Origin of the sequence: Rhodobacter sp. CZR27 (assembly GCF_002407205.1) — a bacterium.
GTDB lineage: Bacteria > Pseudomonadota > Alphaproteobacteria > Rhodobacterales > Rhodobacteraceae > Cereibacter_A.
Genome location: NZ_CP023549.1, coordinates 530,293 through 586,412, shown reverse-complemented (window position 1 = coordinate 586,412; position 56,120 = coordinate 530,293). Strand labels below are relative to the sequence as shown.

General features: G+C 68.6%; 51 protein-coding genes and 3 pseudogenes (2 of these 54 only partly in view). 34 read left to right on the top strand and 20 right to left on the bottom strand.

Translation table 11 applies throughout. From position 1 onward, the window contains the following. From CK951_RS18800 to CK951_RS18775, 6 genes are all read left to right on the top strand, one after another. Positions 1-159, top strand: partial view of an SIS domain-containing protein gene (locus tag CK951_RS18800; RefSeq protein WP_232520795.1) — the final stretch only. It extends 483 nt beyond the left edge of the window; the window shows 159 of its 642 coding nt (coding positions 484-642); its start codon lies beyond the left edge, outside the window; it ends in the stop codon at positions 157-159. Between the two features lie 50 nt (positions 160-209). Further along, complete coding sequence (locus CK951_RS18795) at positions 210-3,731, top strand: hypothetical protein (protein WP_096787737.1); 3,522 nt, start codon at positions 210-212, stop codon at positions 3,729-3,731. Positions 3,732-3,756: 25 nt separating this feature from the next. Then, complete coding sequence (locus tag CK951_RS18790; protein WP_096787736.1) at positions 3,757-6,036, top strand: capsular polysaccharide biosynthesis protein; 2,280 nt, start codon at positions 3,757-3,759, stop codon at positions 6,034-6,036. A gap of 93 nt (positions 6,037-6,129) precedes the next feature. Continuing rightward, positions 6,130-7,344 carry a lipopolysaccharide biosynthesis protein gene (locus CK951_RS18785; RefSeq protein ID WP_096787735.1) on the top strand — a complete coding sequence of 405 codons (1,215 nt, stop codon included), beginning with the start codon at positions 6,130-6,132 and terminating at the stop codon, positions 7,342-7,344. After that, positions 7,341-8,123, top strand: coding sequence for an ABC transporter permease (locus tag CK951_RS18780; protein ID WP_096787734.1), 783 nt, complete (start codon positions 7,341-7,343; stop codon positions 8,121-8,123). The genes CK951_RS18785 and CK951_RS18780 overlap by 4 nt, the downstream gene beginning before the upstream one ends. Continuing rightward, positions 8,120-8,812, top strand: coding sequence for an ABC transporter ATP-binding protein (locus tag CK951_RS18775; protein WP_096787733.1), 693 nt, complete (start codon positions 8,120-8,122; stop codon positions 8,810-8,812). Before CK951_RS18780 ends, CK951_RS18775 begins: the two co-directional genes overlap by 4 nt. Before the next feature lie 43 nt (positions 8,813-8,855). Here the strand turns inward: CK951_RS18775 and CK951_RS21780 are convergent. The 7 genes and pseudogenes from CK951_RS21780 to CK951_RS18755 all read right to left on the bottom strand — a co-directional run. Continuing rightward, positions 8,856-9,346, bottom strand: a pseudogene (locus CK951_RS21780) (integrase core domain-containing protein); the annotation flags it as partial. A 50-nt stretch (positions 9,347-9,396) separates the two neighbouring features. Continuing rightward, entirely contained in the window at positions 9,397-9,525 is a 129-nt protein-coding gene (locus CK951_RS21945) for a hypothetical protein (protein WP_269770564.1), read from the bottom strand. Between the two features lie 56 nt (positions 9,526-9,581). Next, complete coding sequence (locus tag CK951_RS21460; protein WP_198402479.1) at positions 9,582-10,055, bottom strand: hypothetical protein; 474 nt, start codon at positions 10,053-10,055, stop codon at positions 9,582-9,584. Positions 10,056-10,106: 51 nt separating this feature from the next. After that, positions 10,107-10,580 (bottom strand): ATP-binding protein, encoded by a 474-nt coding sequence (locus CK951_RS21455; protein WP_269770573.1) that lies wholly within the window; start codon positions 10,578-10,580, stop codon positions 10,107-10,109. A gap of 9 nt (positions 10,581-10,589) precedes the next feature. After that, positions 10,590-10,886 (bottom strand): IS66 family insertion sequence element accessory protein TnpB, encoded by a 297-nt coding sequence (tnpB, locus tag CK951_RS21450; protein ID WP_232520794.1) that lies wholly within the window; start codon positions 10,884-10,886, stop codon positions 10,590-10,592. Between the two features lie 2 nt (positions 10,887-10,888). Continuing rightward, positions 10,889-11,275 carry a transposase gene (locus tag CK951_RS18760; protein WP_157764670.1) on the bottom strand — a complete coding sequence of 129 codons (387 nt, stop codon included), beginning with the start codon at positions 11,273-11,275 and terminating at the stop codon, positions 10,889-10,891. 79 nt (positions 11,276-11,354) lie between these two features. Continuing rightward, positions 11,355-11,678 (bottom strand): annotated as a pseudogene (locus CK951_RS18755) (transposase); the annotation flags it as partial. Positions 11,679-11,739: 61 nt separating this feature from the next. On the opposite strand from CK951_RS18755, the pseudogene CK951_RS18750 reads away from it, so the two are divergent. The 3 genes and pseudogenes from CK951_RS18750 to CK951_RS18740 all read left to right on the top strand — a co-directional run. After that, positions 11,740-12,178, top strand: a pseudogene (locus tag CK951_RS18750) (IS5 family transposase); the annotation flags it as partial. Between the two features lie 537 nt (positions 12,179-12,715). Beyond that, positions 12,716-12,970: a PepSY domain-containing protein gene (locus tag CK951_RS18745; RefSeq protein ID WP_096787731.1), complete on the top strand. Its 255-nt coding sequence runs from the start codon at positions 12,716-12,718 to the stop codon at positions 12,968-12,970. A 37-nt stretch (positions 12,971-13,007) separates the two neighbouring features. Then, a complete protein-coding gene (locus tag CK951_RS18740; protein WP_096787730.1) occupies positions 13,008-13,541 on the top strand; it encodes a cytochrome b/b6 domain-containing protein in 534 nt (177 codons plus the stop codon). A 159-nt stretch (positions 13,542-13,700) separates the two neighbouring features. On the opposite strand, the gene CK951_RS18735 is transcribed toward CK951_RS18740, so the two are convergent. From CK951_RS18735 to CK951_RS18720, 4 genes are all read right to left on the bottom strand, one after another. Beyond that, a complete protein-coding gene (locus CK951_RS18735; protein ID WP_096787729.1) occupies positions 13,701-14,648 on the bottom strand; it encodes a hydroxyacid dehydrogenase in 948 nt (315 codons plus the stop codon). A gap of 59 nt (positions 14,649-14,707) precedes the next feature. Further along, positions 14,708-14,962, bottom strand: coding sequence for a GlsB/YeaQ/YmgE family stress response membrane protein (locus CK951_RS18730; protein WP_096787728.1), 255 nt, complete (start codon positions 14,960-14,962; stop codon positions 14,708-14,710). 58 nt (positions 14,963-15,020) lie between these two features. After that, the gene (locus CK951_RS18725; protein ID WP_096787727.1) at positions 15,021-16,196 is read right to left on the bottom strand and encodes an AI-2E family transporter; all 1,176 of its coding nucleotides are present in this window, start codon (positions 16,194-16,196) and stop codon (positions 15,021-15,023) included. Between the two features lie 305 nt (positions 16,197-16,501). Beyond that, positions 16,502-18,169: a methyl-accepting chemotaxis protein gene (locus CK951_RS18720; RefSeq protein WP_096787726.1), complete on the bottom strand. Its 1,668-nt coding sequence runs from the start codon at positions 18,167-18,169 to the stop codon at positions 16,502-16,504. A 446-nt stretch (positions 18,170-18,615) separates the two neighbouring features. On the opposite strand from CK951_RS18720, the gene CK951_RS18715 reads away from it, so the two are divergent. Together CK951_RS18715 and CK951_RS18710 are read left to right on the top strand one after the other, a co-directional pair. Continuing rightward, positions 18,616-19,662, top strand: a complete 1,047-nt coding sequence (locus CK951_RS18715) for a PHB depolymerase family esterase (RefSeq protein WP_096787725.1) — start codon at positions 18,616-18,618, stop codon at positions 19,660-19,662. 248 nt (positions 19,663-19,910) lie between these two features. After that, positions 19,911-20,606, top strand: a complete 696-nt coding sequence (locus tag CK951_RS18710; RefSeq protein ID WP_232520744.1) for a hypothetical protein — start codon at positions 19,911-19,913, stop codon at positions 20,604-20,606. Here CK951_RS18710 and CK951_RS18705 read toward each other — a convergent pair. Then, a complete protein-coding gene (locus CK951_RS18705) occupies positions 20,603-21,367 on the bottom strand; it encodes a helix-turn-helix domain-containing protein (RefSeq protein WP_198402476.1) in 765 nt (254 codons plus the stop codon). The two genes, CK951_RS18710 and CK951_RS18705, sit on opposite strands and share 4 nt — an antisense overlap. A 134-nt stretch (positions 21,368-21,501) precedes the next feature. Between CK951_RS18705 and CK951_RS18700 the strand changes: the two genes are divergently transcribed. Continuing rightward, entirely contained in the window at positions 21,502-22,647 is a 1,146-nt protein-coding gene (locus CK951_RS18700; RefSeq protein WP_096787724.1) for an acyl-CoA dehydrogenase family protein, read from the top strand. A 332-nt stretch (positions 22,648-22,979) separates the two neighbouring features. Here the strand turns inward: CK951_RS18700 and CK951_RS18695 are convergent, their stop codons facing one another. Further along, positions 22,980-23,183: a hypothetical protein gene (locus tag CK951_RS18695; protein ID WP_096787723.1), complete on the bottom strand. Its 204-nt coding sequence runs from the start codon at positions 23,181-23,183 to the stop codon at positions 22,980-22,982. Positions 23,184-23,723: 540 nt separating this feature from the next. Between CK951_RS18695 and CK951_RS18685 the strand changes: the two genes are divergently transcribed. The 7 genes from CK951_RS18685 to nhaD all read left to right on the top strand — a co-directional run bounded on the left by CK951_RS18685 (position 23,724) and on the right by nhaD (position 31,834). Continuing rightward, on the top strand, positions 23,724-24,248 hold the full coding sequence (locus CK951_RS18685; RefSeq protein ID WP_096787721.1) for a DUF2243 domain-containing protein: 525 nt from the start codon (positions 23,724-23,726) through the stop codon (positions 24,246-24,248). 385 nt (positions 24,249-24,633) lie between these two features. Next, positions 24,634-25,134: an STAS/SEC14 domain-containing protein gene (locus tag CK951_RS18680; protein WP_096787720.1), complete on the top strand. Its 501-nt coding sequence runs from the start codon at positions 24,634-24,636 to the stop codon at positions 25,132-25,134. A gap of 734 nt (positions 25,135-25,868) precedes the next feature. Then, the gene (locus tag CK951_RS18675; RefSeq protein WP_096787719.1) at positions 25,869-26,177 is read left to right on the top strand and encodes a DUF485 domain-containing protein; all 309 of its coding nucleotides are present in this window, start codon (positions 25,869-25,871) and stop codon (positions 26,175-26,177) included. A gap of 41 nt (positions 26,178-26,218) precedes the next feature. Beyond that, positions 26,219-27,910, top strand: coding sequence for a cation acetate symporter (locus tag CK951_RS18670; RefSeq protein ID WP_096787718.1), 1,692 nt, complete (start codon positions 26,219-26,221; stop codon positions 27,908-27,910). Between the two features lie 582 nt (positions 27,911-28,492). Next, a complete protein-coding gene (locus CK951_RS18665; protein ID WP_096787717.1) occupies positions 28,493-29,254 on the top strand; it encodes a motility protein A in 762 nt (253 codons plus the stop codon). A 4-nt stretch (positions 29,255-29,258) separates the two neighbouring features. Next, on the top strand, positions 29,259-30,383 hold the full coding sequence (locus CK951_RS18660) for an OmpA family protein (protein ID WP_096787716.1): 1,125 nt from the start codon (positions 29,259-29,261) through the stop codon (positions 30,381-30,383). Positions 30,384-30,535: 152 nt separating this feature from the next. Then, entirely contained in the window at positions 30,536-31,834 is a 1,299-nt protein-coding gene (gene nhaD / locus CK951_RS18655) for a sodium:proton antiporter NhaD (RefSeq protein WP_096787715.1), read from the top strand. 94 nt (positions 31,835-31,928) lie between these two features. On the opposite strand, the gene CK951_RS21215 is transcribed toward nhaD, so the two are convergent. After that, complete coding sequence (locus CK951_RS21215) at positions 31,929-32,066, bottom strand: hypothetical protein (RefSeq protein ID WP_157764669.1); 138 nt, start codon at positions 32,064-32,066, stop codon at positions 31,929-31,931. A gap of 267 nt (positions 32,067-32,333) precedes the next feature. Between CK951_RS21215 and CK951_RS18650 the strand changes: the two genes are divergently transcribed. The 4 genes from CK951_RS18650 (at position 32,334) to CK951_RS18635 (ending at position 36,162) form a co-directional block, all read left to right on the top strand. After that, positions 32,334-33,830, top strand: coding sequence for a rhamnulokinase family protein (locus tag CK951_RS18650; protein WP_096787714.1), 1,497 nt, complete (start codon positions 32,334-32,336; stop codon positions 33,828-33,830). Beyond that, a complete protein-coding gene (locus tag CK951_RS18645) occupies positions 33,818-34,582 on the top strand; it encodes a DeoR/GlpR family DNA-binding transcription regulator (RefSeq protein WP_096787713.1) in 765 nt (254 codons plus the stop codon). Before CK951_RS18650 ends, CK951_RS18645 begins: the two co-directional genes overlap by 13 nt. 88 nt (positions 34,583-34,670) lie before the next feature. Then, entirely contained in the window at positions 34,671-35,339 is a 669-nt protein-coding gene (locus tag CK951_RS18640) for a class II aldolase/adducin family protein (RefSeq protein ID WP_096787712.1), read from the top strand. 49 nt (positions 35,340-35,388) lie between these two features. Beyond that, positions 35,389-36,162: an SDR family NAD(P)-dependent oxidoreductase gene (locus tag CK951_RS18635; protein ID WP_096787711.1), complete on the top strand. Its 774-nt coding sequence runs from the start codon at positions 35,389-35,391 to the stop codon at positions 36,160-36,162. 225 nt (positions 36,163-36,387) lie between these two features. Here the strand turns inward: CK951_RS18635 and CK951_RS18630 are convergent, their stop codons facing one another. Then, positions 36,388-37,080, bottom strand: coding sequence for an arylesterase (locus CK951_RS18630; protein WP_198402475.1), 693 nt, complete (start codon positions 37,078-37,080; stop codon positions 36,388-36,390). On the opposite strand from CK951_RS18630, the gene CK951_RS18625 reads away from it, so the two are divergent. From CK951_RS18625 to chrA, 4 genes are all read left to right on the top strand, one after another. Beyond that, entirely contained in the window at positions 37,079-37,768 is a 690-nt protein-coding gene (locus tag CK951_RS18625; protein WP_096787710.1) for an ABC transporter ATP-binding protein, read from the top strand. The two genes, CK951_RS18630 and CK951_RS18625, sit on opposite strands and share 2 nt — an antisense overlap. Further along, complete coding sequence (locus CK951_RS18620; protein ID WP_096787709.1) at positions 37,765-40,275, top strand: ABC transporter permease; 2,511 nt, start codon at positions 37,765-37,767, stop codon at positions 40,273-40,275. Before CK951_RS18625 ends, CK951_RS18620 begins: the two co-directional genes overlap by 4 nt. A gap of 67 nt (positions 40,276-40,342) precedes the next feature. Continuing rightward, complete coding sequence (locus tag CK951_RS18615; protein WP_096787708.1) at positions 40,343-40,696, top strand: hypothetical protein; 354 nt, start codon at positions 40,343-40,345, stop codon at positions 40,694-40,696. A 463-nt stretch (positions 40,697-41,159) separates the two neighbouring features. Further along, a complete protein-coding gene (gene chrA / locus CK951_RS18610) occupies positions 41,160-42,539 on the top strand; it encodes a chromate efflux transporter (protein ID WP_096787707.1) in 1,380 nt (459 codons plus the stop codon). 158 nt (positions 42,540-42,697) lie between these two features. Here the strand turns inward: chrA and CK951_RS18605 are convergent, their stop codons facing one another. Then, the gene (locus CK951_RS18605) at positions 42,698-43,177 is read right to left on the bottom strand and encodes a VOC family protein (RefSeq protein WP_096787706.1); all 480 of its coding nucleotides are present in this window, start codon (positions 43,175-43,177) and stop codon (positions 42,698-42,700) included. 145 nt (positions 43,178-43,322) lie between these two features. Continuing rightward, positions 43,323-43,730 (bottom strand): OsmC family protein, encoded by a 408-nt coding sequence (locus CK951_RS18600; RefSeq protein WP_096787705.1) that lies wholly within the window; start codon positions 43,728-43,730, stop codon positions 43,323-43,325. Between the two features lie 873 nt (positions 43,731-44,603). Between CK951_RS18600 and CK951_RS18590 the strand changes: the two genes are divergently transcribed. Then, positions 44,604-45,179, top strand: a complete 576-nt coding sequence (locus CK951_RS18590; protein WP_096787703.1) for an HdeD family acid-resistance protein — start codon at positions 44,604-44,606, stop codon at positions 45,177-45,179. Then, complete coding sequence (locus CK951_RS18585) at positions 45,160-46,869, top strand: alpha/beta-hydrolase family protein (protein WP_096787702.1); 1,710 nt, start codon at positions 45,160-45,162, stop codon at positions 46,867-46,869. The genes CK951_RS18590 and CK951_RS18585 overlap by 20 nt, the downstream gene beginning before the upstream one ends. Positions 46,870-46,912: 43 nt before the next feature. Here CK951_RS18585 and CK951_RS18580 read toward each other — a convergent pair whose 3' ends face one another. After that, a complete protein-coding gene (locus tag CK951_RS18580; protein WP_096787701.1) occupies positions 46,913-47,344 on the bottom strand; it encodes a DUF4405 domain-containing protein in 432 nt (143 codons plus the stop codon). Between the two features lie 317 nt (positions 47,345-47,661). On the opposite strand from CK951_RS18580, the gene CK951_RS18575 reads away from it, so the two are divergent. Together CK951_RS18575 and CK951_RS18570 are read left to right on the top strand one after the other, a co-directional pair. Further along, positions 47,662-48,639 (top strand): SLAC1 anion channel family protein, encoded by a 978-nt coding sequence (locus CK951_RS18575; protein WP_096787700.1) that lies wholly within the window; start codon positions 47,662-47,664, stop codon positions 48,637-48,639. 136 nt (positions 48,640-48,775) lie between these two features. After that, positions 48,776-49,351 carry a DUF3365 domain-containing protein gene (locus CK951_RS18570; RefSeq protein WP_232520743.1) on the top strand — a complete coding sequence of 192 codons (576 nt, stop codon included), beginning with the start codon at positions 48,776-48,778 and terminating at the stop codon, positions 49,349-49,351. A gap of 6 nt (positions 49,352-49,357) precedes the next feature. On the opposite strand, the gene CK951_RS21940 is transcribed toward CK951_RS18570, so the two are convergent. Continuing rightward, positions 49,358-50,743, bottom strand: a complete 1,386-nt coding sequence (locus tag CK951_RS21940) for an ATP-binding protein (RefSeq protein ID WP_269770563.1) — start codon at positions 50,741-50,743, stop codon at positions 49,358-49,360. Continuing rightward, positions 50,743-51,402, bottom strand: a complete 660-nt coding sequence (locus CK951_RS18560) for a response regulator transcription factor (protein WP_096787697.1) — start codon at positions 51,400-51,402, stop codon at positions 50,743-50,745. Before CK951_RS18560 ends, CK951_RS21940 begins: the two co-directional genes overlap by 1 nt. 128 nt (positions 51,403-51,530) lie before the next feature. Here CK951_RS18560 and CK951_RS18555 point away from each other — a divergent pair, with 128 nt between their 5' ends. The 3 genes from CK951_RS18555 to CK951_RS18545 all read left to right on the top strand — a co-directional run. Beyond that, positions 51,531-52,088, top strand: coding sequence for a L,D-transpeptidase (locus CK951_RS18555; RefSeq protein ID WP_096787696.1), 558 nt, complete (start codon positions 51,531-51,533; stop codon positions 52,086-52,088). 279 nt (positions 52,089-52,367) lie between these two features. Next, complete coding sequence (locus CK951_RS18550; RefSeq protein WP_096787695.1) at positions 52,368-53,963, top strand: methyl-accepting chemotaxis protein; 1,596 nt, start codon at positions 52,368-52,370, stop codon at positions 53,961-53,963. A 152-nt stretch (positions 53,964-54,115) separates the two neighbouring features. Then, on the top strand, positions 54,116-56,120 hold the 5' portion of the coding sequence (locus CK951_RS18545) for a glycoside hydrolase family 3 N-terminal domain-containing protein (protein WP_096787694.1). Its footprint extends 338 nt past the window's final position; only the first 2,005 of its 2,343 coding nucleotides appear in the window; the start codon lies at positions 54,116-54,118; its stop codon lies beyond the right edge, outside the window.

The window sequence follows — 56,120 nt, the reverse complement described above, 5'->3', positions numbered from 1 at the left end:
ACGCTGAGCCTCGCGATCGGCGACGCGCTCGCGGTGACGGTGAGCCGCATGATGAAGATGACACCCGAGGATTTCCGGCGGAGCCATCCGGGCGGATCGCTCGGGGGAACGGTAAAGGAGACCGCTGCAGCACCGGTCGCACTTCAGATGGTCCGGTGACCTTCCGGTCCAAGCGTCATTCCCCTTTTCAGAAGAAGAGATCCCGCGCCATGAAACCGATCGCCCTGATTTATGTCTCGCCCTTCATCGTACGGGGGCAGATCGATTACTTCTGGGGAGCCCTCCGAAACAAGCTCGCGCCCCTTGCCGACACGCTGGCGCGCCTCGGCTACAAGGTGGAACTCGTCGCCGGGGAATTCGACGCCGCACGCGCCCAAGCACTCCCGGAGTTTCCGACCGTCCACGCCATCTCGATGGGAACGATCAGCGAGGCCTTCGGATCCACGGACAACATCGACAGTACCTTCTACCGCGATCCCGAAGGCGAGTTGTCCGGTCGGATGCGCAGCATCATCCAGGCGGCCGGGACCGGTCGGCCGGATGTCATTCTCAGCTGGGAAACCCCCGTTCCCTTCCTGAAGACCGCATTTCCCGAGGCTGTCGTCCTCAACATCATGCCCGGGTTCCTGAGCCGCCTGCCGTTTCCCGAACTCTACACCATGGATCCGAAGGGTCTGTTCCGTTCCGGAACCGCCCATGACGACGCCGACGCCTTGAAATCGGACATCCCGTTGCCGGAAGCCGTGCAACTCCTGACGGATCTCCGCGCCGAAGTGCTGCCCCGGATGGCGCGGTCCAATCCGTTCCCGCGGACCATGCTCGATGTGAAGGGCCGCTTTCCGCGCCTGCTGCTGCTGCCGCTCCAGGTCAGCGATCACTACGCCTTCCAGGCTGACAGCCCGTTCCGCGACCAGATGGGCATGCTCATGCATGTTCTGGAAAGCCTGCCTGCCGACGTGGGCGTTGTCGTCACACAGTACACGGCGGGTGCTACGGCCGGGAGCGTCATCAGAACCGAGACCATGGAGGTCCTGCGGAAACGCTGGCCCAACCTGATCCATGATCCGGCCTTCGAGAAGCTGGACTTCAGCAGCCAGTATCTCATCGACTCGGTGGATGCCGTGGCAACCTTTTCCTCTTCGGTGGGACTGCAGGCGCTGCTCTGGTCGAAACCCTTCGTTTCGCTGGGTGCCTCGCACCTCGAGCGCTTCGCTACCCATGCCAGCCTGAAAGACTGGATGGCGGGCAAGGAGACGATGAGTGCCAGGCAAAGCGACCAGTTCGTCGCGAACCTGCTGTCGCGCCACCACGTGATGCGTGACCGGATCAACGATCCGGCATTCCTCGGGGCATGGATCGAACAGCTGAAGTGCGGGACGAAAAGTCCTGACGCCTTCCACCTCGATCCGTCCTACCGTTCCACGTTCCTCTCGTCCATCAAGCTGAAGCGCGCTGGCGAAAAGGTCGGCGAGGCCTTCGGGAAGCAGTTCACCGAGGTCGAGGCGCGTTTCTCCGCCTTGATCGCCAAGGATCGACCGAAACTGATCTCGTTCGACATCTTCGATACCCTGATCGAACGGACCGTGGAGCAGCCTGTCCACGTATTCCGGATCATGGAGCCGAAAGTCCGGGCGCTGACGGAGGGCGCCGTGCCGAACTTCGAGCACGTCCGCCGCCAGGCCGAGCGCGAACTTCGGTCCGAGATCGCCACGAACACGAAAACGCAGGAGATCTCTCTCGACATGATCTACGCGCGGGTCGCCCAGATCTGCGATCTCGACCTCGACGTGGCGTCACGCATCCGCAACCTCGAATGCGAGGAGGAGATGCGTGTCATCGTTCCGCGGACCATCGGCAGGACACTGTTCGACGAGGCGGCAAGGAGTGGGGCCCGTGTCATTCTCGTCTCGGACATGTATCTGCCGGGCGAGTTCGTCCAGCGCCTGATCGCACAATGCGGCTACCCGGTTGACACGCCCCTCTACCTGTCGTCGGTCTTCGGCCTGCGCAAGCACGAGGGCACTCTCTTCGACGCCGTGAAGGAACTCGAGAAGGTTCCGGCCAGCGCCTGGCTGCATGTGGGAGACAATGCGCATGGGGACGTGAAGATCCCCAAAGGAAAGGGCATCCAGACTTTCCATGTCAAGAGCGCGTTCCAGAACGTTGCAGAGAACAAGAAATACGGTGCCCTCGTGTATCCTGACCGCGGCAATCGGTCCGTGGCGGAAGCGATTGTCTACGGCAGCGTCCAGCGCCGGTTCTTCAACTTCGAGGCAAAGGGGGTCTCGTCGATCACTCACTTCGGGGGCGACCCCGTCATTCTCGGGTACGCCGGCCTCGGTCCCGCTCTTCTCGGGTTCCTGTCCTGGACGATGAAGACCGCTCGCGAGCGGGGCCTTGAACATGTGGCGTTTCTGTCTCGCGACGGCAAGATCCTCTGGCAGATGGCGCAGATCCTCTACCCGGAAAGCGAGGGCTGGCCGAGCGTCGCCTACGCTTACGCCTCGCGCCGGAGCCTCCGAATTGCCGGGCTGCGAACGCGTGCCGACATCGTGGCTCTGGTGAACAGCTCTCTGCAGCCGATGACCCTGTCGGATTTCTTCCGCCGAAAGTTCAATATCGCATTGGAGCATGAGGATCTGGACCAGCTCCGCGACGACGGATTCACTTCCGTCGACCAGACAATTGCCAAGGCGGACGCCGACCGCCTCGTGCGGGCCGCCCGGACTCTGGAACCCAGGATCCTCGAGGAGGCCGCGCGCCAGCGGGCCTTCCTTCGGACCCATTACCGCGAGAAGGGCATTTCGGGCACCAGCCGTGCCGCGATCGTCGACATCGGCTACTCGGCGTCGCTGCAGGCCGGGATCACGGCCTGCACAGGCTGCACGTCGCTGGAGGGCTTCTACTACGTCACCTTCGACACGGCTCGCCAGTGGATGGCCTGCACCGGCCGGATCCACGGCTATGCCGGAGAGTTCGTCAACCCGAAGCATCATCCCGCCACCATCTGCCGCAACGGGTTCTTCTACGAGACTCTCTTCTGCGCGCCAGACGACAGCTTCTGGGGCTTCGAAACCCGCAACAACGAGGTGCATCCGGTCTTCGACGTGGTGAAAGGCGACGTCCCCCGACGTATCCTGATCCGAAAGATTCACGACGGAGCGATCTGGCTCGCCCGCGACATCCGCCAGCAGTTCGGTCACATGATCGCGGACATCGACATTCCGGCTTCGACGGCGTCGCGCGTCCTGGACGATTTCATCCGGTCGCCTTCGGGTCTGGATGCCGCGCTGTTCTCGGGCATCCCGTTCGACGATGGTTTCGCCAGCGCGACTACCCGTTTCATCGTTCCGACCGCACAGCGCGTTCAGGCCAATCGCGATGTCGTCAAAGTGGCGGTCTGGAAGGAGGGTGCCGAAGTGTTCGCCCGGATCCCTGCGGTGGCAGCCACTCCGGCAAAGGGAGCGGCAAAGCCGATCACTCCGGCGAAGTGCGCAACGGTGACGCCGACCACCCCGGCGAATCCGGCCGTGCCGGAGGAGACGGCGGCCGTGGCGCCGAACGCCGGTCTGACCCGGAAACTCTTCCTCCGGGTCGAGCGTAAAGCCATCGAGAGCATCGTGAAAAACCACCAGAAGCTGGCGAAGTACAACCGTGATCGCGACGCGTTCTTCGCGGACGCACAGGGCCGCTTTGCCCAGACTTATGGCCGGTTCGCGGCCCGCGCCTAGCGAACACTGAAATGTCCTCGGCATCATGCCAGGACGTTCCGGCAAGAGCTTCACGATCGGGGCCGGTGCGGTCGTGGCCAGGGCCGGTCAGAGAGGTTCCTGCAGGCCTGGCCGACATCGAAGCGACCCGGAGAGACCGGGTCGCCAACACGATCCATACGGTTCGCAGCTGGCGGCCCGAGAGGACAGCGAAATGACGGTGGCGGCAGGACACATGACGATACCGGGAGTCGCGTGGATGGAAAAGGCGCTCACATGGTCCGGTGCCGTCGTCCGCGCTGCCGCCGCGGGCCACCGGCCCGGGGTTGCGGCCTGTTCGATTGATCTCGCACGCCATCCCACGGTAGCCGCGCTGTTCGAAGATCGTCCCGTCTTCTGGAGCCGCCTCCTTCCCATGCAGCCGCTCCACCTCGTCGGCTGGGGGCGCAAGACCTCCGGCAAGCGGGTCGCTGCCGCGAAGGGAGCCGCCCAGAGGCATATTCTTGAGGACGGCTTTCTCCGGTCCGTCGGTCGCCGGGATACCGCCCTCTCCATCGTCTTCGACGACGACGGCATCTACTACGATGCCGATTGCGACAGCCGGTTCTTCCGGCTGGCAAGACAGCAACTGAGGCCGGATCAGGTCCGTCGAGCCAAGGATCTCGTGTCGCGCTGGCAGGCGCTCGACCTCTCCAAGTACAATGATGCCCCTGATGCCAAGGGCCTTCCGGATACTCCCTTCGTGCTCGTTCTGGACCAGGTGCGGGGCGATCTCTCCATCGGCTATGGCCGGGCCGACGCCTCCTCCTTCGACAGGATGCTCACGGCCGCCCTTGCAGAGCACCCGGAAGCCACGGTCCTGGTGAAGATCCACCCGAACAGCCTGTCGGATCCCCGGAAACGGCATTTCGACGTGGGGAAGCTCCGCGCCATGCCGCGCGTGCGCGTGCTCACCACTGCCTGCCATGTCACGGGCCTGATCCGGGCCGCATCCGCCATTTACACCGTCACCTCCCAGGTCGGCTTCGAGGCTCTCCTGCATGGCAAGCCGGTTCGCTGCTTCGGCATGCCCTTCTATGCCGGCTGGGGCCTCACGCTGGATGACCAGGAGCCCCCGGCCGGTCGTCACGGCATCCCGCTGGAACAGCTGGTCCATGCAGCCCTCGTCGACTATCCGCGATACGCCGATCCGGTCATCCGCCAGGAGATTCAGGCCGAGGAAGCCATGGAAGCGGTCGGTCTGAACCGCAGGATCCGGCTGGAGCATCCTGCGGTCGTTCATGCCCTCGGCTTTTCCCGGTGGAAGCGCCCCTTCATCCGCGCCTTCATGACCGGGAGCGACGTCCGTTTCGCACGCAGCGCCTGCCGGGTTCCGGAGGGCGCCACCCTGCTGCTCTGGGGTGCCCAACCGGCCCCGGAGGCCCGCGACGACCTCAGGATCGTCCGCATCGAGGACGGCTTCCTGCGCTCCGTCGGCCTGGGCGCCGAACTCATCCGCCCGATGTCGCTCGCTTTCGACGACAGAGGGATCCACTACGATCCGTCCCGGCCGTCCCGGATCGAGGAGATCCTCGCCCGCGGCACCTTCACTGATGCGGATCGGGCCCGCGGCACCGCCCTCCGGTTCGCCATCACGGCAGCCGGTGTGGGAAAGTACAACCTGGGCGGCAGGGTCTGGAAGCGACCGGACACGGAGCGGAAGGTGATCCTGGTGGCGGGCCAGGTCGGGGATGACCAGTCGGTTCTGCTGGGATCGCCCCTCGTCCGCAGCGACGCCGAGCTGCTCCGGGCCGTGCGGGCCGGAGATCCCGATGCCTGGATCGTCTATCGTCCCCATCCCGACGTGGTGGCCGGCCTGCGCAAGGGCGGCATCGCCCCGGACGATGTGGCCCCCTTCGACGAGGTCGCAGCCGATGCGGATCTCGATTCCCTGTTCCGCGGTGTCGACGAGGTTCACGTCATGACCTCACTCCTCGGCTTCGAGGCGCTTCTGCGCGGCATTCCAGTGGTCTGTCACGGGCTGCCCTTCTATGCGGGGTGGGGTCTCACGCGCGACCGGATCGCCTGCCCCCGCCGCGGCCGCCGCCTCGCGCTTGACGAGCTCGTCTTCGGGGCGCTCGTGGACTACCCGCGCTATCTGATGCCGGGGTCGTCGTTCTTCGTCACGCCCGAACGGATCATCTCCGAACTCGCGGCTCGCGCCGGCACCCCGTCCCCGGGCCTGTCGATGCGTCGTCGGGCCATCCGGATCCTGGTGCAGCCTTGGCGAGCGGCCCGGACCCGCATCGGCCCCCGGCCGGGACCGGCGAGCCGGAGCGCGACATGAAGGGCCAATCATCACGTGTTCGCGGGGGCTGTGTTTGGCGTTTCCGGCATTGCCGCATCACGGTGGAATGATCGAAGGATGGGATCAGAGACGATGAGCATGCAGGCAGACCTCGTTCCGGCAGTTCCCGTCAAGCCGGTTGCCGTAACGGCAATGCCGAAGCTGCAGGAGGTCAGGGCCCGCCCTGATGCCCCCGGCATCCGCAAGCGTCCCCGGAAGGGCGGTTGGAAGCTCCTCTCCTTCGGGCTCTTCGCCCTTCTTCCCATCCTGGCCTCCACCGTCTACTGGGGCTGGCTCGCGTCCGACCGGTACGTCACGACGGTGGGCTTTGCCGTCCGCAGCATGGAAGCCCCCGGCAGCGGCGACCTGCTCGGCGGCCTCACCGGCTTTGCCAGTGCCGGGTCCACGAGTTCCGACAGCCAGATCGTCCTGAAGTTCCTGCGCAGCCGGGCCCTGGTGGAGACGCTGGATCATGACCTGGACCTGCATGGCATCTATGGCCGGACGGACGCGGACTTCCTCTATCGTCTGGCGCCCGGGGCCGGCATGGAGACGCTCGTCGACTACTGGGACGGCATGCTGGTCACCAATTACGATACCGCCTCGGGCGTCATCGAGATCTCGGTCGAGGCCTTCACCCCGGAGGACTCCGAGAAGCTCGCCGCTGCCGTTCTCGACGAGACGGGGAAGCTGGTGAACCGCCTGTCGGAGACAGCACGGGAGGATGCCCTCAAGTCGGCGCGGAAGGAATCCGACCAGGCGGCCGCGAACTTCCGCGACATCATGGCGAAGATCCAGGCATTCCGTGCGGCGAATGGTGAGGTCGATCCCACCCTTTCCGCGACCTCGCAAAGCGCGCTGATCGGTGATCTGGAAAAGAACCTCGCCGCCGTGCGTGTCCAGATGGACCGGCTTCCCGCTAGCCTGCCGGCGGATTCGCCGCTCCGGATCCGGCTCGGCACGCAGGAGCAGTCGCTGATCAACCAGATCGAGGCGCAGCGGCGCGAAGACACCAGGAGCGTGTCGCTGGAGGGCCTGCCCGCCCTGCTCTCGCAATACGAGATGCTGCAGACCGACCGCGAGATCGCGCAGAAGTGGCACGCCTCCGCTCTCGCCTCGCTCGAACAGGCCCGGTTGCGCGCCGATGCGGCGCAGCGGTATCTCGCGGTCTATGCACAGCCGTCGCTTCCCCAGGAGCCGCTGCAACCGAGGCGCATCCTCTGCGCCCTGCTCTCCGCCCTCGGCATCCTCGGGGTCTGGGGGGTCGTGACCCTCCTCGTCCTCTCGGTCAGGGATCACATGGAATGAGGGCGGTCCTTCGAGGGCTGGCCGTCCAGGGCCGAGTGATCACGACCCTGACCCTGCGCGAGACGCGAGCAACCTTCGGAACCTCCAGGGTCGGATATCTTTGGGCCATTCTCGTGCCCGTCATCAGCATCGGCCTGCTCGTCGCCATCTTCACGACGATCGGGCGGGCAGCGCCCTACGGGATAAGTCTCGCCCTGTTCTTCGCAAGCGGAGTGCTTGTCATCGAACTCTTCAACAAGCTCGCCACTGCGCTCATGGCCTGTTTCGACGCCAACAGGGCGCTGATGGCCTATCCGCTGGTCAAGCCGATAGACACACTTCTGGCCAGGACGCTGCTGATCGCGATGACCTACGCCGTCATCATGGTCCTGATCCACACCGGGCTGGCAGCCGCGGGTCTTGCCGAAACCCCGGCCTGGCCGGAGCGCATCGCCGGGGCTTTCGGTGCGATCGTGCTGCTCGGCTTCGGGTTCGGAGGCTGCAGCGCCGTCATCGCCTCGTTCTGGCCGTCATGGACCCATGTGGAGAAGATCGTCACACGTCCGCTCATCTTCATTTCCGGCGTCTTCTACGTGCCGTCCGCCCTCCCGGAACAGGCGCGGGACATCCTGTGGTGGAATCCGGTCCTGCATCTCGTGGAATGGATGCGGACCGGACTCTATCGCGACTACGACAGCATGGTCCTCACGCCGCTCTATCCTGCCGGGTTGGGACTCTTCCTCACCCTCCTCGTCCTGGCGAGCGAACGCGTCACGCGCTCGGCGCGAAGCCTGACATGATCGATCTCGACGACATCTGGAAATCCTACCGCGTCAACGGGTTCCGCAAGCATGTGCTGCGCGGTATCGACTTCCGCTTTCCGTCCGGGCGCAACGTGGCGATCATGGGACACAACGGCGCCGGCAAGTCGACGCTGATGCGGATCATCGCGGGATCCGAACTGCCGGATCACGGGAGAGTGCGGCGGCACGGCAGGGCGTCCTGGCCCATGGGATTCTCGGGTGGCTTCAACGGCTCCATGACCGGGATCGAGAATATCAGCTTCGTGGCGAGGCTCTACGGCGAGAACCCGCGGCGCGTGGTCCGGGCCGTCGAGGACTTCGCAAGGCTAGGCCCCTCGCTCGACCTGCCTGTCCGGACATACTCGTCGGGGATGAAGGCCCGGCTCGCGTTCGGGCTCAGCCTCGCGATAGACTTCGACTGCTACCTCGTCGACGAGATCACGTCCGTCGGCGACAAGGCGTTCAGGGAAGCCAGCCGAGAGGCTTTTGCCCGCAAGACCCGCGGCGCCTCGATGATCATGATCTCGCATTCCCGCAGCGAGATCTCGACCTGGTGTGACTGCGGGGTACTGCTGAACGACGGCCAGCTGGAGTTCCATGAGACCACCGCCGGATTGCTCGCCGCGCATGACCGCATGATGGAAGGCCATGGCGCGGGGTCCTGGCCTGCAGTTCGAATGCCGTGAAAGCCCTGAGGGACCGGATCATCCGGTAGTTCTCCCCTTTTTTGGTGTTCAGTCCCGGCATCTGGTGGATCGTGTTGACGATGAATTTCTCTGGCTCTGAGGTCCAGACCTTGCAGATATATTCGTAGGGTGTGAGCCCGTTCAGGGTCTTGAGCCTGCGTGCGAAGTTGTAGGCAGCCAGGAAGTCGGCGAGGTGAGTGCGCAGCTGATCGTGGCTATCGTAGTGGAGGCGCTTGACGGTCCCGTCCTTGATCGTGCGGTTCATGCGCTCGACTTGGCCGTTCGGCGGGAAAACGATCCACCGGATCGTTTTCTGCCCCGCCTCACTCCACGGGTGGTTGGGCTTGGTCAGACGGTGCTCGGTCACGTTGGCTTCGCAGATCATGTCGAAGCGCATCGGCCGGGAGTAGATGGTGTTCCGGTTCCGGGGCTGCTCGGCGAACTGGATACCGTGTCGGTGAGAATGGTGTGGACCTGATAGGGCACGGCCTCGAGCATGTGCTGCAGGAACTCCCAGGCGGTCCTTCTATCAGCGGTCACGTCCGTCAAGCTGGTGTAAATTCCCGGATGGCCTGAGGTCATGATCAGGCGGCTTTCGTGGTCATGCTGAGAATGGGGTCGATCTCCTCGGTGTCGATGCGGGCGAAGGCCTCGACCATCATGTAGCGGCTCCTGGCGCGACGAGCCCGCGCGCGGAGCGGGATGTCCCTCACAGGTTACACTAACGTGTGTGGGACATTAGCTCGCCGGCCCCTCCGGACGCGCAAGATCATCCGGCACAGGCTTGGTCGCCGTCACGCGGTTGCACGCGCACCTGTGCCAGCCATCCGGCGAGAGCGTCACCCCTCAGCAGGCGCTCCTGCGCCAGCGCCCGGGCCATGTCCTGCAGGAGGTTCATCCGCTCGCCGAGGATCGCCTCGGCAGAGGCCTCGGCCGCCTCGATCCTCGCCCTGACCCGCTCCCGCGCCTCGGTGTCGCGCAGGACGGTGTCGAGCGCGGTGTTGCACCAGACCGGACCATGCGCCCCGAGGCCGAGCAGCATGTCGAGCGACAGGGCGATCCGCGTCGCCTGCGCCAGATCGGACTCCGGCGGGCCGCCGGCGCCGCCAGATACCTCGCCCAGCACCAGACGCTCGGCCGCGCGTCCGGCCATGGCATAGGCCAGTTCCGCCTCGTAGTCCGCCAGCACGCCGGCGCGGTCGACATGCCGCCGGACCGTATGGCCGCCCTCCCGGGTCAGCATGACGCGCTCGATGGCGCCGAGATCCAATGCGACGGCGACGATGGCGTGGCCTCATTCATGGACCGCGCAGCGCGAGCGATGGACCTCCGCGCCCGCGCCCGGCTTCACCAGCAGGGCGCGGATGTCCGCGAGCGTCAACGGCCGATCCTCATCGCGCGCCACGGCACGCGCCTGCCGGATCGCCGCATCGACCTCGGCGGCGCTGCAGCCGACGGCATCCTGCGCCAGTGCCCGCAGCTCCGCCTCAGGGAAGGTGCCGCGAAGATGGCGCAGCAGGATGCCGAGGAGGATCGCCTCGTCCGGCAGCGGCACCTCGAGCTTCAGGTCGAACCGGCCGGCTCGCAGCACCGCCGGATCGATCCGCTCAGGATAGTTGCAGGCGCCGACGACGATGACGCCTTCCTCGCGGGCGAGCGAGTCCATCGCCTCGAGGAACCCGGCGATCACCTGATGGCGGTAATTCGAGGCATGCCGGTCGCTGTCGAGGCGGGAGCCGACCGCGTCGATCACCTCGATGAAGAGGATCGACGGCGCCTAGCGGCGCGCGTCGGCAAAGCTCTTGCGCATTGCTGAAAGCATGTCGCCGAGGTGCCCTGCCGCCTGCCATTGGGCGAAGCTGGCGGCGATCCGCTTCAGGATCAGCACCAGTCCGGTGCCGTCCCAGTAGATCAGCTTCAAACGGTCCGCACGGCGCGAGCGGAAGACGTAGATCGCGCCGTCGAAGGGATCGCGGTCGAAGCTGTTGGCGATGTGCGCAGCAAGCCCATCCATCCCCTTGCGGAAGTCGATCGGCTGCGTGGCAAGGAAGATGCGGAAGTTGCCGCCGGGCATATTCACTGCGACGCCCTCACCGCGCGGAGCACCTCGGCAAGATGCGACGCCGGATAGCCCGGCCGTATGGTGAGTTCGACATCACCCAGTCGGATGTGGCAGGAGCTGCCATCCGCGACCGGCGCAGCAACGCCTCTCGCCTCCGTCGGTACGGTCACTTCGACAAACGCCAGTCCTCCCGTCGGCGCTTTTGCGTCCTTCACCCACTTGGCGACGAGCGACTCGTTCGCTCCGATCTCCCGCGCAATCCTGGCGATCCTGTCGCCTCTCGCGACGCGATCCACCACCTGCGCCTTAATCTCATCCGGCCAGAGGCGGCGGCCGTACGGGCCGTATGTGATCGGGACGCCCCACACCACCGCGGCCTCCGTCACCTTGTCGTCCGTCATCCCTGCTTCCTTCATCTGGATGCAGGCATGATCGCAAATGCCTTGTTTCATTGAAACATGGGGTCGTTACACCGCTTACGACAAAGCGCATGGTCGGACGGGTGGCCGCTTCCGCAATCGCCTCGGCGTCCCGGTCATCGTTCTTCTGTGCCTTGACGTAGGGGCGAACATATTCCGGCGACATCAACCGGATCTCGTGCCCCAGCGCGGCCAGCGCACGACCCATGTGGTGCGCCCCGCAGCACGCTTCCATCGCCATAATTCAAGGTGTCAACCGTGAGGCGAAGGTGATCACCCCATCACGGCGCATCCGCCGTCTCACGACGACCTTGCCGTTGGCATCCAGTCCAACCACGCTGCAGCTGTTCTTGCCCAGATCGATCCCCAGGATCACAATGCTCATGGCTCACTCCTTCCTTCATTCAACACCGCCATCCTGCAGAGGGCGGCGGGAGGGGCGGGCCATCCATAAAGGGGGCCGCGCACGTCAGATCGGGCGCACCAAGGGGGGCATGAACACCAAGTTGCACGCTGTCGCCGATGCGAAGGGGCGGCCGATCGGGTTCTTCATGTCCGCTGGACAGGTCAGCGACTACACCGGCGCGGCAGCGCTGCCGGGCAGCCTGCCGAAGGCGGACTGGTTGCTGGCAGACAGGGGCTACGATGCGGACTGGCTGCGAGAAGCGTTGAAAGACAAGGGGGATGAAGGTCTGCATCCCGGGCCGGAAATCGCGCGAGACCGATGTGAGATACGACAAGAGGCGTTACAAGCGGCGCAACCGCATCGAGATCATGTTCGGGCGACTCAAGGACTGGCGACGGGTCGCTACCCGATACGACCGCTGCCCGGACACCTTCTTCTCCGCTATCGCACTCGCAGCCACCGTCCTGTTCTGGCTCTGACAATCAATGAGTCTGGAGCCTAGCCAATCGGCCCAGGTACCTGAATTTTCAGATCTCCGAGCGACCGGTTTCCGGTCATGTGCATCATTCATATGACCAATCGTCAAAGGCATGATCCGGGCGCAAGTGAGTCGGATCCAGATCGTGTCCGGCCGCCTCAAGGACTGGCACCACATCGCCCCGGGTCAGGACAGGTCCGATATCTTCCTATCCGCAACCGTTACGTTCTGGCTGTGAAACACAGCGAGCCTCAAGCATGGCCGACCCACCCCCCCCCCCGGGCGCGCGCAACTTTCGCCACCGGGCCCGGCAGCGGAGCAGCCATGGCCTGGCCGCCCGCGACGGTGGCGAGCGGGACATCCCTGTCGCCGCCTTGCGCGGGATGTCGCCTGCTTCCGGACGGCCGTGGCGCCTGGGCGGGCGAAGCCGCGCGGACGACAGGTTCGTGTCAGGTTTGTCCGCTATCCCGCCCCCGGATGCGGTGACGGCGCCCGGCGCCCCCGCCTGTGGCATCCGGCAACCCTGAAGGAGATATCCATGCGCCTTGTTCTTTTTGTTGGCACCGCCCTGATGATCGCCGCACCGGCCCTTGCGGCCGAGATCTGCGCCGAGCATCCGAAGGACCAGTGGATGACGCAGGAGAAGATGACCGCACTCGCCATCGAGAAGGGCTACGAAGTGAAGGCCGTCAAGGAAGAGGATGGCTGCTGGGAGGTGAAGGGCATGAAGGATGGCGCGCGCGTCGAAGCCTATTTCGATCCCGTCTCCGGCGAACTCGTGAAGACGAAGTAAGGTGCCCATGCCCATCGGATCATTGGCGGGTCGCAGGATGCGACCCGCCGAAGTGAGGGTCTGGGACCCGGCGGTCCGGGCCTTCCACTGGACGCTCGTCGCCGGCATGTCCTGGGAGATGCTGGCCGAGGCGGGCACCGACAGCCACGAGGCCGTGGGCTACATCGTCCTCGGCCTCGTTGCCTTCCGCGTGCTGTGGGGCTTCCTCGGCAGCCGTCACGCGCGGTTCTCGAACTTCGTCACCTCGCCCGCCCGCGCCTTGAGCTATCTGGGCGAGATCGCGCGGGGCCGTCCGAGGCGCTATCTCGGACACAATCCCGCCGGCGGCGCCATGGTGCTGATGCTGCTGACGCTTGTGGCCGCGACGGCCGCCTCGGGCTGGGCGATGACGACCGATGCGCTCTGGGGCGTGGAGTGGGTCGAGGATCTTCACGGGCTCCTCGCCTATGGCACGGTGGTCCTTGTCGTGGCGCATGTGCTCGGCGTGATCGTTGCCGCCGTCCAGCATCGCGAGAACCTCGTGCGCGCCATGATCACCGGACGCAAACCAGGCGAGGGCCACCATCCCTGACCGCGGCCCGGGCCCGGACGCAGCCTGCCGGCCCCAAAAACCATGGGGAGGGCTCCGGGCCCGGCCCTCAGGTCACGCGCTGACCCGGCAAACCCTCTGGATGCGACTGGCAGCGCCGTGAGCGGACCGCCCGGGAGATCCGGTTGCGGTCGCCTGCGGTCAGAGCGGGACGACCATCGTGGGGTCCAGCCTGCCGTCGAGGAAGTCGAGCACGTTCTGCGCCGAGCGGACCGACATCCGTTCCGCCGCCTCGGCTGTGACGCCGCCGATATGCGGCGTCAGGATCACCTGATCGAGCGCCAGCAGGGGATGGTCCGGCGCAGGCGGTTCGTCCTCGAACACATCGAGCCCGGCCGCGGCCAGCCGGCCCTCGCGCAGCGCCGCCACGAGAGCCGCTTCATCCACCACCCCGCCGCGGGCGGTGTTCACGAGGATGGCCGCAGGCTTCAGCCGCGCAAGCTCGGCCGCGCCAAGCAGCGGTTGCGCGCGCTTCGGCGCGCTGACGGCCACCACATCCGCCCAGGCCAGCCCCTCGTCCAGCCCGACCGGCGTGGCCGGCCCGTCCGGCCAGCCGGCCGCCTCGACCGATGGGCTGAACGCCCGGACCTTCATGCCGAAGGCATCGGCCATCCGCGCCAGATGCCGCCCGATCCGCCCGTAGCCCAGGATCAGCAGGCGCCTGCCGGCCAGTTCGACCGGCTCCATCCCGTTGCGCCAGTTCCAGCGGTCGGGCTGCCGCACGGCATGGTCGGCCATCCTCAGCCGCTTGGCACAGGCGAGGATCAGCATCATCGCATGCTCGGCGACCGAGCGAGAATTCACGTCCCCCACCACCGCCAGCGCAATGCCGCGCGCCCTGAGCGCCGCGGTGTCCACGGAGTCGGTCCCGACCCCGTGCCGCGACACGAGCCGCAGGCGCGGCGCGCGGGCCAGCACCTCGTGATCGACCGGCTGGGTGCGCACGATGAGCGCATTGGCCTCGGCCAGATGGGGCAGGAAGGCCCGCGGCCCGTTCTCGGCGACGTGATGGACGGTCACGCCCGGCGCGCGGGCGAGAAGATCGAGACCTGCCGGATGCACGACTCCGGCAACAAGGACATGGGGCATGGCGGACTCCGGCAGCTTGCGGCGATGGATGCCGGGACTGGCCCCGCAATGCAAGCGCCTCAGCCGCGGCGGCGGCTCAGCGCCCCCCAGATCATCAGGACGATGATCGCGCCCAGGATGGCCCCGATGAAGCCCGCTCCCTCGCCGGGTCGATACCAGCCGACCGCCTGCCCAAGCCAGGTCGCGAGGAACGCCCCCGCGATGCCCAGGACGGTGGTCAGGATGAAGCCCGACGGCTCGTTGTCGCCGGGGTGCAGGAACTTGGCGATCAGGCCGGCGAAGAAGCCGATCAGGATGGTCCAGATGATGCTCAAGGGCAGTCCTCCGCTCAGGGTCAGCCGGGCGAACACCGCGCCGACGCCCGTGGTTCCGTCATGCGGCCGGTTCTGTCTCCAGATCGGGAAGCGGATCGCGCGCGCCAAGGAAATTTCCAAGCACGTGCAACGCCTCGACGTTGTCGCAGACCACCTTGAGGCAGACGAGGAACGGCACCGCGATCAGCGCCCCCGCAATGCCCCAGAGCCAGCCCCAGAAGATGACCGTGACGAACACGGACACGGTGTTCAGCTCCAGCCGCCGGCCAAGGACGATCGGCGTCACCACCTGACCCTCGATGCTGGTCGCCGTCAGGTAGAGCGCCGGAACCAGCAGCGCCTGCGAGAGGTGCTCGAAATGCACGAGGGCCACCGCCCCCGACAGCGCGACCCCCGCGACCGCCCCGATGTAGGGCAGGAAGTTCAACACGAAGGCACCGACCGCCCAGAGCACCGGGCTCGGCATGCCGGCGCCCCACATCGCAAGGCCGATCACGACGCCGAGCCCTAAGTTTATGAGGGTGACCGACAGCAGGTAGCGCGACACGCGCCGCTCGATCCCGTAGACGATCCGCAGAGCCTTCTTCTTGTCGCCGAAGCGGGGGAAGGCCTCGATCAGCTTGATGTAGAACAGATCGCCCGAGGCGAGCAGGAACAGCCCGAGGACCAGCGTCACGATCGTCGTCGTGACCACCTGCGCCACGCTGCCCACCGCGGTGCTGAGGATGCCGGGCGATTCCACGGCGACGCGCTGCACCGCGGGATCCTCGGCATCGCCGGCAAGTTCCGACACCTGCTCCGTGGCATTCTGCACGGCCTCGAACGAGGCGAGGAGCGCCTTGGCCCGCTCGCGCAACTGGTCGCCCAGACGGGGCGCCTGGTTGATCCATTCGGCCACCGGCCCGCTGAGGAGGAATCCTCCGACAAGGATCACCGCCGACACGACGATGATCAGCGCCGTTGCCGTCACCGGGGGCGAGATCCCGATGCGCTGGAGCGCCCGCACCACGGGGCTCAGCGTCAGCGCGAGCAGGAGGCCGACCATCAGCGGCAGGATCACGTCGCGGGCAAAGTAGAGCCCCATGATGACGATCACCAGCAGGATCAGCCCGAGAAGCCTGCGGATTGCCGACAGATGGTTGAGGCGGAGCAGCTCCGCCGCCACGGCGGGATCCTCGGCCAGGTCCGCGACGGGGGCCAGAGGAGGCGGCTGGCCAATTCGTTCGTTCTGCATCGTTCCCCCAGGGCCCCGGACCGACAGGCCGGATGCGGCCGGCGGTCACCGTGGCGCTCAACGGCAGGCAGACGGGAAGTGTTCCGGAGGCGGCACCTGTCGAAAAGGAAATGCGGGGGGGGGGGTGATGGTGTGCCGGTCACTCGCCGGGGTGCCGGATCCGGGCCAGGTGCCTGGCCGCCCACCGCGCAAGCGGCCGGCACCCCGGCTTCACCGGCAAGGGAAGGGTCGGTGTCGCCCGCATCGCGCGGATCGGATGACACCCTGGCATGCAGATCCACAGTGGACGGATGCCGCGGGGGCCCTCAGGATCCGCTCTGCCGCCTGAAATGCACGTCCAGATCATCGGCGGGATCCGCCGAGCCGAGGTCGAACTGGAAGCCGCCGTCGGGGGCGACCACAGCCAGTTTCGGCTTCGCCGTCGCCCGCGGCCGCCCCGCCGGCGGGGCTTCGACCGGAGCGGCGGTTGCCGTCTCCGCGGCATGGCCGATGCGGAAGAAGGCCGTTGTCGCTTCCAGTTCCTCGGCCTGCGATGCCAGCAGCCCGGCGGCCGAGGCCAGCGCCTCGGCGGCGGCCCCGTTCTGCTGGGTCACCTGATCAAGCTGCTGGATCGCGATGGCGACCTGCTGCGCCCCCGCCGACAATTCCCTCGACGCAACCGAGATCGCGGAGACCAGCGCCGCCGTCCGCTCGATGTCCGGCACCAGCCGCTCGAGCATGTCGCCCGCTGTGGAAGCTGCGCGCGACGTGCCCGACGAGAGGGCAGCAATCTCGGTCGCGGCGGTCTGGCTCCGCTCGGCCAGCTTGCGCACTTCGGCGGCCACCACGGCGAACCCCCGGCCATGCTCGCCGGCGCGCGCGGCCTCCACCGCCGCGTTGAGCGCGAGCAGGTCGGTCTGGCGCGCGATCTCCTGCACGACGAGGATGCGTTCCGCGATCGACTGCATGGCCGAGACGGCCTCTGCGACGGCCTTGCCCGAAAGGCGGGCATCTTCGGCCGACCGCTTCGCCATGCTCTCGGTCTGTTCCGCATTCTCGGCCGATTGCCGGATGTTGGCCGCCATCTGCTCGACCGAGGCCGAGGCTTCCTCGGTGGCGGAGGCCTGTTCGCTGGCGCCCTGCGACAGCTCCTCGGAGGTGGCGGCCATGCCGGCACTACCCGACGAGACCTGCCGTGTCGTGCGGGTCACGCTGCCCACGACGTCCCGCAGCTTCACCACCATCCCGTCAACCGCTTGCAGAAGCGCCGCGATCTCGTCGCTGCCCTTCGTGTCCGGCCTGGCCGACAGGTCGCCCGTCGCCATCCGCTGCGCGATGTCGAGCGCCTTGGCCAGACCGCGGCCGATCGACGACACGATCCAGATGGCGGCCAGCGAACCCAGGACGAGCGCCCCGAGCGACAGCAGCGACAGGTTGAGGATCGAGGCCGAGAGATTGGCCTCCGCCGCCACGCTCGCGGCCTCCATCTCGGCGCCGTAGAGGTCCCGGAACGGCTTCAGTGCCGCCGCCAGCCTGCGCATCCCGTCGCGCGATTCGGTCGCCAGAAGCTGCGTGGCCTCGTCGGTCTGGCCCCGGTCCGCCAGGTCGAAGACCCGGTTGTTGATCTCCCGCGCCCTGTCCCGCGCCACGCTGTAGGCCGCGATCATCGTCCGCCCGCGATCGTCGGCCAGCGCCGTCAGGGACTCGATGCTCTGCGTCATCTGTTCCCGCAGCGCCGTGATCTCGGCCTTCAGTGCCGTGCGCTCCCCGGGTGTCCGTGCGGCCACGTAGTCGCGCAGCACCACGTTGAACTCGGTCTGCTGCAACTCGAGCAGGTCGACACCGTGAACGCGCTGCGCCTGAACGTTCACCACCTCGTCAAGGATGCGGTTGGCCTCACGGAGGTCGCGAATGCCGACGAGGGTCGAGGTGCCGGCCAGGATGAAGACCAGCAGGAAGGCGGCGGTCAGTTTGCGCTTGATGGTAAGTCTCATGTTCCGTCGGGGTCCTCGCACTTCATACTCTCAGGACGGGCCGGACAGCCGGCCCGGCGGGTCAGGTCAGGACGCAAAGGGGGCGGAGCGGGAAATGACAGGCCGGCCCGAGGCTGCGGGGGGCGTGACATTTCCGTCGCCGGCCCGAACCGCATGCGGCCATAACCTGATGCGAACATGGCAGCGCCGACGTCCACGCCGCAAGCCACACAACAGATAGAGCCGTCTATCCTTTAGGATCCGTGAATTCCGGCGGAGTTCTGTGTGAAGATTTTCGCACGATCCGGGCGCCCGCCGCCTGTTCCCTGTCGGGAAGGCCCTGCCCCATCCGGTCAATCCTGCCGCGTCGGCATGTCGCCTGCAGGTTGCGACGGACCGGGTAGGCGGACGGGCAGCGCAATGCCACCATCCGACCGTCAGGGAATCGGTGCGGAAAGGACGAGGGCATGGCTGCGGTTCAACGGCCGATCCTTGCAAGGCTTTCCGCCCTGCTGCTACCGGCCGCCGTATCCGCCGTCCTCGGCGCGGGTGGGCCGGCCCTCGCGCTCGAACCGGTGCAGGACTTCGGCGACAATCCCGGCGCTCTCCGGATGTATCTGCATCGTCCGGCCGGGATCCGGCCGGGCCTGCCGCTGGTGGTGGCCCTGCACGGCTGCACCCAGTCCGCCGCGGGCTTCGACGACGAAACCGGCCTTGCGGCCCTGGCCGAAGAGGTTCCCTTCGTCCTCCTGCTCCCGGAGCAGCAACCCCGAAACATGGCCCGGCGGTGCTTCCGCTGGTACGACGCCGGCGACAACCGTCCGGGCCAGGGGGAAAGCGCCTCGATCCTGTCGATGATCGAGGCGGCCATCGAGAGCGAGAAGGTCGATCCCGGGCGGGTCTTCATCCTGGGGCTGTCCGCCGGAGGCGCCATGACAGCCGTGATGATGGCCAATCATCCCGATCGGTTCGCCGGAGGCGCGATCCTGGCCGGCCTGCCCTACGGCTGCAACCGTCCGGTCAGCACCTTCGATTTCTTCTGGACCTGGTATCACCACGGCGCCGCCGCGGATGGTGCCGACGCAGCCTATGCCTGTGGTATCGGCGGCATCGACAGGACGGACCGCGACGCGGAGGAATGGGCCGGTTTCGTGCTGGATGCGGCCGGACAGGCGCCCGCGCGATGGCCGCTGGTCTCGCTCTGGCAGGGCGCGGCCGACCCGACCGTCGATCCCGCCAATCTTCGCGAACTGACCGAGCAATGGCCCGCCGTGCAGGGCATCGATGCCATCGCCGACGAGCAACGCGCCTTCGGCTCGGCCACGCGGGAGCGTTATCTGGACGACGAAGGCAACTTGCGGCTGGAGACCTGGACGCTCGGGTCCCTCGGCCATGCTGTTCCCATCGACGCCGATGGCGATCCCGAAAGCTGCGGGTTCGAGGCGGCTCACATCAACGATGCCGGCCTCTGTGCCGTCCGGCGGATCGCGGAGTTCTGGCGTCTGACCCCGTGACCGCCCGGCATCTGGCGGAACACCCGCTTTCGTTGGAGGGTCATGCCGAGCGGCGCCGCGGCCCGTGCGCATCCGTTGCGGCGCATCGAGTGTCGCTGCGTCCGTGCCCGAGAGACCGGGCGAGCCGACGCGGCGCCGGGCGGCATCGCGAAGGCATCGAAGTTGCCGCCGCCGCATGGCGTTTCCGCGCACGAGCCTGTAGCCTGCGCCCGAACCGTCCGAATGCGAGTGGTCCGATGTTGTCCTTGATGAAGGCTGTCCTGACGTTCATTGCCGCCCTTGCCTTCGGCGCCTCGCCGCTGGCCACGCAGGGCTTTCGCGGCTTCACGCCCTACCAGTTTCCCGTTCCCCAGGTCGATCCGCCGGTGCAGCCGGCAGGCTTTGCCTTCGCCATCTGGGGCGTGATCTACCTCTGGCTGATCCTGGGCGCCGGCTTTGGCGTGGTGCGCCGCGCCGACGACGAATCGTGGGACGAGATGCGCCTGCCCCTGATCGCCAGCATGGCGATCGGCGCCTTCTGGATCCCCGTGGCGAACGTCTCCCCGTTCTGGGCGACGGTGCTGATCTGGCTCATGCTGATCGGGGCGGCCGCAGCTCTGGTGCAGGCGGGAGCGGACGACTACTGGTGGCAGCGCGCGCCCATCGGGCTTTTCGCCGGGTGGCTGACGGCCGCCTCCTGCGTTTCGACCGGACTTCTGCTGGCGGGCTACGGGCTGGTGGAGGCCAACACGGCGGCCGTGGTGGCGCTGGGGCTCGCGCTCGCGGTCAGCCTCGGGATCCTGACGCTGCGGCGGGACACGCCCACCTATTCCGGCGCGGTGATCTGGGGCCTGTTCGGCATCTTCGCGACCAACGTCTGGCCGCCGAACTGGACGATCCTCGCCATCTGCGCGCTCGGGATCGCCTTCCTGTCGGGGCGCCTGCTGCTGGACCTGCGCCGCTAGCGCCCTGCCGGCCCCGCCGCCGCGGCGGGTCCCGCAGCGGGACCGCGTCGCCGCGGGTTGCGGGCCTCGTCCATCCCATCCGGATCAAGCGGCTTGGCGAAGACGCTGAGGCCGAGCCAGACCGGCATGCTCCGGGCAAGTGCAGGATTGCCGTCCACCTCGATGGTCCCGGCGGCGATCTCGGCCCGCAGGGTCGAATATCCCATCCACACCGCCGTCATCGTGGACAGCGGGCAGCGCACCCAGAGGTCGATCTCGTAGCCCGGGTCCACCCAGCACACCTCGGGCGTCCCGTCCTCGATCACCAGCCAGTAGTCGCGATGTGATTCGGGCAATTCGGGATAGACGAACTGGATCGTGGAGCGGCCGGCCGGAAACGGGCGGGCGTCGATCCGCCTGTGCATGTCCCACATCAGCAGCGTCGGATCGAGGTTGCGCAGCGACAGCGTCGATTCCATCCAGCGATAGCCCCAGGTACCCAGCCCCATCACCAGCGGCCGCAGCGCCTCGCCGGCCTCGGTCAGGACATAGTCGCTGATGCCGGGCTGCGCGGTCGGCTCGACCCGGATCACTCCCAGAAGCTCCAGCTCCTTCAGGCGCTTGGACAGCAGCGTGGGAGACATCCGCGGCACGCCGCGCCTGAGGTCGTTGAACCGGGTGGAGCCGCACAGAAGCTCGCGGATCACCAGCACGGTCCAGCGCGTGCAGACGACCTCGGCGGCCATGGAGATGGGACAGAACTGACCGTAGGAGGACGTCATCGCTGCCTCCGGGACGCAAGAGCCGCGGCAATGATGCGCCTTGACGCCGGGCGGGTCCAGTACAGTTCCGTGACTGGATCGATTCTCCCCTGCTGCGGATCATGTCCGCACCATCTTGAACGGGAGGAGCGAAGATGACCGTATTCGAACAGATCAGCGCACCGCGCGGCTACGTGGCAAGGGCGGAGGCGCTCGGCGAGATCTTCGCCGCGCGAGCCGCGGCCCTTGACGACACCGATGGCTTCGCGGCCGAGAACTTCCGCGACCTGAAGCAGGCGGGGCTGCTCGAGGCCGGAGTGCCGGCCGAACTCGGCGGCGGTGGCGCGGAGCCCGCAGAGCTTGCGCTGATGCTGCGCACGCTGGGGCGGCACTGCGGCTCCACCGCACTGGCGCTGGCGATGCACACGCATCAGGTGGCGATCCCGGCATGGCGCTGGCGCCATCAGGGTGCCACCGCGGTGGAGCCCCTTCTGAAGCGTGTCGCCGCCGAGCGGCTGGTCCTTGTGTCGACCGGCGGATCGGACTGGATCGCCGGGGGCGGAGAGGCAGTGGCCGTGGAGGGCGGATACCGCATCCGCGCGCGCAAGGTCTTCTGCTCTGCCGCGCCGGTGGGGGACCTGCTGATGACCGGCGCCATCCTGAAGGGCCGCGACGGGGCCCATGACGAGGTCCTGCATTTCGCGGTGCCGCTGTCATCGCCGCAGGTCCGCGTCCTCGACACCTGGCACACGCTCGGGATGCGCGCCTCGGGCTCGCATGACGTGATGATCGACGGCCATGTGGTGCCAGAGGCTGGGGTGGCGCTGCGCCGCCGGGCGGGCGCATGGCATCCCGCCTTCCAGATCATCGCGACGATCGCCCTGCCGCTGATCTATTCCGTCTATGCAGGCATCGCCGAGACTGCCCGCAACGACGCGATCGCGCTGGCGCGCCGGAAGTCCGCGCCCCAGGTCGCGCCGGTGGTCGGCCGGATGGATACCGAGCTCATGGGTGCCGAACTCGCTCTGGGCGGCATGCTTGCGGCGGTGGCGGAGAATGCGCCCTCGGCCGAGACAGTGAACCGGGTCATGATGGGCAGGAACCTCGTGGCCCGTCATGCGCTGGCCGTCGGGGATCTGGCGCTCGAGGCGGTCGGCGGGGCGGCCTTCTTCCGCAGCGCCGGGCTGGAGCGCCGCTTCCGCGACCTGCAGGGCGCGCGCTTCCATCCGATGCAGCCCGGGCCGCAGGCCGAATATGCCGGCCGCATGGCGCTGGGTCTGCCGGTGGACGAGGTGTTCTAGGCCGTTGGGGCCGGCGTCGCCCGGCCCCCGCATGGCTATGTAGGCCGGTCCCTGTCACCATCCGGCGGCCGGGGCCTGACGACAGCCGCCGCGCCGGTGACCGGAGTTCAAAGCGCTTTCAACGGGGCGCGGCACCTGATCGGGCGGCGAGGGTCCAGTGCCGGTTTCCAGCAGCGCAGTAATCCGCCCGGCGGGCGGCCGCCGGCATCGGGCATTTCCGTCCTGCGAGAGGCGGCGCACCGGGAAAAGGCTTCCCATCCTGTCCGCTGCGGTCATGCCGGATCGCAGGACCGCAGGATCGCAGGATCGCCGTATAGCAGGACGGCGCACCTTCAGCCGCGCCAGCGGGCAAGCATCTGACGCATCCCGAGCATCACCGACAGCAGCAGCATCCCCATTGCCGCACAGAGCAGGCCCCGCCAGACCATGTCCCCCCCGACCAGCGGCGCGGCACCGGACATCTCCCAGAGGGCGATGACGCCCAGGGCCTGGCCAATCACGTTGCGCCGGATGACACGGCAGGACCTGCAGGACATCTTGGCTCCTTTCGGATGGGGCACGGCGATACGGTCAGTCGGGCGCGCTCGATCCCGTTCGGGCGGGTCTTCCTGCATCCTTGCCGGGTGACGCGACGGCATCCGGGTCCCATTCGGCGCGAAGATCCCCAAGTCCAGCACCCTCATGTCCCACGCCCACAGCCTTGCCTTCGAATGCCGGTGGCTCCCATCGCCGCCAGAGGCGGGCGACGGTCGGAAGACCGGGCGGCGAAGGGATGGGCCGGCGATTGGTCCCGATGATCAGGGCGCCCGTCGTGGCGGCCATGCCGCCGATGAAGGCGATCGTCGTGGCGAGATGCATCAGGCCTCCCCTCTTCGTGACTAAAGGCGGTGCAGGAACCGTGCCAGTTCAGGACAGCCGCCGATCCGGCCTCCCCGCCCCGGCATTGCCCGGAACCCCGTGCGGTTCCGCAGGTTCCAAGCCTGCCCGTGGAGCGAGAGCCGGAGGCCGGCGCGGGCAGCCCTGCCGCCGCCGGACCCGCGGCAGGACAGCGGATCAAGCAGGAAGGTCTTCCACCCATGAGCCGAAAACCGTCGCCCGCGCCGACCCTCCGGTCACGGAGCGGGCCGCAGCCCGCAGCCTTTCCCCTGGCGGCGGGCATCCTGCTCGGCCTTGGGCTCGGCGGCTTCTTCGACGGCATCCTGCTGCACCAGATCCTGCAGTGGCACCACATGGCGACGAGCGCGGGCTACCCGGCCGACAGCCTCGGGAACCTGAGACTCAACACCACGCTCGACGGGCTCTTCCACCTCGGCACCTACCTCTTCACGCTGGGGGGCTTCGCGCTGCTCTGGCGGGCCGCGCGCAGAACGCATGTGCGCTGGGGTGTCCGACCTCTCGTCGCGACACTGCTGATGGGCTTCGGCCTCTTCAACGTGGTGGAGGGTCTGGTGAATCACCACATCCTCGGGCTGCACCACGTCAACGAGACCGTGCCGCGGGAGCAATGGATCTGGTGGGATCTGGGATTCCTTCTCTGGGGCGCTCTGATGCTGGGCGGTGGCTGGGCGCTCTGGCGACGCAGTCCCGAGAGCCGTCCCTGACGCGGGGCGCGCGGGGCTGGACAGGAACCCGGCCGCACTCCGCGCCGCGCCGCTGCACCGGCGTGCTGCCGCTTCCGGAGAGATGCGCCCCGGAAGCGCCGCAGCCGGAGGTGCGGGCACCGGATACCGGGATCGGCGCCCGGGGAGCGGTCGGTCCCCCACGCCTCCCCGCCTGGAACATTGGCCCCCACCCGCGGTTTGAGACCTGAACCAGACAGGAGGCCAGGCAGGATGTGCTCGCGCGTGAACAGGTTTCAGATCGATCTGCCGGCCCTGAGTGGTCGAACGCACATCCGCTGCACCCCGCGCGGGGCCATGCAGGACATCGGCCCGGCGTCGGCGACCGCCGTGATCAGCGCCGGGCCTCGCAGGGAGTCGCACTGACATGGCCCGCGCTGCAGGATCGCTCAGGTTGACCGGCCGAGGCGCGCTGCTTCTTGCCGCGGCCGGCGCCTGCCTCGCGGCGGCCGTCGTCCGTCATTACGGAACGCGGTCGGCCCCCGGCTCCATCGTCCCGTTTCCGACCGGACGCGCGAACTTCCTTGCCTTTACCGTCTCCGGGCGGATCGATCGCCGCGCCATCCACGGCATGGCAGCAACGCTCGACCGTGCCTTCGACACCGAGGAGGTGGTCGACGTGCTGGTGGACCTCCGCGACTATGGCGGGGCGACGGTGGGCGCGATGGCCGATCCGCTGTCGCTGATCGCCCAGATGCGATCGTTGCGGCATGTCCGGCGCTATGCGGTGGTCGGGCCGCCGGCCTGGGCTGGGGCGATGATCAACCTCATGGACCCGCTGCTGCCGGTCGAGGCCCGAACCTTCAGCCCCGAGGACATGCAGCGCGCGATGGCCTGGGCGCAGGCGGGAGAGGTTCCGCCGGCATGACGATCCGTGGCCGGGACGGCGATGCGCAGCTGTCCCGGGTCGCGGGAAACGCCGGACGATACGCCACCCGGCATGGCCGCCCTACCCGGCCACAACCTTTTGTCGCATCGCGACCCTGATCCGAAGGTCGTAGGAAGTATACAAGCCAGCGCGGGCCTCATGACCGGCGATGGCGAGGCCGCAGACCGGTTCAACCGGACTGCGGCCGTTTGCGTTCAGCGGGCCCGCTTTCGCGCGTCCGCAAGACACGCCCCCGGCCCGCAGCCGTCCCGGCTCCCCGCAAGCCCTTGAAGGCACGCGCCGACGCGCCCGGCCGGACCGGACCCTCCTGACGACAGAGAACCCGGACCTCACCCTCTTGAGCCGTGACTCTCGGTGCCCGGCCCGGCCATGCCGGTGCTTGCCGCCGGTCGGCCCCGCCGCTTGTCAACGAAATTTACAAACAAATGCATTGTCTGTAAAGCAACTTTCTGTCTTAGGTGCATAGTGCAGGTTCCGAATCCGTCGCGCAGAACGTCGGGGCGGCGGCCTGCTCAGGGGGAGAGGAACCGGATGAGGCGCGACAAGGGGACCGACGGGGGCACGCCACTGCGTGTGGCGGATCGTTGGGAAGCGCCGTCCATTCACCTCAAGAGATCCCCGGGGAACGATGACTGCACGGCTTCGTCCATCGCGGGCAGCTTCCCGAGTCGAGAGCGAAACGCGCACTTTAGGGTGGAAAAAGAGGATCTCAGATGGAATTGAACATGGTGGATCGGATCGCTGCCGATCCGAACTACAGGGCGCTGAAGGCGCGCAGGTCGCGTCTCGGCTGGTGGCTGACGGCAGCGATGATGGTCGTCTACTACGGCTTCATCTCGCTGATCGCCTTTGACAAGCAGGTGCTGGCGACCCGCATCGGCGACAGCGTGATCACCTGGGGCATCCCGGTCGGCTTCGGGGTGATCGTCTTCACCATCGTCGTCACCGCCTACTACGTGGTGAAGGCCAACAGCGAGTTCGACGAGCTGACCGAGCAGGTCCGCCGGGCGGTGCTGCGGTGAGCAGGTTGGCATCCTTCCCTGGGCTCGTCCCCGCAGCCGGCATGGCCGCACTGCTCGCCCTGCCGACGCTGGCGCTTGCCGCCGGCCCCGACATGGGCAACGTCGAGAAGCAGGCCACGAACTATACCGCCATCGGCATGTTCGCGATCTTCGTGCTCGCCACGCTCTTCATCACCAAGTGGGCGGCCTCCAAGACCAAGTCGGCGGCTGACTTCTACACCGGCGGCGGCGGCATCACCGGCTTCCAGAACGGCCTTGCCATCGCCGGCGACTACATGTCCGCCGCCTCGTTCCTCGGGATCTCGGCGGCGGTGATGGCCTCGGGCTTCGACGGGCTGATCTACTCCATCGGCTTCCTCGTCGGCTGGCCGATCCTCACCTTCCTCATGGCGGAGCGGCTGCGCAACCTCGGCCAGTTCACCTTCGCGGACGTGGCGGCCTTCCGCTTCGCCCAGACGCCGGTGCGGATGTTCGCCGCCGTCTCGACCCTCGTCGTCGTGGCCTTCTACCTGATCGCGCAGATGGTCGGCGCGGGCCAGCTCATCAAGCTGCTCTTCGGCCTCGAATACTGGATGGCCGTGGTCATCGTCGGCGGCCTCATGATGGTCTACGTGCTGTTCGGCGGCATGACGGCCACGACCTGGGTGCAGATCATCAAGGCCTGCCTGCTGCTGGGCGGCGCGACCTTCATGGCCGTCATGGTGATGGCGCAGTACGGCTTCAGCCTCGAGCGGTTCTTCGCCGCCGCGGTGGAGGTCAAGACCCAGCTCGCCACGCAGACACCGGATACCAGTCCAGAGGCAGCCGCGGCAGCCGGGCAGTCGATCATGGGGCCGGGCAAGTTCATCACCGACCCGATCTCGGCGATCTCGTTCGGCATGGCGCTGATGTTCGGCACCGCGGGCCTTCCGCACATCCTGATGCGCTTCTTCACCGTGCCGAGCGCGAAGGAAGCGCGCAAGTCGGTGATGTGGGCGACCACCTGGATCGGCTACTTCTACCTGCTGACCTTCATCATCGGCTTCGGCGCCATCACCTTCGTGCTGACCAACCCGGGCTTCGTCGACGAGACCGGCGCGCTGGTCGGCGGCAACAACATGGCCGCGATCCATCTGGCCAATGCCGTGGGTGGCAACCTGTTCCTCGGCTTCATCTCGGCCGTGGCCTTCGCGACCATCCTCGCGGTGGTGGCGGGCCTGACGCTGGCCGGTGCCTCGGCGGTGTCGCACGACATCTATGCGACGGTCGTCAAGAAGGGCAAGGCGGGCAGCGACGCCGAACTCAAGGTCTCGCGCTACACGGTGCTCGCACTCGGCGTGCTGGCGGTGGCGCTCGGCATCGTGTTCGAGAAGCAGAACATCGCCTTCATGGTGTCGCTGGCCTTCGCCATCGCGGCGTCGGCGAACTTCCCGGTGCTGTTCCTGTCGGTGCTCTGGAAGGGCTGCACGACGCGCGGCGTGGTCATCGGCGGCTTCATCGGCCTGATCGTGTCGGTGGTGCTGACGGTTCTGTCGCCGTCGGTCTGGGAAGCCACGCTGGGCTACGAGAAGGGGTCGGCTCCGTTCCCCTACACCTCGCCTGCGCTGTTCTCGATGACCGCGGGCTTCGTGGGGATCTGGCTGTTCTCGGTGCTCGACCGCAGCGTCCGCGGCAACGTGGACCGTGCCGGCTTCCTGGCCCAGCAGGTCCGGTCCGAGACCGGCATCGGCGCCGCCGCGGCCTCGGCCCACTGATCAAGACGCCTGCCGCGGTCGCCCGACCGCGGCAGGCACCCTGCCTTCGCCTGCCCTTCAGCAGGATTTCCCGCGTCGCGGCCGGCAGTCGTGCCCGAAAGCCGCAGGCGCCGAAAGCGACGGGACCACTGGAAGCGTCATCCGATCCGGCAATGTGGGTGATCACAGGATGGCCGCACGGCCCAGCGGGACACAGCAACATCGCCATCCGACCCGCCTGCGCGTCACGACGCTGCGCGGCGGCTTTTGCATTGGCGGCTTGTCGAAAGGCAGGATGAACCTCACGGCCCGCAAGGCCTGCGCCGGCCGGCAGAAGCCCCTTCCCCGCCGGGATCGCGGACAATCCATGTCCCGCAAGGGCGAACCCTCGCGCAGGCCGCGCCCGCAAGCGCGCACCACCCTCCGGCATCCGAAGGTCGTGGCAACCGGCCCTGCCGGAGCCGGGCCGCGTCCCGGCGGGGGTTGCCCCTGCCCGGACGAATACCCGCGATCCGTTCGCGCAAGGGCCGCATCCCGACGATGCGAGGCGGCCCGGCATGGCTCTTGCATATCCGGGCGGAAGTGAAACGGCGAGGTAGGCGCATGGAGATCGCAGCGATCGTTGGTCTGGCGGGTGCCATCGTCATGATCATCGGCTCGATGGTCTACGCCGGCGGGGTGATGCCCTTCGTGGACATCCCGTCGGTGATCATCGTCTTCGGCGGCACCTTCTTCGTGGTCCTCGCCATGAAGCCGCTTCCGGTATTCTTCGGTCACTTCCGGGCCATGGCCAAGGTGTTCAAGCCGACGCGCTTCGACACCGACGAGGTCATCTCCAGGATGGTCGAGCTTTCCAACATCGCCAAGAAGGACGGGGTGATGGCCCTCGAGGGCAAGCCCGTTCCCGATCCCTTCTTCGAGAAGGGCCTGCAGATCATCGTGGACGGCGGCGACGAGGCGAAGCTCGTCAAGCAGATGAAATACGAGATCAAGGCGATGAAGGCGCGCCACGAGGCCTACCAGGGCGCGATCAAGGCCTGGGTGGACATCGGCCCCGCGATGGGAATGGTCGGCACGCTCATCGGTCTGGTGCTGATGCTGGGCAACATGTCCGACCCGAAGTCGATCGGCCCGGCGATGGCGGTGGCGCTGCTCACCACGCTCTATGGCGCGCTGATCGCGAACGTGATCTTCGGCCCGATCCTGAACAAGCTCGAAGGCTATTCCGCGGACGAGGTGACCTATCGCGAGCTGGTCATCGAGGGGCTGCGGGGGATCGCGCGCGGCGAGAGCGCGCGCGTGATCGAGGACCAGATGATCTGCGCCCTGGACCGCAAGCAGCAGCTGAAGCGCAAGGCGGCGTGACGGGATGGCCGCGAAACCCAAGGTCGTCCGCTTCCAGCCGCCTGTCCCGGACGACGATGACGACGACCACGAGTGCCCGAAATGTCCCCCGGTCGGGGCGCCGGCCTGGCTGGCGACCTTTGCGGACATCGCGACCAACCTCATGGCGTTCTTCGTGCTGATCCTGGGCTTTGCCAAGTTCGACGAGCCGTCGTTCAGCAAGATGGCCGGGTCGATGCGCGAGACGTTCGGGTTCCAGAGGGTCCTTCAGGAGACCTCCGGCGATACGGTCATCGAGATCGGGCTTCCTCCGGCCGATCCGGACGGCGGCGAGCCCGATGAGAGATCGGACACGGGCGGTCCGAACGACTCCGGCAGCACGGCCTCCGCGCCGGGGAAGGAAGCGGCCGATCAGGTGGCTGCCGCGCTTGCGAAGGCGATGGAACAGGGCAGGATCGAGGTGCAGTCCGCCTCGGGCGGCGTGGTCATCAAGCTTCCCGAGGCGCAGGGCCCCCAGGCGGCGCAGGCGCTGGCCGGCGCCATCGCCAAGGCCGCGGGAATCGAGCTCGCCCCGGTCGAGGGGGACCCGGGCACCGAATCCGCGCCGGGCGCCAGCAAGCCGCTGGAAGGGCAGGCCACGGGAGCCGGAACCGAAAGCACCGGGTCGGGCGGCGACGAGGGCGCCGGACTGCGCAAGGCGGTGCGCGCCGAGATGGACTCGCTGGTCCTGAAGAACGCGCTCGAGGCCGAGATCGAGCAGGGCCTGATCAAGGTCGAGCATCTCGACGGCAAGGTGCTCGTGCGCGTCGGTGCGGGCGGCTCCTTCACCTCGGGCTCGGACGAGCTTTCCGGCGAGGCGCGGGCCGTGATGGCGACCATCGCGGCTTCGACGGATCGACCCGGCCGCAAGATCGTGATCACCGGCCATACCGACGACGTCCCGATCTCCGGCGGGGCCTTCCGGGACAACATGGCGCTGGCGGCCGCGCGCGCGGCCAGCGTGGGCCGGGAACTGGTGCAGAGCGGGGCCGTCAATGCCGACCAGATCACGGCGGTGAGCCGCGGCGAATCCGATCCGATCGCGGACAATGCGACCGAGGAGGGCCGCGCGCAGAACCGCCGGATCGAGATCGAGATCTCCTATGACTGACCGGACGCGCCAGGACGCGACGCGCGCCCCGGCCCCTGCAGCCCGAGGGGCCGCCGGCCGTCGCGGGCGGCCCGGCGCCCGCCCCGCCGCAGGCGCGAAGCCCTGCCTTCCGACCCCTTCTCCTTCCAGCCCCCGCGAAAGGCGCATCCTCCATGCTTGATCTGACCACCCATTGGGCGGGGATCCTCTCTGTCATCATCTTCCTGAGCGCCTACGTCCTCGTGGTGTTCGAGGAGGTCACCCATCTCCGCAAGTCCAAGCCCGTCATGCTGGCCGCCGGCCTGATCTGGATGCTCATCGGCATCGCCTACACCATGGCCGGCCACGGACACGAGACGCGCGAGTTCGCCGCCCACATCATCGAGGAATATGGCGAGCTGTTCCTGTTCCTTCTCGTCGCGATCACCTATGTGAACACGCTCGAGGAGCGGCGCGGCTTCCAGGTGCTGCGGGCGAAGCTGGTAGGGCTCGGCCTCGGCTACCGTGGCCTCTTCGTGCTGACGGGCGCGCTGGCCTTCGTGCTGTCGGGCATACTCGACAACCTGACGACGGCCCTCGTGATGGGCACCGTCATCCTCGCCCTCGGCTCCGAGTCGAAGCGGTTCGTGACGCTCGGCTGCATCTCGGTCGTGGTCGCGTCCAATGCGGGCGGCGCCTTCACGCCGTTTGGCGACATTACCACGCTGATGGTCTGGCAGAAGGGCAAGCTCGAGTTCCTCGACTTCTTCGCGATCTTCCTGCCCTCGCTGGTCAACTGGCTCGTGCCGGCCGGCATCATGTATTTCGCGGTGCCGCAGGGGCGCCCCACCCCGCAGCACGAGCGGGTCCGCGCCAAGCCCGGCACCCTCGGCGTGGCGGTCCTTTTCGCCCTGACCATCGTGACGGCCGTCAGCTTCAAGAACTTCCTGCACCTGCCTCCCGCGCTCGGCATGATGCTCGGCCTGGGCTACCTCCAGATCTGGGCCTATTTCCTCAAGCGCAACGGCGCCCGGCGAGCCGACGAGGACATGGTGCTCGACAGCTTCAGCCAGATCCAGCGGGTGGAGTGGGACACGCTGCTGTTCTTCTTCGGGATCATCTTCGCGGTCGGCGGGCTTGGGGTGATGGGTTATCTCGCGCTGGCATCGGAGCTGCTTTATGCCGATCTCGGCCCGACCTATGCCAACATCATCGTCGGCGCCCTTTCGGCCGTCGTCGACAACATCCCGCTGATGTTCGCCGTCCTGACGATGGACCCCGACATGTCGCATGGGCAATGGCTTCTCATCACGCTCACCTGCGGGGTCGGCGGCTCGATGCTCTCGATCGGCTCGGCCGCGGGCGTCGCACTGATGGGACAGGCGAAGGACGGCTACACCTTCCTGTCGCACCTGAGATGGACCTGGGCCATCGGCCTCGGATATGTGGCCGCGGTGGGAACGCATCTGCTCGTCAACGCGGCGACGTTCTGAGCGTCGGGACCCCATGTCCGTCGCCTCCTGCACCAGAACGGCCGTCCCGATCGCCACACCGATGGCGCCGGTATCGGGATGGCCGAACGCCGGCCTACGGAAATAGGCCGGGCGGCGTGAGGGCAATGGCCGCCGCACCCGCGCGGGCCGCCGCCGCGACCGCGGTCGGCGGCCCGCCTCTGGCCAGCGCCTGCCGCGGCGCGTCGAGCGCCTCGGTGCGGACCCCGGGCAAGACGTTCTCACGGTCGGCGGCTCGCGCGGACTAGCGCCGCCACCGACCCGTTGATCGAATATCCGGGCGACAGCTTCCCACCGCGTCGGTCACGGCTGCCGGGGCGCGAAGCGCTGCCCGCTGAAGCGGCAGGCCGCCCTTCCTCAGAATCCTCACCACTCCACATACACCCACAATTCCGGAATTCCGGCGACTGAAGTTCGTGGACAAGTCCAACGGATTGCGGAAGTCTCGGGCGAAGATCCTCGGCTCGGGAGATGCTAGCGAATGTCGGATGCCGCCGACCCTGCCCTGCCCCTCTGCTGCCTCGCCTTCGACTTCGGGGCGGGCAGCGGCCGGGCCATGCTGGCCACGCTGCGCAACGACTGGCTGGATCTCGAGGAGCTTCTACGCTTTCCCGGTCTGGAAACCGGGGGGCCGGAGGGTCCGCACTGGGACGCGCCAAGGCTGTTTTCGAACCTCGAGGCGGGATTGGCGGCCGCCGCGGCGCAGGCTGCGACGCGTGGGCTTCGCGTTGCCTCGATCGGCGTCGACGGCTGGGGGCTGGACTACGGGCTGGTCGGTCCCGAGGGGCGACTGCTGGCCGCGCCTGTGCATTATCGCCACCCGCGCTCGCAGCGGGGGCTGGACGCCTCGCCGCTTCCCCTTGACCGGATCGCGCGGATCACCGAGGGGCAGATCCTGGCCGGCAACACCCTCTTCCAACTGATCGCCGAGCGGTCGGACCGCCCGGACCTGCTGGGGCGGGCCGAACGGCTGCTGATGATCGCAGAGCTGGCGTCGCATCACCTGACCGGATGCGCCGTGAACGAACTGACGCTGGCGCGGACCTCGGGTCTGCACGACCGCCGGCTCGACCGCTGGAGCGACGAGATCCTTGACGCGACGGGCCTGCCGCGCCGGCTTTTCGGCCCCATCGCGCAACCGGGCAGTCTGCTGGGTCCGCTGCGGCCGGCCCTGGCCGCTGCAAGTGGCCTCGGTCCGGTGCCGGTGGTCACGGTCGCAGGGCACGACACGGCCAGCGCGGTCTATGCCCTTCCGCTCGGCCCGACCGAGGCGTTCATGATCGCTGGCAGCTGGAACGTCGTCGGCTTCGAATGCGCCGCGACCGCAGTGCCGGCGGAGGCGCTGACCGCGGGCTTCGGGGTCGAGGGCGGCGCCACTGGCCGGGCGCTGGTGACGCGGAGCCTGCCCGGCCTTCTGCTGATGCGCCGGCTTCAGGCAGGGCTTGCCTCCCCCGGCGGCGCCCGGCCGGATTTTCCAAGCATGGCGGCCGCCGCGAGGGCGGCGCTTGAGAAAGGACTTCCGGTGGCGCTGGACCCGTCTGACCCTGCCCTTCTGGCATCGGCGGACATGCAAGCGGCCGCCTTCGGGCAGATGCAGGCAGCGGGCCACACACCCGCGGGCACGGACGCGGAGCTGATCCTTGCGCTCTATCTCGGGCTGGTCGAGCAGGCCGCCGCCGCGCTCGGCACCGCGGCACGGCTGGCCGGCGAGCCATGGCGCGCCTTGCGGTTGGGCGGCGGCGGCGCGCAGGACGGCTTCCTGTGCAGCCTGCTGGCCAGCCGTCTCGGCGTGCCGGTGCTTGCCGGTCCCGTCGAGGCCAGCGCCGCCGGCAATGCGCTGTTCCAGCTCATCGGGCTGGGCCGCGTGGATTCGCTGCCGAACGCCCGGCGGTTCATTGCAAATTCCGGCATGACACGGGAATATCCGCCCGACGCCGATCTGGAACGACTGCTGAAAGGGGCGCCATGCTCGCCATAGAACGCCAGCGCCTGATCCTCGAAAGCCTCGACCGGGACAAGCGCGTGCTCGTCTCGGAACTCAGCACGCAGTTCAGCGTGTCCGAGGAAACGATCCGGCGCGACCTTCAGAAGCTCGAGCGCGAAGGCCGTGTCGCGCGGGCACATGGCGGCGCGATCCCGTCCAGCCGGGACGAGCCCGAAGACCTGCCCTATCCGACCCGGCAGGTCACCAATATCCAACAGAAACGGAAGATCGCCGCCCTCGCGGCCGAACTGGTCACCGACGGCGCCGCGGTGATGATCGATTCATCCTCCACCGCCTTCGAGTTGCTCACCCCCCTTGCCCGGCGCCGCGACCTGACGGTGATCACCAATTCGGTGCGCATCCTTGCCAGCCCGCTGGCCGAGCGCCACGTCGTGATCTCGGCCGGGGGCGAGCTCAGGCACCGGTCTATGACCCTTGCCGGCCACATGGCGATCGAGGCGATCGGGCGCTTCACGGCCGATATCGCCTTCATCAGCTGCAAGGCGCTGTCCCTGCGGCAAGGCGTGATGGATCCGAGCCTTCCCGATGCCGACATGAAGCGCGCCTTCATTGCCCATGCCCGCCGCGTCTGCCTGCTGGCGGATGGCGACAAGTTCGACCAGACCGGGCTGATCAGCGTCTGCGACCTCGATGCGATCGACCTGCTCGTCACCGATCGCAAACCCTCCGACGCATGGATGGCCGAGACCAGTGCGCGGGGTGTCACGCTGATCCACGGCAAGTGATATATGTCCGCTTCTGTTGTTTTCGATGGTTATATGTTGACTAGTTTCCGATTGCCTGCTTTGCTCGGGCAAAAGGGGACGCCGGGACATGGAACATCGCGAGCTGAGGGACTTCATCTGCGAGATCGGCAGACGGGCCTACAACCGGGGCATGGGGGCGGCCAATGACGGCAACATCTCGTGCCTGCTGGATGACGGCACCGTGCTCTGCACGCCGACGGGCGTGTCCAAGGGCTTCATGACGCCCGACATGATCTGCCGCATCGACCGCCGAGGAGAGGTCGTGGAGGACAGCCCCTATCGCCCCTCGACCGAGATGAAGATGCACCTGTGCGTCTATGACCACCGCGAGGACGTGCGCGCCGTGGTCCATGCCCATCCGCTTCATGCGACGGTCCATGCGATCTGCGGCAAGCCGCTGACCCAGCAGATCATGCCGGAATCGACGATGTTCCTTGGAGAGGTGCCGCTGACGCCCTACGGTCTGCCCTCGACCAGCGAACTCTGCGACGCCATCATTCCCGCGCTGGAACGGCACGACGCCATCCTGCTCGAGAACCACGGCGCGCTGAGCTACGGCCACGACCTCCAGAGCGCCTATTTCAAGATGGAGGCGCTCGACTACTACGCGAAGGTGGTCTTCCTCGCAGCCGGCTACGGCGGCGCGAGGGAGTTCGATGCCGGGCAGATCGAGAAGCTGCTGGAGGTGCGCCGCACCAGGTTCAACCAGCCGGGGCGCCATCCGTTCATCAGCTGATTCCGGCAGGGTTCAGGCGATCTGCCAGGCAAGGGAGGGGGGACTCATCATGTTTGCCGACAAGTTCAGGCTCGACGGCCGCGTGGCCGTGGTGACCGGGGGCGGCCAGGGCATCGGCCTGAGCTGCGTTCAGGCGCTGGCCGAGTTCGGGGCAAGGGTCGTGATCGCCGACATCTCGATGGAGATCGGCCGAAAGGGGCAGGACAGGATGCGCGAGCTTGGCCACGAGGTCGATCTGCGCCAGCTCGATGTCACCTGCTCCGAGGATGTCGAGGCGCTCGCCCGCGAACTGGTGGCGACCTACGGCAAGGTCGACATCCTTGTCGCCAATGCGGGCATCGCACGATCGGGCGTCGCGGCCGAGGACGTGACGGACGAGCACTGGCTGGCCGTGAACGACGTCAACTACAACGGCGTCTTCTGGTGCAATCGCGCCTTCGCCCGCGATATGCTGGCCCGCGGCAGCGGCGCGATCGTCAACATCGGCTCGATGTCGGGCATCATCTCGAACCGGCCGCAGAAGCAGACCTACTACAACGCGGCGAAGGCGGCGGTGCACCAGATGACCTCGTCGCTGGGTGCCGAATGGGCCGACCGTGGCGTGCGGGTGAACGCGGTCGCCCCGACCTACATCGAGACCGAGATGACCATGTATCGCCACGACAACGACGGGATGATCGACGTCTGGCTGCGTGACACGCCGATGCACCGCATGGGCAGGCCCGACGAGATCGCCTCGGTCGTGCATTTCCTGGCATGCGACGCCTCGAGCCTGATGACCGGCACCACCGTCGTGGCCGACGCCGGCTTCACCTGCTGGTAGGACCGACCCGATCCGTTCAGGGGGCGGGCCGACCTCATCGGGACTCGTCCCGTGCTCCTGTCGGCGCCCGGCTCAGGGTGCTTCACTGCCGCGCTGGACCCGGAAGTCGATCCGCACGGGGAATGCCGGGCGCGCGACGAGGGGCGGGCATCGGCTCGGCCGGTGTCAGTCCCGTGCCCGCACGACGAGGCGGAATGATCGAGCAGGCATCCGCATCAACCGAGGTCAGTCCCGCGCCCGCTCGACGAGGGCCTTCACCCGCGGACCGATCGCTTCGACGATCAATGCGACGCCCTCGGCGCTGGGGTGGATGCCGTCGGGCTGCATGTAGCGCTGGCGCGCGTCGGCCTCGTCGAGGCGCGCGGTCAGAGGCGCGAAGAAGCTGCGCTCGAGATCGGCCTGAAACTGCCGGGCGAGGTCGGGATAGATCGCGTCGAAGGCCTGCTTGTAGTCGGGTCCGTAGTTTCCCGGCGCCTCGAGCCCGACGAGCAGCACCGGCATGTCGCGGGCGCGGGCCTCCTCGAGGATGGCCTGCAGGTTCGCGCGGCTCATCGCCGGGTCGAGACCACGCAGCAGGTCGTTGCCGCCGAGGTTCACGATCATGGCATCGACCTCGGGCGTCAGGCTCCAGTTCAGGCGGGCGAGGCCGCCGGCGGTGGTGTCGCCCGAGACGCCCGCGTTCACCACCTCGACCTCCTCGCCATGCGATTCAAGCCAGTGTTCGAGCTGTGGCACGAAGCCCTCGCCCTCCGGCAGGCCGTAGCCTGCGGTCAGGCTGTCGCCGAGCGCCAGGACAGTGACCGCCGGGCCGGGTTCCGCGGCGGCGGCCGTGGCCGAGAACACGAGGGCGAGCGAGACGTTGCGCAGCGCGCGGATCGCGCCATATCGGGGGCTGTGGCTGGAAAAGGCAAGGTGCATGAGCGAGACCATCCTGGCGCTGAACGATGCGCGGCTGACGTTGGCAGGCAATGCGGGTCCGGTCGAGATCCTCAAGGGGATCACGCTCGAGGTCCGGCGCGGCGAGACGCTGGGGCTCGTGGGGCCGTCGGGATCGGGCAAATCCTCGCTCCTGATGCTGATGGGCGGGCTGGAACGCGCCACCGGAGGGTCCGTCACCGCGCTTGGCCATGACCTGACCGAGATGGACGAGGATCAGCTTGCCCGGTTCCGCCGGGGGAATATGGGCGTGGTGTTCCAGTCTTTCCACCTCATCCCCACGATGACCGCGCTGGAAAACGTCGCGGTGCCGCTGGAACTGGCGGGCGTTGCCGATGCCTTCGACCGCGCCGAGGCGGAGCTGCGCGCTGTGGGTCTGGGCAAGCGGGTGGACCACTACCCCGCGCAGATGTCGGGCGGCGAGCAGCAGCGCGTGGCCCTGGCCCGAGCGGCCGCGCCGCGCCCGGCGATCCTTCTGGCCGATGAGCCGACCGGCAACCTCGACGGGGTGAACGGGGCGGCGATCATGGACCTGCTGTTCGGTCTGCGCGACCGGCACGGCGCAACGCTCGTGCTGGTCACCCATGCGCCGGAGCTTGCGGCGCGCTGCGACCGGATCGTGCGGCTGGCCGATGGCCTCGTCGCCGGCGAGGAGCGGAAGGCGGCATGAGCATCGCGGCGCGGATTGCGCGGCGCGAGCTGCGCGGGGGCCTGCAGGGCTTCCGGGTCTTCCTTGCCTGCCTCGCGCTCGGGGTGGCGGCGATTGCGGCCGTGGGCCTCGTGCGGGCGGCGATCGAGGCCGGGCTGACCGAACAGGGCGCGGTGCTGCTGGGCGGCGATGCGCAGATGGAGCTGACCTATCGCAAGGCCACGCCGGACGAACGGGCGTGGATGGAGGCCCGCGCAAGCCGGGTTTCCGAGGTGGTCGAGTTCCGCTCGATGGCCGTGGTGGGCGAGGAACGCGCGCTGACCCAGGTGAAGGCGGTCGATGACCTCTACCCGCTGCTGGGAGAGCTGGTGATCGACCCGCCCTTCCCGCTGGCAGATGTTCTGGAGGGCGGCAGCGGCCTGCCCGGCGCGGTGATGGACAGGGTTCTGGCCGACCGGCTGGGGCTGGCGGTGGGCGAAAGCTTCCGGCTCGGTACGCAGTCCTTCCGCCTCGGCGCGGTGCTCGACCGCGAGCCGGACAGTGCCACGGGTGGCTTCTCGCTCGCACCGCGGACGCTGGTTCTGACAGCGGATCTGGCGCGGTCCGGCCTGCTGGGACCGGGGACGCTTTACGAGACCGAATACCGGCTCGACCTGCCCGAGGGCACCGATCTCGCGGCCGCGCAGGCCGAGGCGGAGGCCGCCTTCCGCGACAAGGGCATGCGCTGGTCCGACAGCCGGCGCGCAAGCCCGGGGGTGGAGCGGTTCGTGGACCGCACCGGCTCGTTCCTCGTGCTCGTGGGGCTTGCAGGCCTTGCCGTCGGCGGGGTCGGGATCTCGGCCGCCGTCCGCGCCTATCTGGAGGGCAAGATCGCCACCATCGCCACGCTGCGCACGCTGGGCGCCGAGGGGCGGACGATCTTCCTTGCCTATCTGATCCAGATCGGCGTGCTGACGGCGCTTGGCGTAACGGTCGGGTTGGGGATCGGCATCCTGCTGCCGCTGGCGGCCTCGCCCTTCATCGTGGCCTCGCTGCCATTTCCGATCACCTTCGGCCTTTACCCCGGGCCGCTGGCGGAGGCCGCGTTCTACGGCATCGTGACGGCGCTTCTCTTCACCCTCTGGCCGCTTGCGCGGACGGAAGGCGTGCGCGCGGCGGCGCTTTACCGCGGCGCGGGAGGCGAGGCCCGGCCGCGCTGGCAGTGGCTTCTGGCGCTTGCCGGCCTTGCGGCGCTGCTGGTGGGCGGCGCGGTGGCCTTCTCGGGCACGGCGCTGCTTGCGCTCGGGACGGCGGGAGGCATTGCCGGCGCGCTGGCGGTGCTGCTGCTTGCGGCGCTTGCGCTGCGCCGCGTGGCGCGCCGGGCGGCGCGCTCGGGTCTGGCGCGCGGGCGGACGGCGCTGCGCCTCGCGCTCGGCGCGATCGGCGGGCCGCGGGAAGAGGCGGTGTCGGTCGTGCTGTCGCTTGGCCTTGGCCTCTCGGTGTTGGCGGCGGTGGGGCAGATCGACGCGAACCTTCGCGCCGCGATCGACCGCGACCTGCCGGAGCGCGCGCCGTCCTATTTCTTCGTGGACATCCAGCAGGACCAGATCGACGGCTTCCTGCGCCGCGTGCAGGAGGATGCCGCGGTCAGCCGCGTCGAGGCCGCGCCGATGCTGCGCGGCGTGCTGACCCGGATCAACGGGCGTCCCGCGCGCGAGGTGGCGGGCGAGCACTGGGTGGTGCGCGGTGACCGCGGCATCTCCTACGCCGCGACGCCGCCCGAGAGCGGCCGGGTGGTCGCCGGCAGCTTCTGGCCGGCCGATTATCAGGGGCCGGCGCAGGTCTCCTTCGCCGCCGAGGAAGCCGAGGAGATCGGCCTGAAGCTGGGTGACCGGCTGACGGTGAACATCCTCGGGCGCGACATCGAGGCCGAGATTACCTCGTTCCGCGAGGTCGATTTCTCCTCGGCCGGGATGGGCTTTGTCATGGTGATGAATCCCTCGGCCCTGCAGGGCGCGCCGCACACGTTCATCGCCACTGTCTATGCCGAACCCGAGGCCGAGGCCGCGATCCTGCGCGACCTTGCCAGCGCCTTCCCCAACATCACCGCAATCCGGGTGCGGGACGCCATCGACCGGGTGACCGAGGCGCTTTCGGCCATCGCCACCGCAACGGCCTGGGCCGCTGCGGCCACCCTCGTCACGGGCTTCATCGTGCTGATCGGGGCCGCGGCGGCGGGCGAGCGCGGGCGGATCTACGAGGCGGCGGTCCTGAAGACGCTGGGCGCAACTCGGGGCCGCATCCTCGCGAGCTTCGCGCTGCGCTCGGCCCTGCTGGGGGCTGCGGCGGGGCTCGTGGCGATCCTGGCGGGCGGGCTTGCCGGATGGGCCGTGATGACCTTCGTCATGGACAGCGACTTCCGGTTCGAGCCGGTTTCGGCCCTTGCCATCGTGGCGGGCGGCATCCTGGCCACGCTGCTTGCCGGCATGGTCTTCGCGCTTCGGCCGCTGCGTGCGCGACCGGCGCAGGTTCTTCGCGCGCAGGAGTGACGATGGCGGGAACCTGACGCCGCCTCGGCCCGTTAACAAGTGTTTCCTTGGGGGGAGACTAGGGGTGATGGTCAGGATGAAAGACAAGAGCGTTGATCTGACACCGCCGCCAGAGGTGGCCTCGGTGGCCGAACGCGGGCTGGAACTTCGGCGGAAGTACAAGCGTGGCGGGACGAATGTCGGCGTGGCCCGGGCACGGGACCTCAAGGGCCGGAAGTCGCTCTCGCCGCAGACGATCAAGCGGATGGTGAACTTCTTCGACCGGCAGGAGGTCCACAAGCAGGACGAGAATTTCGGCAACGAGGACGATCCGTCGCCGGAATACGTGGGGTGGCTGCTGTGGGGTGGCGATCCCGGGCGCCGCTGGGCCCAGCAGAAGAAGGACGAGCTGACGGAATCCGCCAGCCGGCCGAAGAACTGAACGACGGCCAGGCCTATGGCCTCTGGACATCCGCGGTGGGTGCCGGTCATCTCTCGGAAGGCCTACAGGACCTGCGCCGTGTGAACAGACCTGCGCCGTGTGAACAGCCGCGCCACGGTCACCGCGAATGCGTGGCCGCGGGACGCGGCCGGCAGGGATTGACGGGGCGTCGCGGGACCGCCCATCATCCGCTGGAGAATGCGACCTCCGACGAGGGCCAGCCCAGGATCGCCTTCCATCAACCTCGACTGCAGGGTAATCGCGCCATGGCCTTCCGTTCGTCTTCCGCCACCGGCGTGCTTCGGCGGCCACTTGCGCAGGCCGGCCGTTCGGCCCGCCCCGGCAGGCGGGAGGGTCGGCGTCACGGGGCAGGAAAACCCCGGGTTGCCGGAGACGTCGGGCCGCGGGCGGAGGCTCGCCTTCCCTGCCGCCACGTCCCGGCTCGACCCGCGGCTACCGCGGCATGAAGCACGAGCTTCCCTCCCGGTCTGGCGGCTATCCCGGCCTTGCCGAGGCCACGCGCGTCTGGGCGCGGATCGCACTCCTGTCCTTCGGCGGCCCCGCGGGGCAGATTGCGGTCATGCACCGGATCCTGGTCGAGGAGAAGCGCTGGCTGGGCGACGGGCGGTTCCTGCACGCGCTCAACTTCTGCATGCTGCTGCCGGGACCAGAGGCGCAGCAGCTTGCCACCTACATCGGCTGGCTGCTGCACCGCACCCGCGGCGGCCTCATCGCAGGGGCACTCTTCGTTCTGCCGGGGCTGCTCGCCATCATGGCGCTCAGCATCATCTACGCACTCTATGGCAACGCGGGGCCGGTGGCCGGGCTGTTCTTCGGCCTCAAGGCGGCGGTGCTTGCCATTGTCCTGCAGGCGGTGGTGCGGATCGGCAGCCGGGCGCTGCGCAACAATGTCCTGAGGGGCCTTGCCGCCCTGTCCTTCATCGGCATCTTCGCCTTCGGTGTCCCCTTCCCCCTGATCGTGCTCGCTGCGGCGGCGGCAGGCTGGCTTGGCGCGCGGGTTGGGCTGGCGGCCTTCCGGTCAAGCGGAGGCCACGGCTCGGCCGGCACCCATGTGGAGGATCGCGACACGCTGCTGGGCGCGGAACTCGATGCGATCCCCGCCGATGCACGCCGGGGCGCGCTGCGCGCGGGAAGCGTCTGCCTCGCGCTGTGGCTGCTGCCGGTAGCCGCCCTCTGGCTCGTGGCGCCGCAGAGCGTGTTTGCCGACATCGCGATCTTCTTCAGCCAGATGGCGGTGGTGACCTTCGGCGGGGCCTATGCGGTCCTCGCCTATGTCGCGCAGGAGGCGGTGGGCACCTACGGCTGGCTCGGTCCCGGCGAGATGCTGGACGGGCTGGGCATGGCCGAGACCACGCCGGGCCCGCTGATCATGGTGACGCAGTTCGTGGGCTTTCTGGGCGCCTTCCGCGATCCCGGAAGCCTGCCGCCGCTTCTTGCCGCAGTCCTCGGCGGGCTGCTGACCACCTGGGTCACCTTCGCGCCCTGCTTCGCCTGGATCTTTCTCGGAGCGCCCTGGATGGAGCGGCTGCGCAGCAACCATGCGCTCTCGGGCGCGCTGACCGCGGTGACCGCGTCCGTCGTGGGGGTGATCCTGAACCTCGCGCTCTGGTTCGGCCTGCATGTGCTGTTTTCCGAGGCGCGCCGGCTGACGGCCGGGCCGCTGAGTGTCGAGCTTCCGGTCCCGGGCTCGCTTGACCCCGTGGCGGCGCTGCTGGCTCTGGCGGCGCTGGTGGCGGTGTTTCGCCTGCGGCTCGGGACGATGACGGTCCTTGCCGCGGCGGGCGGGGCGGGCATCGTGCTGCATCTTCTTGGCCTGCGCTGAGGTCGGCCGCGGGAACCGGCCGACGTGCCGAAGGCCTCAGCCGCCGGGCGCGGCCCCTGGCTTCGGGACGCGATCGCAGGGTGGATACGCCATGCATCCCGAAGCAGGATGCCCGCCCGGGCGGCGGCAGGCGCAGGGCCGTCCGGCATGTGCCATCCTCAGCCCCGACGCGCGGCTTCTATTGCGGCCACGTCGATCTTTCGCATCGTCATCATCGCATCGAAGGCACGCCGTGCCTCGTCGCCACCCGCCGCCAGCGCCTCGGTCAGCACCCGCGGCGTGATCTGCCACGAGATGCCCCAGCGGTCCTTGCACCAGCCGCAGGCGCTCTCCTGCCCGCCGTTGCCGACGATGGCGTTCCAGTAGCGGTCGGTCTCCTCCTGATCGTCCGTGGCGATCTGGAACGAGAAGGCCTCGCTGTGGCGGAAGGTCGGCCCGCCGTTCAGCCCGAGGCACGGGATACCGGCGACCGTGAACGCCACGGTGAGCACGTCGCCCTTCCGGCCCGACGGATAATCGCCCGGAGCGTGAAGGATCGCACCCACCGAACTGTCCGGGAAGGTCTCGGCGTAGAAGCGGGCGGCAAGCTCGGCCTCCTTCTCGAACCAGAGGCAGATCGTGTTCCTGGCCGTCGTCATGTCCTGTCCTTTCTCCTGCCGCGCCACCCTCGCCCCGGCCCTGCCGGGACCCACATCCCTGCCGCCGCAGGCGCGGGCAGAGGAGTCATGATTGTCATGCCGGCCGGGCGTTGCTTCCAGTCGGTCCTCCGCGCGACAGTGCTGGTCAGGCCCCCAGCCGCTCGAAGACGATGGGGAAGGCCGCCAGAAGCGAGTGGGCGATGGTGCTGCTGTCGCGCGCCTCCTCGAACACGCGCTCGGCCGCGTCGCCCTCCAGAGCCACGGCGATGTGGGCCCGCACGATCCGCGGCGGCTCTCCCGCCAGATCGACCCATGCCTCGACACGTCGGACGCTGACAGTCGCGCCGAGCGCCTCGGACACGTGATGCAGGTCGTTCCAGAAGCACCCTCCCAGCGAGGCTGCCAGCAACTCGGCACCGTTGAAGCCCAGCCCCTCGCCCCCCGCGACGCCGGGGGGACGGTCGGCAATCACCGTCCGTCCCGCGGACGTCCGTCCGAGGCCGGCCTGCGTCCCCGCAATGGACGAATAGCTGACGGAGATCTTGCGGCTCATCACGGACCTCGATCCGACCCGGCACAGGATCACGGCGGCATCTGCCGGCGCGCGGCCGACCCGCCAAGCTTCCCGCGAAAGGCCGATCCGGTCAACCCTTCGTCCGGATCGTCCCCGAGAGCGCGGCCCGCCGGTGCTCGGCTGGATCCCGTGACGGCTCCGGGCTCGGCCGGTGGCTTGCGAGGTCCGTCCAGCGCAGGTCGGTCCTGACGCGATCAGCGGAACCGCGCCTTGTTCCCTTCTCGGACACAATGCATTTGCGATCTGGCGGCGAATCGCATCTTCTCGAAAGGATCCGGACGCCGGCGGCATCATCCGGGCGATTGCAGGCCGCCTGCTCCGGTCCCGGGATGTTTCGCGTATCCTCGTCAGGGGGCGGCTTGTATGGCCAGGTCAGGGAAGCCAGGATCGAGACGGCGCGGCTTCGCCCCGCTGGGGCCGCGGCGGGGCATCCCGAGCGACGGCGCGGGCAGCGCCGGCGGCAAGACCGTCAAGGCCGTCGTTCCCCCGGAGGCATGCATCGTCGGACGCTCCACGCCCCGGGAGGGCATTCGGATCGGCCTGATTGGCAGCAAAAGCACGACGAAGACCAGCCGCCCCGGACGGAGGCGCGACATGGCCAACCCCCGCCAGCCCGCGATCACGACATCGGTAGCCGTCCGGGCCGCGGTCAGTGAGCGGCGCGAACCGGCGGCAATGCCGGGCAGTCACGACCGGCGGGGGCTGCTGCGGGCTTGACTCCGGCCGCGGCAGGGATCCACGCGTCGCGGCCTAAGGTAAGTTTCGGTGGGCCGGCACGGGCCGGCCGCCGCCTGATGAGTGGTCAACGCGGTCGCCGACAGGGCGGCCGACAACCGTTGGAGGGTGTATTCCATGACCATGGGCCTCGACACTTCGCTGCACGTGAACGAAGGCACGGCGCATCATCCCGTCAGACGCCATGCCACCTTCTACCTGCTGGAGGCCGCATTGCTGATCGCGGCGGGCCTCTTCGCGATGATCTTCCCGGTCATCTCCTCCGCCGCCTTCGTGCTGATCCTCGGCTGGGTGCTGATCATCAGCGGCGTGGTGCAGGGCATCGGGCTGATCTCCGGCCGCGCGGCCCCGCATTTCTGGAGCCAGCTGATCTCGGTCGTGCTGGGCATCCTGATCGGCGCGCTGCTTCTGCGCAATGTCGGCCAGGGCATGGTGGTGATCTCGCTGCTGCTGATCGTCTTCTTCATGATGGAGGGCGTGTCGAAGATCATCTTCGCCCTGACGGTGCGGCCACTTCCGAACTGGGTCTGGGTCCTCGCGAGCGGCGTGCTGGGGGTGGTCCTGTCGGCGCTGCTGTGGGCCAGCATGCCGGTCACGGCCTTCTGGCTGATCGGCCTGATGCTGGGGATCAACCTCGTCGCCGAAGGTCTGTCGCTCGGCGCCCTGGCCTGGCATGCCCGCAGATCTGCCTGACCAGGACGCGGCCGGAGAGCCGCAGGCCCGCGCTGTCCCGGCGGCCTTCCTGCGCTCGTTCTCGGCCTTCGGCCTGATGCTGGGAACGCTGTTCTTCGCGGCCTCCCTGACGCCGAGCCTCGTGCCGCGGGCGCCGGTCGTGCAGGGCATGCTGGGCGGGTTGTGCCTTGCGGCCGGATACGGGATCGGCGTGCTGGTGCGGGCGGTCTGGGTCGCGCTGGAACTGCCCGTCCTGACGGGGCGGGCGCGCCGGCTGGCGGATGCCGCGGCAATGCTCGGCTGCGCCGCGGCGGCGGGGCTCGCGCTCTGGTGGGCGGCGGGCTGGCAGAACCGTCTGCGCGCGCTGATGGACATGGAGCCGATCGACAGCGCGGATCCCTTTACGGTCGCGGCGCTGGCGCTTCTGGTCTTCGGGCTGCTGGTCCTGACGGCGCGGCTCTTCGGGGGCATCCGGCGCAGGCTGTCCCGCCTGTTCGCGCATGTTCTTCCCCGCCCGCAGGCAGCCCTTGTCGCACTGCTTGCGACGGCGATACTGTTCTGGTCGATCGGCAACGGCCTTCTGGCCACCGGCGTCATGCGGACGCTGGACCGCATCTACGCCGAACTCGACGCCCGGTTCGAGGAGGACAGCCCGCAACCTGCCGATCCGCTGAAGACCGGCGGGCCGGGGTCGCTCCTGACATGGGAGGGGCTGGGACGCGCCGGCCGCGAAACCATCGCTGCCGGACCCGATGCCGCCGAGATCGCGGCCATGACCGGGGCTGCCGGGTCCGGCCTGCCGGTCAGGGAGCCGCTCAGGGTCTATGTCGGGCTGAACTCGGCCGAGGATCCAGCGACGCGGGCCGAGCTTGCGCTGGCCGAGCTGATCCGCATTGGCGCCTTCGAGCGGTCGAACCTGGTGATCGTCACCCCGACCGGCACCGGATGGATCGACCCCGAGGGGCGGCGCGCGATGGAATACGTGCTACGCGGCGACGTGGCGAGCGTCTCGGTGCAGTATTCCTACCTGGCCAGCTGGATCGCCCTGCTGGCCGCGCCCGACTACGGGGCCGAGACCGCGCGCGAGGTCTTTGCCGCCGTCTACGGCCATTGGACCAGCCTGCCGCGCGACCGACGGCCCCGGCTCTATCTGAACGGGCTGAGCCTTGGCGCCTTCAACTCGGACCTCAGCCATGACCTGCATCAGGTGATCGGCGATCCCTATGCGGGGGCTCTCTGGTCCGGGCCGCCCTTCAACAGCCGCACCTGGAAAGGCGTTGCCGCCGCCCGCAATCCCGACACTCCGGTCTGGGCGCCGCAATTCCGCGACGGCTCGGTCATCCGGTTCACGACGCAGCAGAACCGGCTGGCCGAAGCCCGTGCGCCCTGGGGCCCATACCGGGTGGTCTTCCTGCAGTATCCGAGCGATGCCATCACCTTCTACGATCCGTCCTCGCTGTGGAGGAAGCCCGAGTGGATGAAGCCGCCGCTCGGCCCGGACGTCTCGCCCGATCTGGTCTGGATTCCGGTCGTGACCTTCCTGCAGCTGACCTTCGACCTGATGCTGGCGGTCACGCCTCCGAAGGGCCACGGCCATGTCTACGCCTTCGAGCATTACCTCGATGCATGGGCCGGTCTGACGGAGGCGCCGGGCTGGACGCCCGAGGCGCTGGAGGCCGTGAAGGCTGCCGTCGCTGCCGGGCGCGGCTGATCTTCCTGCGTCCGGCGGGCGTGGCATCCCGCCGGGCGTCGCCTCAGCCGTCCTGCCAGAAGTCGCGACGCATGAAGCCCATGAGCGCGCGCAGCCATGACGCCGGCGGCAGGTCCAGAACGGCGAGCGCCGCCACCAGCGTCACGGCCGCAGCGGCGACAGCCAGTTCGCGCCGGTGGCTGACCGAGTGGGCGGCGGCATTCCACAGCAGGTTCTTCACCACCGCCGCATGCAGCAGCAGGTGCCAGAGCACGACCGCGACGAAGAGGACGGAGCCGGCAAGGTGGAGGACCTCCCAGCCGCTGCGGTCGAGGCCGACAAGCGTCCAGTCGACCTCGCGGGCGAGTCGACCGCTTGGCGCGGCGATCAGCACGAGGCCCGACACCAGCATCAGACAACACGACAGGGCCACGGCAAAGACTGCAGCCGCACGGAAGGAGAACCGCCGCGGCTGTGGGGTGGAGTGGACGGACATGACACGCCTCCTGTTCCGACGCGCGCAGTCTGCGGGCTGCCGATCTCCGGCGCGATGCGCAGGATCAAGAGGCGGCACGTTTCCGCGTTACCAGCCCCTGCCGGAACCCGGCCGGGGGACGGGTCTGCCCTTGACCTGGTCGCGCGGAGGGGCCGACACCAAGGGAACCAGGAAGGGCCGAGATTGCGTGACGTGGTCACATCCCTTCGGGCGAAAGGCGGCTATGACAGGCAAAACAGACCTGCGCGGCGGCGGGGGCCTTCCGGTTGCCAAACACACCCTTCCCGGCCGCGCTCCCAACCCTCAGAGACCGTTCCATGGAAGCCTCACCCATCCTCACTGCCGGTCATTCGCGTCTGGCCCACTATCCGGTCGCCTTCTTCACCCTGGGCATGGGCATGATGGGCCTGACGCTGGCGCTCAGGGCCGGCGAAGGCGCCTTCGGCCTAGGGCCCGAGGCCTCGCGGGCGGCGCTGGTGCTGTCGCTGACGCTCCTCGGCCTCGTGGCCGCGGGCTATCTCGCCAAGGCGCTGTTCCACCCGGCGGCCGTCGCGGCCGACTGGCATCACCCCGTTCGCATCGCCTTCTTTCCGGCGATGCCGATTTCGCTTCTGCTCCTGTCGGTCGCATTGCTCGACGAGGCGCCCTCGCTTGCCGGGCAGGTGTGGATCGCCGGCGCGGTCCTGCAGGCGCTGCTGGCACTCTCGGTCATCGCGGCCTGGATCGGCCACCGGCCGTTCAGCCACGCCCAGCTGACGCCCGCCTGGTTCATCCCGGCGGTGGGGAACGTCATCGTTCCGATCGCGGGCGTGCCCCTCGGCCACCCCGAGATCGCCTGGCTCTTCTTCTCGGGCGGCCTGGTCTTCTGGATCGTTCTGCTGACGCTGGTCATGAACCGGCTGATGTTCCACGACCCGCTGCCGGGGCGGATGGTTCCCACGCTCATGATCCTCGTGGCGCCGCCCGCGGTGTCGTTCGTCGCCTGGCTGAAGCTGACCGGAGAGGTTGGCGCCTTCGGCCATATCCTGCTGAGCATCGCCTATGTCTTCGCGCTCATCGTCGGCACGCAACTGCCGAAGTTCGCCCGGATGCCGTTCGCGCTGTCCTGGTGGGCGCTGTCCTTCCCCCTTGCCGCGCTGACCATCGCAAGCTTCGCCTATGCCGAGGCGGCCGCTTCGGCAGACCATCGGATGATCGGCACGGGGCTTCTCGGGCTGCTGGTTCTGGTGGTTTCGGGCCTCGTGCTGCGCACGCTGCTCGGCATCTGGCGCCACGAGATCTGCCGTCCCGAATGACGCCGCGCCGTCGGCGTGTGACTAGGTCACGCTGCAAGTCGGCGGCCCACGCTAAGCAGGCGCACCCGCGCCTCTGCCCGCACGGTCCTGTCCGGGCATGGGGTGTCGCGGACGGTGCGCGTCGAAGGAGAAGATGATGCAAGCTTTCAGAACGATGATCGGACGCTGCGGCTGGGCGCTTCTGGTGACGGTGGCTCCGCTGGCGCCCCCGGCACTCGCCGAGGCGACGCCCGAGGTCGCACAGGCCCGCGAAGCGACGAAGCAGCTGCAGCAGACCCTGCAGCAGGCCTTGAAGGACGCCATGGCCACCGGCGGTCCGCAGGGCGCGGTCGAGGCCTGCAACCTTCAGGCGCTGCCGCTGACCGCGCAGATCTCGCAGGACCTCGGCGTCGAGATCAGCCGCACCGCCCTGCGGACGCGCAACCCCGCGAACGCGCCGGATGCGTGGGAAGAGGAACAGCTTCGCCAGTTCGAGGAGCGGCTGAAGGCCGGCGAACCCGCCGCCTCGCTCGAGGTGGTTCGCGAGGATGACGCGGGCATCCACTACATGAAGGCGATCCCGATGCAGGAACCCTGCGTGACCTGCCACGGACCCGAGGTCGATCCCGCGTTGCAGGACCGGATCCGCGCGCTTTACCCGCAGGATACGGCCACCGGTTTCAGGGTGGGCGAGCTGCGCGGGGCCTTCACGGTGACCATCCCGCGGAAGTGACCGCGGCTAGCCCATCCGCAGATCTGCGGCCAGCGGCGTCGCGCGAACAGTCGGACCCGCGGCGGGTGGCGACGACGGCAGGTTCGGCAGCGTCAGTTCGACCTGCTGGCCCCGCCCGTCTGAGGGGCAGAGCGTCAGCCCCCCGCCCAGCCGCGCCATGGCCTCGGCGGCGATGACGAGGCCGAGCCCGCTTCCCCCGGGGCGGGCGCCTGCACCGCGGTAGAAATGCTGCGTGACCTTCGGCCGCTCGGCTTCGTCGATGCCGGGACCGGCATCCCGGACAGCCAGCACGACCTGCTCCCCGTCCGTGCCCAGGGTCACCGTGACCTCGGCGGCGGCGGGCGAGGCCTGAATCGCATTCTCCACCACGTTGCGGAGCGCGGCCCGGAACAGGAACCCGCCCTGCGGCCGCCGGGGGGCCGGGACGAACTGGCGGATGATCCGCACCTTCTGCGCCTCGGCCAGCGGCGCGAGGTCCGCAAGGACCTCGTCCGCCAGTCCCGCCGGGCTGAACCCGTCCGCCGGGTCGGCGGCGCGTTCGACAGCGGCGAGATCCAGCAGTTGCCGGGCCAGCCGGTCGGTCCGATCCACCGACGCGGTGATCGCGGACAGGGCCCGGGCGCGCGTCGCCTCGTCAGGCGCCCGGGCGGCGATCTGCGCCTGCATGCGAAGGCCCGCCAGCGGCGTCTTGAGTTCATGCGCGGCGAAGGCGGTAAAGTCGCGCTCGGCCTCGCGGGCGCGCTGCAGCCGGGCGAAGAGACCGTTCAGCGCGTCCCGCACCGGCCGGATCTCGGCCGGCACGGGGTGGGCGGGCAGCGGGTCGACCTCGTCCGGGGATCGGGCGTGCAGTTCGGCCTCCAGCCGGCGGAGCGGCGCAAGGCCCCGCGCGAGGCCAAGCCAGATGACCGCGGCAAGCAGCGGAAGGACAAGGGCGGCCGGCAGCAGCAGTCCCATGACCACGTCCCTGACCAGCCCGTCACGCGCGGAGGTCCTGTCGCCCACGCTGATCCGCAGGCCCGCGGTCTCGATCGTGAAGACGCGCCAGGTCTCTCCGCCGAGGGCCACGGTCGAGAACCCGGGTGCGCCGGCCATCTCCTCGGCCGGCGCACCCGCGGACCGGGCAAGGATGCCGCTCTCGACCGACCAGACCTGACAGGCGAGCTGCCGATGGTAGCCGGCGGCAGGCGGCGGCACCAGGGGGCCTCCCAGCGCGGCGGCGATCCCCTGGTCGGGGATCAGGGAGGCAACCATCGTCGCCGCTTCCGACAGGCGCGCGTCCAGCATGCGCTCTACCTTGGCGCGCGTGGACTGGCCGATCAGGGCGGCCGCCGACAGCCAGACGAGGCTGGTGGCGATCATCAGGATCAGGAACAGCCGGCTGCGGATCGACATCAGCCGGCCGCCAGGCGATAGCCGGCGCCGCGTACCGTCTGGATGAAGCCACGGCCAAGCTTGGCGCGCAGGTTGTGGATGTGCACCTCTATGGTGTTGCTCTCGACCTCCTCCTGCCAGCCATAAAGCCGCTCTTCCAGGCTCGACTTGGACAGGATCCGCCCCGGATGCTCGAGCAGCGCCTGCAACAGCGCCACCTCGCGCCGCGAGAACCGCAGGTCGCGGCCATCGTGCCGGCCGGCGAAGGTCGCGGGGTCCAGCACCAGCCCGTTCCAGCTGATCTGCGCGGCGGCCCGCCCGTCCTGCCGGCGCAGCATCGCCCGCAGTCGCGCCGCCAGCTCGTCGAGATCGAACGGCTTGCCGAGATAGTCGTCCGCGCCCGCGTCCAGCCCCTCAACCCGGTCGGCCACCCGGTCGCGCGCGGTCAGCAGCAGGATCGGCAGGCGGCTCCCCGACGCGCGCAGCTCGCGCAGCAGGGTCAGCCCCGAGCCGTCCGGCAACATGATGTCGAGCACGAGCCCCGCGAAATCGTCCGTCCCGAGCGCCGCGCGGGCATCGGCCAGCGTGCCAACCGCATCCGCGGTGAACCCGGACAGCCCGAGCCCGACAGCCAGGCCGTCCGCGAGGATCGGATCATCCTCGACAATCAGAACGCGCATGAAACCCTCCTGCCCCGGTCTGGCTCAGATAGTCCTTCGGCCGCTCCCCGGCAAAGAGGGGCGTTGCTTAAGGTTGCCTTAAGGCCCCGCCGACATCCGGAGGCAAACCAACCGCAAGGAGACGCACCATGACCTTGATCGCCCGGCGCCGCATCCTCGGCCTCGGCATCGCCGCGGCCAGCATGGCGGCAATGCCCCGCCTCGTCGGTGCCCAGGCAGCCCCCGTCAGGGCGAACATCTCGGGCTTCGCCATGCAGCACTGGCAGGACCATTTCGAGCAGCTCGGCAAGGGCGCCATCGTCGCCGACACCGCCTCGCGCGCGCTGCACTTCTGGGACGCGACGGGCCGCGACCATCGCATCTACCCGACCTCGGTGCCCATCTCGGACGAGCTGACGAAGCGCGGCTATACCGAGATCGTGCGGAAGAAGGAGGGCCCGTCCTGGACCCCGACCCCGTCGCAGATGGCGCGCTATCCGGACTGGAAGCCGATCCCGCCGGGCCCTGGCAATCCGCTCGGCACGCATGCGATGTATCTTGGCTGGCCGGCCTACCTGATTCACGGCACCCACGACACCCGGAAGATCGGGCGACCGTCGTCGGACGGCTGCATCGGCCTCTACAACGAGAAGATCGCGGAACTCTTCGCGCTGTGCCCGGTCGGAACGCAGGTCAGGATCATATGACCCCCGTGGCGGCAACGCCCGACGGATGATGCCCGTGGCATCGCGGCCTGCGCCGGTCCGGCGCAGGCGACGGCCCGGTGCCCTTGCCCTGCCGCGCTGCGACCGCATGCCGCAGCGCCGCCGGCGCACATAGAGGCCGCCTTAACTTCCCTGGTCGATAACGGGACCCGCGGACGACGCTGCGCCCCCTCTTGCCAAGGCCGCGTCCGTCAGCGCCGCACCGGCCCCGCGTCCGGTCCAGGACCTGGCCCGCGTGCCCGAGCCAACGGAATTGTCGCCATGTCCATCAAGATCAAGCTCATTGCCGTCTTCGCCACCGTCTTCCTGCTGTTCGGGCTGGCAATCGGCCTTGCACTGCACCGCATGGAGTCGCTCAACAGCCGGATCGACCGGCTCGCCCGGGTGGAGTTCCGCTCCCTGGCACTGGCCGAGCGTGCCAATGCCGAGCAGGAGCGTGCCGCAGCCGCCCTGCGCGACCGGATCATCACCACCGACGCCACTGCACGCCCGCGCTTCGAGGACGAGCTGATGGATGCACGGAAGCAAAGGGCGGATGTCTACAGGGAGCTCACCTCGCTTGCCACCGATGCCGAGGATCAGCGGCTTCTCCTGGCCTATGACGCCGCCGCCACGAAGGTGCGCGAAGTGACCAACCGCGCGCTCGAGCTGGCAAGGGCCGGCGATCCGGCGGCGGCCGCTTCGCAGCTCTACGATCCGGCCGGCGCGGCCGCCCTTGTGGAACGCGGCAATCTGCTGCGGACCTTCCGCGACCGCCAGGCCGAGCGGGCGCAGAGTGTCATCGCGGAAACGCACGAGATCTACGCCGACGCGCTTCGCGAGCTGCTGATCGTGATCGCCATTGCCGCGCTGGTAGGCAGCGCTGCGGCCTTCATGATCATCCGCTCCATTTCCCGCGGCCTGGCGCAGGCACTCCATCTCTCGCGCCAGGTGGCCGAGGGCGACCTGGCGGTCACCGCGCAGGTGAGCAGCCGCGACGAGATCGGCGAACTCCTTGCCACCAACAACGCCATGGTGATCAAGCTGCGCGAGGTGGTCGGCGCGGTGACGGACGCCTCCCGGCAGGTGAATGCCGGAAGCACCGGCATGGCATCGACCTCCGAGGAACTGAGCCAGGGCGCGCAGGAGCAGGCATCCGCCACCGAGCAGGCCTCGGCCTCGGTCGAGCAGATGGCCGCCAACATCCGCCAGTCCGCCGAAAGCGCCGCCACGACCGAGGCGATGGCGCGGCGATCCGCAGACCATGCGCGCACCTCGGGGAAGGCCGTTGCCGAAGCGGTGACGGCCATGCAGTCGATCGCCGAGCGCATCGTGGTCGTGCAGGAAATCGCGCGGCAGACCGACCTCCTCGCGCTCAACGCCGCGGTGGAGGCCGCCCGCGCGGGCGAACAGGGTCGCGGCTTCGCCGTGGTGGCCGCCGAGGTCCGCAAGCTCGCAGAGCGCAGCCGCACCGCCGCCGACGAGATCTCGACCCTCTCGACGCGGACGGCCAGCACCGCCGCTTCGGCCGGGGACATGCTCGCGCGGCTCGTCCCCGACATCGAGGCCACCTCGGCCTTGGTGAGCGGCATTTCCATCGCCTCGCAGGAGCTTGCCAGCGGAGCGCAGCAGGTGGCCACCGCGATCCAGCAGCTCGACACCGTTACCCAGCAGACGAGCATGGCTGCGGCGGAACTCGCGACGGAAGCCGGGGTGCTCTCGGATCAGGCCAGCGGGCTGGAGCGGGCCATGGCCCATTTCAGGATCGGCGGGCACAGGACCGACAGAAGCCAGCCGCGCACGGCCGGCCGGGCGGAGGTCGAGGCTGCACCGCCCCTCGCGCCGCAGGTTGCGCTGCAGCACCCCCGGGCGGCTTGAGATCGTCTTGCCGAAGCGCTGCAGGACGCGGCACTTCGGCGCCTTCCGGGCATCCCTCTCCTGAAGGGTGACGCAGGGTCATCGTCCCGCAGGCCGCATTGCCGACCGCGCGATCACGGTCCACTCTGGCATCCGGGAAGACGAGATACCGCATGCCTGATCCTGCGACGCCCGCCCCGTTCTTCGACGATCTTCTGGCGCGGATGACGCTGCGCGAGAAGATCGGCCAGCTCAACTATCCCCATGCCGAGGGCCTTCCGACCACGGGGGCCGCCGAAGGGGCGGATACCGAGACGCTGATCCGGCAGGGCGACCTTTGCGGCACGTCGGCCGGCCGGGGTGCCGCGGATCGGCGCCGGCTCCAGCGCCTTGCGGTCGAGGAGGGGCCGAACGGCATCCCGCTCTTCTTCGCCAGGGACTGCCTGCAACGCTACGCCACCGGCGCACCCATCCCGCTCGCACAGTCCTGCTCGTGGGATCCCGGTCTGGTCGCCCGCATTGCGGCCATGACGGCGCGCGAGGCACGGGCGGACGGGGTGACGCTCAACTGGGCGCCCATGCTGGACATCAGCCACGACCCCCGCTGGGGGCGGATCGCCGAGGGCCACGGCGAGCTGCCCTGGCTCTGCGCCCGGCTGGCGGAAGCCGTGGTACGGGGCTATCAGGGCGAGGATGGCGACCTGGCCCGGCCCGACCGGGTCATGGCGACGCTGAAGCACTTCGCGGGCTACGGGCTTGCCGCCGCGGGCCGCGACTATGCCACCGTCGAGGCAAGCCCGGCGACGCTGATGCGCATCATGGAGCCGTTTCGTGCGGCCATCGCCGCAGGGGCCGGCGCGGTCATGGTGGCCTTCAGTGCGCTGAACGACGTTCCGGCCACCGCGAACGCCGTGCTGCTGCGCGACGTGCTACGCCGCCGCTTCGGCTTCACCGGGATCGTCGTGACCGATTTCACCGCCATAGACCCCGAACTGGTGAACCACGGCATCGCGGCGGACGCGCGCGAGGCGGCCTATCTGGCCTTCAAGGCCGGGGTGACGATCGATCTCGTCTCGGGGGCGTTCCTGCGCCATCTGGCGCCGCTGGTCGCCGAAGGGCAGGCGGCCCCGGATGCGCGGCCGCTCGGCCCCGTGACCGAGGCCGAGATCACCGCGCGCTGCCGCCTGGTGCTCGAGGCCAAGGCCCGGCTGGGGCTGTTCGACGACCCCTGGCTCGGGCTGGACGAAGACCGGCGCGCCCGCGTCATCCGCGCGCCGGAGCATGTCGCCCTGGCGCGCGAGGCGGCGGCCAAATCGCTGGTGCTGCTGAAGAACGCCGGCGTGCTGCCACTTGCACGCGGGGGCAGGCTGGCCCTCATCGGGCCGCTGGCGGATGACCGTGTGGACCTGCAGGGAACCTGGGCCATCGACGTCGATCCGTCGAACAGCGTCACGCTGCTCGAGGGGATGCGCAGGGTGGGCCATCCGACCCGCATCCTTCACGCCAGAGGCTGCAACCTGGTTGACGTTCCGAACCTTGCCGCCCGGCTCAACATGCACAATCGCCAGATGCCGTCAGTGATCCTCGACCCGCGCCCGGCGGATATCCTGATCGCGGAGGCGCGCGCGGTGGCCCACGAGGCCGATGCCTTCGTGCTCTGCCTGGGAGAGGCCAAGGAACATGCGGGCGAATCCTCGACGCGGCTCGACATCGGGCTGCCGGGGGCACAGGCCGGGCTGGTCGAGGCCATGGCGGCGGTGGCACGGGAAAGCGGCAAGCCGCTGATCCTCGTCGTGATGGCCGGGCGTCCGCTCGCGCTGACGCGGGAGGCCGCGGTTGCCGATGCGCTGATCTGGACGGGCCATCCGGGTGCCGAAGGCGGGAACGCCATCGCCGATGTGCTGTTCGGCGACGCCGCACCCTATGGCCGGCTGAGCCTTGCCCTGCCGCGCCATGTCGGGCAGCTTCCGCTCTGCACCGAGGAACTGCCAACCGGCCGCCCGCATGAGGGCATCGGCGTGGACGTGCCCGGCGATACCGAGGTCGATGCGTCGGGCCGGCGCGTCTTCCGCAAGTTCACCACCGCCTGCATCCTCGAGGGGCCGCACAGCCCCCTGTTCCCCGCGGGCTTCGGCCTGACCTATACGAGCTTCGCGCATGGCCCCCTCCGCGCCAGTG

Coding starts and splice junctions, on each gene's coding strand:
- CK951_RS18645 (WP_096787713.1), top strand. CDS start 33,818: ATGCTCGCCATAGAACGCCAGCGCCTGATCCTCGAAAGCCTCGACCGG.
- CK951_RS18660 (WP_096787716.1), top strand. CDS start 29,259: ATGGCCGCGAAACCCAAGGTCGTCCGCTTCCAGCCGCCTGTCCCGGAC.
- CK951_RS18760 (WP_157764670.1), bottom strand. CDS start 11,275: ATGACGGACGACAAGGTGACGGAGGCCGCGGTGGTGTGGGGCGTCCCG.
- CK951_RS18580 (WP_096787701.1), bottom strand. CDS start 47,344: ATGTCCGTCCACTCCACCCCACAGCCGCGGCGGTTCTCCTTCCGTGCG.
- CK951_RS18680 (WP_096787720.1), top strand. CDS start 24,634: ATGGCCCGCGCTGCAGGATCGCTCAGGTTGACCGGCCGAGGCGCGCTG.
- CK951_RS18590 (WP_096787703.1), top strand. CDS start 44,604: ATGACCATGGGCCTCGACACTTCGCTGCACGTGAACGAAGGCACGGCG.
- chrA (WP_096787707.1), top strand. CDS start 41,160: ATGAAGCACGAGCTTCCCTCCCGGTCTGGCGGCTATCCCGGCCTTGCC.
- CK951_RS18670 (WP_096787718.1), top strand. CDS start 26,219: ATGGCCGCACTGCTCGCCCTGCCGACGCTGGCGCTTGCCGCCGGCCCC.
- CK951_RS18725 (WP_096787727.1), bottom strand. CDS start 16,196: ATGCAGAACGAACGAATTGGCCAGCCGCCTCCTCTGGCCCCCGTCGCG.
- CK951_RS18550 (WP_096787695.1), top strand. CDS start 52,368: ATGTCCATCAAGATCAAGCTCATTGCCGTCTTCGCCACCGTCTTCCTG.
- CK951_RS18560 (WP_096787697.1), bottom strand. CDS start 51,402: ATGCGCGTTCTGATTGTCGAGGATGATCCGATCCTCGCGGACGGCCTG.
- CK951_RS18605 (WP_096787706.1), bottom strand. CDS start 43,177: ATGACGACGGCCAGGAACACGATCTGCCTCTGGTTCGAGAAGGAGGCC.
- CK951_RS18780 (WP_096787734.1), top strand. CDS start 7,341: ATGAGGGCGGTCCTTCGAGGGCTGGCCGTCCAGGGCCGAGTGATCACG.
- CK951_RS18625 (WP_096787710.1), top strand. CDS start 37,079: ATGAGCGAGACCATCCTGGCGCTGAACGATGCGCGGCTGACGTTGGCA.
- CK951_RS18785 (WP_096787735.1), top strand. CDS start 6,130: ATGAGCATGCAGGCAGACCTCGTTCCGGCAGTTCCCGTCAAGCCGGTT.
- CK951_RS18570 (WP_232520743.1), top strand. CDS start 48,776: ATGCAAGCTTTCAGAACGATGATCGGACGCTGCGGCTGGGCGCTTCTG.
- CK951_RS18740 (WP_096787730.1), top strand. CDS start 13,008: ATGCGACCCGCCGAAGTGAGGGTCTGGGACCCGGCGGTCCGGGCCTTC.
- CK951_RS18665 (WP_096787717.1), top strand. CDS start 28,493: ATGGAGATCGCAGCGATCGTTGGTCTGGCGGGTGCCATCGTCATGATC.
- CK951_RS18795 (WP_096787737.1), top strand. CDS start 210: ATGAAACCGATCGCCCTGATTTATGTCTCGCCCTTCATCGTACGGGGG.
- CK951_RS18640 (WP_096787712.1), top strand. CDS start 34,671: ATGGAACATCGCGAGCTGAGGGACTTCATCTGCGAGATCGGCAGACGG.
- tnpB (WP_232520794.1), bottom strand. CDS start 10,886: ATGCCCGGCGGCAACTTCCGCATCTTCCTTGCCACGCAGCCGATCGAC.
- CK951_RS21940 (WP_269770563.1), bottom strand. CDS start 50,743: ATGTCGATCCGCAGCCGGCTGTTCCTGATCCTGATGATCGCCACCAGC.
- CK951_RS18710 (WP_232520744.1), top strand. CDS start 19,911: ATGAAGGCTGTCCTGACGTTCATTGCCGCCCTTGCCTTCGGCGCCTCG.
- CK951_RS18575 (WP_096787700.1), top strand. CDS start 47,662: ATGGAAGCCTCACCCATCCTCACTGCCGGTCATTCGCGTCTGGCCCAC.
- CK951_RS18720 (WP_096787726.1), bottom strand. CDS start 18,169: ATGAGACTTACCATCAAGCGCAAACTGACCGCCGCCTTCCTGCTGGTC.
- CK951_RS18735 (WP_096787729.1), bottom strand. CDS start 14,648: ATGCCCCATGTCCTTGTTGCCGGAGTCGTGCATCCGGCAGGTCTCGAT.
- CK951_RS18675 (WP_096787719.1), top strand. CDS start 25,869: ATGGAATTGAACATGGTGGATCGGATCGCTGCCGATCCGAACTACAGG.
- nhaD (WP_096787715.1), top strand. CDS start 30,536: ATGCTTGATCTGACCACCCATTGGGCGGGGATCCTCTCTGTCATCATC.
- CK951_RS21460 (WP_198402479.1), bottom strand. CDS start 10,055: ATGCTGACCCGGGAGGGCGGCCATACGGTCCGGCGGCATGTCGACCGC.
- CK951_RS18790 (WP_096787736.1), top strand. CDS start 3,757: ATGCCAGGACGTTCCGGCAAGAGCTTCACGATCGGGGCCGGTGCGGTC.
- CK951_RS18745 (WP_096787731.1), top strand. CDS start 12,716: ATGCGCCTTGTTCTTTTTGTTGGCACCGCCCTGATGATCGCCGCACCG.
- CK951_RS18700 (WP_096787724.1), top strand. CDS start 21,502: ATGACCGTATTCGAACAGATCAGCGCACCGCGCGGCTACGTGGCAAGG.
- CK951_RS18615 (WP_096787708.1), top strand. CDS start 40,343: ATGGTCAGGATGAAAGACAAGAGCGTTGATCTGACACCGCCGCCAGAG.
- CK951_RS18600 (WP_096787705.1), bottom strand. CDS start 43,730: ATGAGCCGCAAGATCTCCGTCAGCTATTCGTCCATTGCGGGGACGCAG.
- CK951_RS18705 (WP_198402476.1), bottom strand. CDS start 21,367: ATGACGTCCTCCTACGGTCAGTTCTGTCCCATCTCCATGGCCGCCGAG.
- CK951_RS18635 (WP_096787711.1), top strand. CDS start 35,389: ATGTTTGCCGACAAGTTCAGGCTCGACGGCCGCGTGGCCGTGGTGACC.
- CK951_RS18585 (WP_096787702.1), top strand. CDS start 45,160: ATGCCCGCAGATCTGCCTGACCAGGACGCGGCCGGAGAGCCGCAGGCC.
- CK951_RS18555 (WP_096787696.1), top strand. CDS start 51,531: ATGACCTTGATCGCCCGGCGCCGCATCCTCGGCCTCGGCATCGCCGCG.
- CK951_RS18620 (WP_096787709.1), top strand. CDS start 37,765: ATGAGCATCGCGGCGCGGATTGCGCGGCGCGAGCTGCGCGGGGGCCTG.
- CK951_RS18650 (WP_096787714.1), top strand. CDS start 32,334: ATGTCGGATGCCGCCGACCCTGCCCTGCCCCTCTGCTGCCTCGCCTTC.
- CK951_RS18630 (WP_198402475.1), bottom strand. CDS start 37,080: ATGCACCTTGCCTTTTCCAGCCACAGCCCCCGATATGGCGCGATCCGC.
- CK951_RS18775 (WP_096787733.1), top strand. CDS start 8,120: ATGATCGATCTCGACGACATCTGGAAATCCTACCGCGTCAACGGGTTC.
- CK951_RS18685 (WP_096787721.1), top strand. CDS start 23,724: ATGAGCCGAAAACCGTCGCCCGCGCCGACCCTCCGGTCACGGAGCGGG.
- CK951_RS18695 (WP_096787723.1), bottom strand. CDS start 23,183: ATGTCCTGCAGGTCCTGCCGTGTCATCCGGCGCAACGTGATTGGCCAG.
- CK951_RS18715 (WP_096787725.1), top strand. CDS start 18,616: ATGGCTGCGGTTCAACGGCCGATCCTTGCAAGGCTTTCCGCCCTGCTG.